Genomic DNA, 57671 nt, shown 5'->3' with positions numbered 1-57671 from the left:
GGATTAGGCCTACTATAAGGGCGTATAATATGGTAAATAACTTTTAGATTGTTTTCTTTTTTAATTTTAATTAAATTTAATCCAGATTAAGCTATTTTTGTGTGGAATTTTTTCATGTGCTCTTTTAAGGTCACTGAATTATATTAAGTACATTTTACTGACGGTTAAGTACATATCTATATTTAACAATAGTTATACATGTCAAAGAAAATGGAGGAAAAATACCATGAGCGTAAAAGAAGACATAAGAAGCCAGATAATTGGGGCACTTGCCGGTGCAAATTTCCCTATAAATACCCCTGAAGAACTTTTCGCGGCACTTCCAAACGGCCCAGACACAACCTGCAAATCTGGAGATGTAGAGTTAAAAGCATCAGACGCTGGTGAAGTACTCACAGCCGATGACTTCCCATTTAAAAGCGCAGAAGATGTTGCAAAAGCCATAGTTGAAGGAGCAGGGTTGTAAAATTTTACTCCTCAACTTTTTTTCTCTTATTTTTAACCTTATTTTTTCCTAATTTACCAAAAGAGGGGATAAAAAAAATGAAAATAGAAGTCTCAGACTGGATGAATGGTAATGAAGAAATTGAAATTGATGTTGAAACGATATCTGGTAAAGACCTGCTGGAACGCTTGGGGATATCTGTATTTGAAGCTACCATTACAAAAAACAGTGTTATTGTCCGTGAAAGCGAAATATTAACTAGCAGTGATAACGTGAAGATATTGAAGATGATTCACGGCGGTTAGTACTTTAATAGGGGCATATGCTGCAGAATATCAATAAATTCATGTATACTTTTTGAATGTTATTTTAGCTCTAGAATTCTGCAGTAACGCTAATATGAATGATAAAGTGATTTAGATAATTACTAGATTTTTTTTAAATATTTTTCCTTAATTTCAATGAATTCTTCTTCATTAAGCGCTCCTATATCTAATAATTCCTTTGCTTTTTTAATCTCATCCATTGGGCTAATTTCACCAGTATTTTCAATTTTTTCTTCTTCTAATTCTTTTAATTTCTCGCTTACAGCAATGATAAATTTATTGGCTTCTTTTTGGTTGACATCTTTAATCTTTATTGTGCCGCCATTAACCATTAATTTAAGTTTTACTCCCAGCACTGAATTATCTTTTTCAGTATAGATACCGTTAATCTTTTTGAAAGGAATTAAACTATTTCCTATTTTTATTCCTTCAGGCCCCATAATTAGACGATGTCCGTAACCAGTAACACTTACATAATCTGATGATTCTTCAATTTTCGATTTTTCTTCTATTTTGGTCCTAAGCATTTTTGATATTTCCTTGTTAGATGGCATAGCACGCCCTCCTTAATTAAGTTATATTATTGTTCTTAAAATCGTTTTGGAAATTTGAAATTGATTTTGAGAGAAAAAGGGAATGAATTCAAATTGTAGGCTGTTTTAGATTCATATTTTTGAAAGAGAAATTTTGCGGGCAAATGTTTCTACATTTTATCTATTATGCTAACTATTATCGCCAGAATAATTGTTAAAATGCAATGTCTCCATTTCCAACCCCATGGAAAAATTTCGCTGGATGAGTATCATAATATATTTGAACATGCTGCCAGATTGTACTGGAATAACGTAACTTTTTAAACTTATGAATTTTAGATATATTAAAAATTTACAATTTTTAATTTGTCAAACGAAGCTTACAAACATGAAACATGCAAAAACTTTGTTTTTTGACAGGTTAATTAAATTTAGAATACATAAACAATTTTTTATAAATTAATATCTAAAATGTACTGGTATTTATTATAACTCAGTTTAGATAAGTGCAAATGTTAAATAACAGATATAGGTGAATAACATGGATGAACATAAACAGGTAGAAGTTGAAATAGATGAAGATTTTTGTATTCTTGTAGACGAAGGCTTAGAGGACGTCATTAAAAATTTCTTTCACTGGGAAATTGAAACATGCAACTGCTGTATTGACTACAAGGAGTCAACATGGATCGAGTTCTGCGATTTTGAAGATTGGAAAAAATTTTTAGAGCTTGCATTACGCAACAACATTGAAGTCAAAGGTGCAGAGCCTGAACGCGAAACTCTCTGGGATTTTCTCCAGGTAAAAGCCAATGTAAAATTAGTTTTTGGTGAGGAACTTATAGATGATCCCAATAAGGAAGATGGTGTTTTAGGTACAGGTGTCCTTGTAATTTGTGTGGGCTTAATGTTTCCAAAAGAACTGTTAGGTGACTTTAAAGAGCTGTTGTTTGAAGTTTTGCCGCCGGAATAGGGTTTTCGGTTTTTGACTGGCGTGGGAATCTTTTGAAAATCAAAAGATTTCAGAATTATTTTAAACCTTATTTTTTTATTTAAAGCTGTACAATTAATCAAATATTTTGACTATTTGTATGTTGATCCCAAAAATTATACGTTAAGTGTTCAATAATTGAACATGGAAGTGTGAAAAATGTTAACTGAATTTTTCAGAAATTATCCCAGAATTAGAGTAATTGACCTCCTGCTTTCGCACCCGTACACTGAATACTCAAAAAAAGACATTGCAGAATGTGCTGATATAGCAAGAGGTACTTTATACGAATTTTTTGATGAATTAAATAAATATAAATTAATTAAACCCACAAGAAAAATAGGAAATACTCAGTTGTACTCTATAGATATGGATTCTCTGGCTGTAAAGGCTCTTAACGCATTTCAGAACATACTGGCAGCTACTGGGATTGGGGAAGAAGTAGAAGTGCATGGAGAAGTAGAAGATATAGATGGGCTTTTCAATGATATAGATAAGATATTTGAAGATGAGATGGGCAGTAGATGAGTAGTTCATCTTGTAAAAATTAATATTTTATTAAATGGAATTTTTTAATAATTTTTAAGATATTTTTGGAATCTGCCCTTTAAAAATCTATTTTCTTCAAGTAATGCTTTTATTCCTGGCATTTCTAATATATCTCGTATCATTTTAGGATTAATATAAATATCTGCCCCATGATGTGTCTTTTTGACTAGAATGATCCCTTCTAAAATCAGCTCATTTATAGCGTGTTTGGCTTTATTTTTTTCTCCCTTGGGAAATGACTTACATGCATTATCAATAGTGGTGTGCCGTTTGTTGATATAGCCATGTGCCAACAAATTAAATAATACTTTTTCTTTGGGATCTATGCTCATATTACAAGTTATGGTTAAATGTATTAAATAGTTAACGTATATTTTAAATACATCATTGTAGTATAATAATACATTATGGGGGGATTTTTTGCTTACAGAAATATTTGGGTCATGTCCCAAAGTTAAGGTCATAGATTTATTAATATCTAATCCATGGTCTGAATATACCAAAACAGACATTGCTAACTATTCTGGAATAGCAAGAAGTACATTATATAATTTTTTAGGTCAATTAGAGGAATATGGTATTATTAAACCTACAAAAATGGTAGGGCGCAGCCAGCTCTACAAGGTAAATATGGACTCTGAGATTACCCAACTTATCAGTGCGTTTCAATTAAGTTTAGCAGATATTGAAATAGGTAAACAGGTTAAATCAAGTCAAAAGGAAAGTGTGACACATATCTCTGAAGATTATAAAAAAGAGCTTTCTGAGATTAAAAAAGAAGTTAAAAAAGGTAAATTTGCTAAATAATTGTATTTAATGCTTGGTTTATAATTGAACTTATTTTTTGAGAGTTGCGGAAGAAATAGATCAATTTAAAAATCTTCAATTTCCACATCATTTAAAATATTCATTTTTTTATTTTTCCCATCAATTACAACAATTAACCTCTCATCTAACCTTATTAACTCTGCAAGTGGCTTTCCATCAAGCTTAGCGTTGAGTTTTCGTATTTTCCAGCTGTGTGTCATCAGCCATATTTCTAAGTCGCTTCTTTCTGGATATTTCTCTTTAATTTCCCGGTTTCTTTTATAATTAATTGTTAAAGGCATTATTCTCACCATAAAACTTTTTGACAGTTAGATATTTTAAATATCTTCTTTGAAGTTCTATATTAACCAATAAACCTTCAGAGATTTATTTTTTCCTTTTTAGGTCTTTAGACTTCTTTCCTTTTAGACATCTTGATAGGGTTAAAATTTTTGGAAAAAATTGGGGGAATTGCAGAAAAGAGTCTCGATCATGGATGAAGCATTTGAGTTTGCCAGTCAAAAGGCGTTTGAGGACTTTGGGATTAGCCAACCATAACTATATTAACAATATCTCAATAAATAATATTAAGTGGTTTCAATGTTTTCAGACGATTTAAATGAAATATTTGAATTAGAGGCCAATGCAAGGGCAAAAAGAAACGATTTAATAAACAGAATCAGGAAAAAGCTCGATGGTTTTAGGAGCAAGTTTCGGATCATCAATGAAATTAAAATAGGTCTCTTTGAAGATGATAAAGGTAAATTTATAAAACTAAGTTTTTTTACAGGCAGGGGATTTTCAATTAACAACCAGTTCATGGAAGAACTCACAGAAATCATGGAAACAGGCAGTTACAACCAGATATTTGTTGATACTGACAAGCTGGAAATCGATTTTTTCTACAAATAATTTTTTATAATTTTAACTAATTTTTAAAGCTTTTTAGATAGTATCCGTGCCATAAAACTATAGTTTGAATTTCTATTAAAGTCTAATTCTCCAAACTACAACTCCAACAGCAATTAAAATTAACCCTATAACTTGGAACCCTTTTCCGTGGGTTATTTTATACCCTAAAAACACATCCAAAGCGTTGATTACAAAAAGGGCGGCTCCAATTACAGTTAAAATTAGGGCAGTTTTGTTGTAATTAATTTTCATGTTAAATAGTAGATAGATACTTGCATAAATATTCGATTTTTTTGTTTTTATGAATTTAAATCTATTTAATTTATTTTTATCATATATTAAAGTTTAAAAATATAATTAGGCCTTGTTATACTTGTTTTAATCCATTAATTTTAATTACACTCCCTTTACAGAAAAAAACAAAACATTTATAAATAATGACCACCAGTTATAATAAATAATGACCAGTGGTTTTAAAAAAAAATTACCATTGGTTTTAATAAATAATGACCGTGAGTTTCAAAGGAGGTAAATGATATGAAATTTGGTATAGAATTTCTTCCAAACGAGCCAGTAGATAAAATTGTTAAGCTGGTAAAACTGGCAGAAGATGTTGGATTTGAATATGCGTGGGTTACAGACCATTATGACAACAAAAACGTCTATGTAACCTTAGGTCTTATAGCTGAAGGAACTGAAACCATAAAAATTGGTCCGGGGGTAACCAACCCCTACGTCAGAAATCCAGCCATAACTGCTTCAGCAATTGCAACTATAGACGAACTGTCAAACGGAAGGGCGACTTTAGGTATTGGGCCTGGAGATAAAGCCTCTTTTGACGCGTTAGGTATCGAATGGACAAAACCAGTAAGCACACTAAAAGAATCCATCGCCACCATGGAAACATTACTCAGCAAAGAAAAAACTGAAAGCGGTGCATTCCTTAAAGGCGTTAAAGCAGTGCAGGAAAAAGTACCAATGTATATGGGAGCTCAAGGACCTATGATGCTTAAAACCGCGGGTGAAATTTCAGATGGGGTCTTAATTAACGCATCAAACCCTAAAGATTTTGAAACTGCAATTCCGCTTATAAAAGAAGGGGCAGAAGCCGGCGGTAAAAATGTAGATGATGTAGATGTTGCAGCATACACCTGTTGTTCCATTGACGGCGATGCAGGTAAAGCTGTCGGGGCAGCTAAAATAGTAGTGGCATTTATTGCAAGAGGCTCACCAGCACCTGTTTTAAAAAGACACGGCATAGATGATGCTGCAGCTGGAAAAATAGCAGAACTTCTTGGTAAAGGAGACTTTGGAGGGGCAATAGCTGCTGTAGATAACAAGTTAATAGATGCATTCTCTGTTTGTGGGGCACCTGATGATTTCATACCAAAAATTGAAGCCCTGGAAGAAATGGGTGTAACTCAGTTTGTTGCAGGTTCACCAATAGGTCCTGATAAAGAAAAATCCATAAAACTACTGGGCGATGTTATTTCAACGTTTTAATCTTTAATCCAGACCAGTAGTTTATCACCGATGGATTAAAAAAACAAACATATTTTTTTTAATTTTTTATAGATATGTTAACATCATTAAAGGTTTTAGGGAATACAAATAATTACATAGCTGAATAGTTTATAACTCCAAAAAGCACTTTAATGAAGTGATCATATTGTATGGAAACAACCAAACACAGGTTATTTTAATAAACAATGTTACAGTTTAATTCAAAAAATAAGATATTTTTCCAGATTTATAATTAAAGGTTCAAATATTACTGGTTTCTCATGTTTCAAAAGTTGGTTTAGGTCATTGAATGAAACTTATTAAATTTTTTACTTTTTTTTATTTTTGTATGTCCTTTAAAACAGATAGAAAAAATTATTATTGCTTGAATCTGGAAAAGAATTCATTTATATGATAATTTATATAAATAAGGTAATATTAACTATTTTTTCGTGCTAATTTTCACAAAGAATTTAATTATATTTAAACATCTGTGAAACTAAATTAATGAGTATCATGTTAAACAAAGAGATTATATACCCTAAAATGATATATAAAGCTTTTAAAAATTGTGATGATTCGGTAAAATATTTAAAAAGTTTCATGAAAGATATTACTGAAGGTAAAAAAGCGGAAAAACAACTGAAAGAAAATGAACAAAGGTATAAGACTATTTTTAATTCATCTCCGGACTATATGATAATTATAGGATTAGATGGTAATTTAATAGATGTAAATAAAGCAGCGTGTGAAGTGGTAGGGTTAACTTGGGAAGAATTAGTTGGCAAGAACTTTAAAGAACTGAAATTATTGCTTGATGAAGAAATGTCATTACATGTGGACAATATATCCCATGTTTTAAGAGAAAATAAGACTAAAATTGGTGAATCAAGGTTTATTGATAGAAATGATGAAATTCGCTATGTTAAAACATATTTAACTCCATTAAAGATGAATAATGAAATATTCGCATTAAATGTGATCTGTCATGATATCAGTGAATCTAAAAAGGCAGAAAAAGCACTTAAAACATCAGAATTGTATTATAGAACTATTTTTGAGAATACTGGAACTGCAACATTAATAATTGGAGAAGATATTGTTATTTCTCTTGCAAATACTGAATTTGAAAAGTTTTCTGGATATTCAAAGGAAGAACTAGAAGGCAAAAAAAGTCTTATGGATTTTGCACTAGAAGAAGACCTGGAACAGTTAACGAATTATCATAATTTAAGGGGAAATGACCCTGATTCCGCTCCAAAAAATTATGAAATTAAGTTGATAAATAAACAGGGAGATATCCGAGATGTTTATGTAACTATTGACTTAATTCCTTATACAAGAGATCGGGTAATTTCTTTTTTAGACATTACTGAAAAGAAAAGATCAAAGAGAGCACTTAGAGAAAGTGAAAACCATTATCGTAAGTTATTAGAAAATTCATTTGATGCAGTTGTTATTCATAGTGAAGGTAAGATCATTTCTGCAAATAGTGCAGCAATTAAACTTTTGGGAGTAAAAAATCCATATAAATATTTTAATAAGTCATTATTTAATTTTGTGCATCCAAAGTACGATGAAATAGTATCAAAGCGCGTGCAAAACATGTTAGAGAAAGGTGAGACTGTTCCACCTATTGAAGAAAAATTTGTACGGCCTGATGGAACGATAGTATATGTGGAAGTTTTAGCAACAGCTTTCATTTATGAGGGTAAAAAAGCAATACAGGTTGTTTTTCGTGATATTAGTGAGCGTAAAAAAGCTGTAAATGATATTAAAGCATCGCTTAAAGAGAAAGAAACTCTTTTAATGGAAATACACCATAGGGTTAAGAATAATTTGCAGATAATTTCTAGTTTACTTGACCTTCAGGCTAATTATGTTGATGAGCAAGAAGCAATTAATGTTTTACAGGAGAGTCAAAACAGAGTTAAATCTATGGCTATAATTCATGAAATGCTTTATCAATCCACCGATCTGACCAGTATAAACTTCGTAAGTTACATCGAAAATCTGGTTCATGATTTATTTATTTCTTATGGTGCTAAAAACAATATTGAGTTCTTTATTAAATCTGAACCAGTTTTATTAAATATTGAAACTGCAGTTCCATGTGGCCTAATAGTAAGCGAACTGGTTTCTAACAGCCTAAAATACGCATTTCCAACGGTTTATGGCCGTGGACCTGAAAATGGAAAATTTTCAGATTCAAATCATGAGCCAGGGAAAATATCAGTGAGTATTAATTCATATGGGGAAGAGTTTGAACTTATTATAAGTGATAATGGGATTGGTTTCCCGGAAAATATTGATTTTAAAAATGTAAATTCATCATTAGGTCTGCGATTAGTAAATATGCTTGTAAACCAGTTAGATGGTTCTATAAAATTAGATAAAACTGAAGGAACAAAATTTAGGATAAAATTTAAAGAGTTAGAATATAATAAGAGATTTTAATTCATTTCAAGTTGATAATATAAAAGAATAATTAAAAATTGCTCATGCCCAGAATGTTGTGTAGATAATATCGCTTCACTCGTGTGTCTGGTTAAGTAAATCGTATTTTTTTAAGATAAATCCCATATAATCAATTAAAAATTACAATTTAACATGAAGTATAACTCATGCACAGGATCATGGACATGTAAAAATCTCTCAAAAAACCGAAGGTTTTTTGGGCTGCAAAATTCTATGAATTTTGCAAGCTGTCAAAATCTTTGATTTTGACGCGACAAATACGAAGTATTTGTCCGCTGCGATTTTTACTGTTACAAAAACCTTCGAAAACTGTTAAATCTTTGATTTGACGCATCGAAAATTGTAAATTTTCGAATGCTTTGTTTTCGAGGTTTCAAAAATCGAAAATTTTTGAAGACCGATAGTTTTTGTGAACATGAGCGTTAAAAATTAGCTATTAAATTATTCAACAGGTGTTAAACAATTATCTTTAATTTATTCAAGGTAATTTTATTTGAAATTAATCAACATCTATTAAACAAGTATTTTAAAGTTATTTCGGTTTTAATTTTAATATTTACAGGCAAATGAAATTTTAATTTTAAAAATAAATTATAAAAAGTTTGTTTTGCTGCCAGAGGTAATAAAGCATGGGCTCTTAGAAAATTGAAAATTAAATTTTATAATTTTTAACAAGATATCTTTTAAGCTTTGAAATTTGGTGGAGAGTGGATGTTTAAATTGATATGGAATACTACTAATTTTTAATAGTAAGGAATTAATATTAATATTTAATAACTTATACTTACATATTATAACAATGGTGTTCATGATATTTTTCGGTTATGATTAAATTATTCTGGAGTGGTTGAAGTTATTGGGGAAATAACAAAAAGTTTAATAATTTTGATTGCAGTTATCCTGATATTTTCTCCTTCAGCGTCTGCATGGCATGTAATTACACATGAAAACATTGCAGAAAAAATTTATTATGCAATGCCCCTTAACGTGCAGTATAACCTGAATTTAAGCGAGATGCAAGTTGGGGCTGCTGCTCCAGATTTAATATTTAAAGATAGTGGAGATAGGGGCCATAAATATCCAAAAAGCTGTGAAAAAGCTATAAAATGGCTAAAAAAAGGAAAAACAGCATATCATGAAGGCAACTATAATTATGCGAGTTACTGTTTTGGAGTGGCATCTCATTATATTTCAGATTCTTATGTAGTTGCCCATTGTGCAAATATCAGCCGATCAGACCATAGAAATTATGAAAGGATAGCTAAAGAAATGAAACCCTCTGCAATATGGTACAGGGAAGATCAGTTTAAAGACATAAATTTCTCTGTAGTAGGACATAATGAAAGTCTAAACTCAAAATTAACCGAAGCATACAAAACTGGGGAGACAAGATGGGACATGTGGATTGAAAAAAAGAGTATGGTCCTAGTTCAACTTGATTTAGATAATGCCGCTGTGATAGCTTATAATGCAATAAGGAAATGTGTTCATTAAGTTGTTTAAGATTTCATTGTTATTTTTATAAATATTAAATTATATTAACATTTAATTCCATAAAAACTGTAAGAATGTTTCTTTTATCTGGATTAAGATTTCATCTTTTAATATTTATTTTCTAAATAAACTGTAAATGGAATGTTTCATTTATTAAGAGTTCTTTATAGATTATATTGTAAACCATTATAACCATGATTGAATCTGTATTGAATATTACTCCAAATTATTCCTTATTTTTGCCTAGCACTCTGCAGATTTAATTTTTTTCACTTTTTAAGGTCACATAATGGAAGATCAATTTAAGACATCGTAAATCTTCAGCGCCTTTAAAATCTTAGTTATACCTTTTCTCGTGCTCATAACCCTGCCCAGCATAGTCCCTGATGTAATGCTGAGAATAAGGGCCAACAAGGGAGCTCCCTGCATCCAGTACCCTAAAAAATGTGTCCGGGTAAACACGAAGATCAAATAAAACACGAGAATAACCGCGCCTATTTTGTCTATGCGGCCGATAACATGGCTGGTCTCTTCGTCCCAGCTCAGGTGATACATGCGGCTGACTATTGTTCCTATTACAAAGCCTGTAATTATCCCACATGCCGCCAGTGAAATAGTAACTGTATGCTGCAGCACTTCAAAAGCTATAATAACCATCATGATGATCATTACAGCAGAATAGATTCTAAGCCTCATTATAAGACGCGGCTCAAGGTACTTGCGTATAAATTGTTTATTCATGTTATCTGTAGAATAGATCTAGCCAAACCACTGCTCTAAACTCTTTTGAGCTGGATTCAACTTCTTCAACTTGTCCAGAGCACTAACAACGCGGTCCGCCGAAAAATCATGTTCGTCAGATAAAAATTTAATTGCCTCTTCTTTATCTGGTTTATTCCACTTAATATCATAATCTTCAATAAAATCATGGTTTAAGAAGATATCCCTGATCTCCTGGGGGTCAATGTCCATTTCTGCTTTCAGGTGTTTCAACGCCTTGAAAACATCGCCGTGTTTTTTAATTAGATTACGTCCTTTTTTAGCTCCAACTCCTTTTATTCCCTCGTTGAAGTCAGTACCTACAAGGACTGCAACATCAACAAGCTGTTCGCGGGTTAGTCCATTCATTTCCAGGATTTCATTGAGGTTAATCATTTCTAGCCTTGATTTAGAGCCTCTGGCTGCTATGTTTTTAAGCATTCTAGACGCCCCAAAAAGCAGACAGTCGTAATCCTGCGACGCAACACACCATGCATCACCTCTTTCTACCATATAAGAAGCCTGAGCTTCACCCTCTGATATCGCCTGAATATAAGGGATGCCCATTAAGTCAAGGAGCTTTTTAGACCCTTCAATGATATCGGGGGTCATTCTGGATGAACGCATTGCAAATTTACGTGCATCTTCAATCCTACCTTCATCAACAGCTTTTTTCCACTGAACTTCTGCTTCTTCTCTTATCTGTCGCCTCCCGTCCTGCGTATCTTTTTTAAGGACATGGGCTTTGCCGTCAAAAACATAAATAGGTTTAATTCCCTTTTCAACAAGGGACGAGGTCCTGTAAAGGATACCACTCAGGTGAGACGTGACATTTCCCTGGCTGTCCATGAGTGGAGTGCCGTCCATCTGCCTGATACTTGATAAAAATTGATAAATGGTATTTGCGGCATCTAATGCTACTGTTTTGCCTTTCAATTCATCTAGTTTAATTTCATGAGAGGATACAATGTCTCTAAATTTAAGTCCCATTCTATATCACCTAACTTTTAAAAATAACGTCTGGGTTAAAATGATTGATCTTAAATAATTATCTGTGACTGTTTTATTAAATTTATCTAAACTGATTTTTGAGATTATTCTTTTTGTTTGATATTTATCATAAATTGTTTTTAGTACAAATCGCAAATTTAATATGAAGAATAGGATTTTCATGTCTGCAGTGGCCGTGATCTCTAAAAATCTCTTTTAAACTTATTATAATAAATGTTAATGGTCTTTTAATGTAGATTTGGGTATAAATCTGGTAAATCTTTAAATAAATTATAAAATTTATGTTTTATGAGGATAAATATGTGGGATAATTCGAAAATAGCTGTTATATTAATCTTAGTGATTTTAGCTGTATTTGGGGGCGCATCATGGTTTTTAAATGCTTCTCAAACTGAAGTTAATACCACTAGTAACATCACTGGCCAAAGCTTGACTAATGTCGCTTATGCCAATGTATCTGCAGCTGAAAAAATGGATATTTATCTTCCAAATACAACCGGACCTTATCCAGTTATTATAGCGATCCATGGCGGAAGCTTTTATAAAGGGGATAAAAACACTTCGGAAATAAATGCAATTAAACAGGCAGCTTTAGATAGAGGTTATGCTTTCGTCTCAGTTAACTACCGTTTAAGTAGTGAAGCGAAATTCCCAGCCCAAATTAATGATGTTAAAGCAGCTATTCGTTATTTAAGGGCTAATGCAAAACAATATAATATGGACCCCCGTGAAATTGGTGTTATTGGAAATTCAGCAGGGGGTTATTTGGCTGCACTGGCAGGTACATCGGGAGGCGTAACAGAGCTTCAAAATTCTAGCCTGGGAAACTCCAATGTTTCTGATAGAGTTCAAGCAGTTGTTGACTTATATGGGCCTATTAATTTCGGTACCATAGACCAGCAGTTCGTCGAAAGTGGAATTAATGGAGAAACATGTAACATAAGCAGTTCTCTGGAATCAAAACTCATGGGGCAGAATATTTCTACAATTCCTGACAAGGTGGCTAAAGCTAATCCTGAGACATACATCTCAATTGATGATCCAGCTTTCTTTATACAGCATGGAACTTCTGATAGAGTGATTCCTTACCAGCAATCTGTAGACTTTGCAGGTAAACTAAAAATCGTAATTGGAGATAAAAAAGTATATCTTGAAATTATTCAAGGTGCTGGACATGGGAATGAACAATTCTTCACTACTCTTAACATAAAAAAGATTTTAGACTTCTTTGATGCTAATTTAAAGCAATTTTAGGTTATTTAGAAATGCAATCTGCGATATATTAAGTTAAGTCTAGACTAATATAATAGATAACTCATTTAAAATATAAAAAAGAGAATATTAACTTATTTTGGGTAATATGTTTGAATTTCTAATTTATTCCCTGAATAAACTGTAAGGGAATGTTTCTTTTATCTGGATTAAGATTTCATCTTTGTAGATTATGTTGTAAACCCTTGTAAGCATGGTTGAATCTGTGTTAAATATTGACTTAAGCTCTTCATCGGGATCTTCAAAGCCTATATGGGTTACTTCCCTTCTTGATTCAATATTGTATTTCCTAAGTATGCGCCCAATAGGGATATCTGCCTTTAGGAGGTCTTCTTTGAAGTTATTGGTAAGTTTATCAACAGGAGTCAGTGATATGGCATGTATGAGCGGCTCTTCAGGCTTATGGCTCATAACTACTGTTCTGTAATTGATGGTATCTCCTTTATTGATGCCTAGATCTTGAGATTGAGCATCATCAGCTTCCTTGAATTCCTGAACAAGTGTTTCAACATTTATATGTCCTTTTAATACGTCCAGTATTGTTGTAACTGATCCATCAGTTGCAAGGAGTATTTTTTGGGCACTTGAGAGGTTTCCTATGTCGTTTTCCACTTCTTTTATTCGGTCCATTACATTCATGTTCATATTTTTCCCTTGAGTGTTTTTTATATACAAATGAACTTGAGGGGTTTCAAAGGTTCGTTATGGGTATATTTAAATCTTGTTCTGACAGGTTTTATGAATTTTTTATCAACCTAAAATCTATATTATTCCTAAAAAATGTTGATTGAAGGTGTACCTGAATTTGCAACGGTTGTTAATATTACATGTCATGTCCACAGTGTTTATAAATCTTGAGGATTTGATATTTCTCCTAAAACTGCTGAATAAGCTACAACTGCAGGATTTGCGAGGTACAGGTACGATTCTGGGTCTCCCATCCTACCCATAAAGTTCCTGTTTGTGGTGGAAACACATACTTCATCAGAACCTATAACTCCCATATGGGCTCCTAAACATGGCCCGCATCCTGGGTTGCATACTATGGCTCCTGCATCTATAAATGTTTCAATAAGCCCTTCTTTTAAGGCCTGTTTATATATATTAGCTGAGGCAGGTATTACAAGCAGCCTTACATCTTCATGTACATTTCTACCATTTAAAACTTCTGCTGCTTCCCTTAGATCTTCAAGCCGTCCGTTGGTACATGACCCGATGAGTGCCTGGTCTATAGATACACCTTTTACGTTGGAAATACCTTTAACATTATCCACGTCATGAGGGCACGAGATTTGAGGTTCAAGGTCATTTACATCAAAAGAGTATTCTTTTTCGTAGACGGCATCTTTATCTGACCTGACAACTTCAAAATCAGTGATCCCTATATTTTTCAGGTATTCAAGGGTCTTTTTATTTGGTTCCATGATTCCATTTTTGGCTCCCATTTCGATTGCCATGTTGCAGATGGTCATTCTTCCTGCAGGGTGCATTGAATCAATTGTTTCGCCGTGGAATTCCAGTGATTTGTAGGTAGCGCCAGATGACCCGATTTCACCAGCCGCGTTGAGCACAACATCTTTTGCAGATACAAATTTCCCCAATTCACCGTTAACAGTTACTTTAAATGCTTCAGGTACCATGAACCAGGTTTTACCAGTTGCATATACCATTGCAAGGTCTGTTGCACCCATACCTGTTGCGAAAGCTCCAAAAGCTCCATAAGTACATGTATGTGAATCTGCACCGACTATGACTTTTCCTGGCTTGATATAACCTCTTTCAGGCAGTACCTGGTGGCATATACCTTCCCCATGAGTATATAAGTTTGTTATTCCTTGTTCCTTTGCAAATTTCTTTGCTACCTTTTGAAATTCGGCAGAGCCAATGTTATTTGCAGGAATATTGTGATCAAAAACAATAACAATCTTCTCAGGGTCCCAAACCTTTTGGGCAACATTGTGAAATGTTTTTATGGTGGGCGGTGATGTTCCGTCGTGTGACATTGCTAAATCGATGTCAGCTTCGATAATTTCTCCGGGATGTACTTCTTTTTTCCCTGATGCTCGTGAAAGTATTTTTTCTGTGATATTCATAAGATCAAACCTGGGATATAAATGTTTAAAGGTGTTTTAAAATAGTAAATTATAGGTCTGCCATACTGCGTACAGACCGGACTATCTCATTGAAAAGTTCGTCGTTTATGTATTTGCCTTTTTCTCTACTTTTCTTAACCTGATCAACGATTTTACACAGTTCGTCATTGGTTACTTCGATTCCGCATGCGTCAAGTTTCGCTTTAACTGCCCTGCAGCCTGAATGTTTTCCAAGGACTATTTTTCTGTGGTGGCCAATTAGTTCTGGTAAAAAGGGCTCATATGTAAGTGGTTCTTCGATAACTGCATCTACATGAATTCCTGATTCATGTCTGAACACGTTTCTTCCCACTATTGCTTTGTTATCAGGTACTGAAACACCTGTAAGTTTTTCAACCAGTCTTGAAAGTTCATAGAAATGTTTAATGTTGAATCCTAAATCAAGGCCGTAAATAATTCTTAAACTCATTACCAGCTCTTCAAGTGATGTGTTACCTGCTCTCTCACCTATTCCATTTACAGTAGTTGATGCAGCGTTTGCACCACCAAGGAACCCTGAAATAGTGTTTGCAACTGCAAGTCCAAAGTCATTGTGACAGTGCATTGCTATCCCTGTCTTAATTTCTTTCCTTATTTCTCTTACGAGATATTCTGCACCTTGAGGGCTTAACGCGCCTACTGTATCAGCTATGTGTATTCTATCAACGCCATATTCTTCGGCTCTTTTATAGGTATCTTTTAAAACATTTAAATCAGTTCTGGTGGCATCTTCGGCTGAAAATGCTACAAAAACACCGTGGTCCTTTGCATATTCAACAGCCCCCATACACATATTTAAGACCTCTTCTCGGGTCATGTTAAATTTGTGTTTTAAATGGAGGTCTGAAGTTGCCATGAATGTAATTATACCGTCAACGTCGCAGTCCAGTGCCACATCGATGTCTTCTTTTTTGGTCCTTGATAAACAGATTATCTGTGCATCTAAATCTTCATCTACGATTCCTTTAACAGCACGTTGTTCTTCTTCAGAAACTATTGGAAATCCAGCTTCTATTTGATGTATTCCAAGTTCATCAAGTTTCCTTGCAATTTGTAACTTTTCAGAAGGTCTTAAACATACTCCGGGGGTTTGTTCCCCATCTCTCATTGTTGTATCATATATTGTGATATCTTTTGGAAATTTTAAATCTACCGAGTCGTTATAAGGACTGACAAAATATTTCAAAACGTTCCCCACCTTAGTTTATTTTCCGTTTATGCGCGTTGTATTAATTAATATCTTAAATGTAATGCGTACCTTAAATCGTGCTTTATTTTGATACTTGTATGGTTTAACGATTTTTTACATTACTATTCAAGTTATGAAATTATATTTATCTAAATTGATCTAAGTAGAATAATAACTGTATATTAAGTTTAGTTTTTTTATCATTTTTACCTTTTTAAGCTATGTACTTTTTGTTTTTAATTTATATAAAATATAGTATTTGCATTTTTTGTGATTATTTATCTATTTTCAACGTATTATTATCCAAATGGCAACCTTAAATGAAATTAAATTGACAAAAAAAGAATAAATTTTGGAAATTACATGTAATTATTCAGTTTAATAGTCCATATTTAAGGATAGTTTATAATATTAATTTATAGTGAATGACCAAATATTTGACTAACATTCATGTTTGGATTGTTGTGTTGTTACTACTATAATTTATGTAATCGTTGATTAAGATAATGGGAATTTTTTTTAAATGACTTCAATTTAATTAACCAATATAATAATTTAATATGAGGTATAAACTGTGCACAAGATCTTGGATATGGCGTTACTGATTATTTAATAAGATATTGGGGTATGTGTTTTAATTTAAAAAATTTAACCAATTAACTAAAATTTAAGTTTAAAAAGTTACTTCATTTGAATGCAATTAATAGTTTATGCAAAATAAATCTATAAAAATAATTTTAGGAGTTTTCAATCTTTATAAACTCCCATAAGCTCCAAATATGATCTTCTTTCAAACCCATCTTCAATTCCGAGTTTTTTATATATTTGAAATATTTTATCTATTGCTTCTTTAAAATCTTCCCCTTCAACCATCCCTTTTTCTATTTCAACAAAGCTTCCAACTTTGTGGACTTTATCAAGTGATATGGTGAACTCCTGAAAAGAATATGTGGTTCTTTCTTTTTCTACATCTGCAGCGGGTTTAAATCCAAGATTTTCTAAGATTAAACCAGCATTTTTGGAGTCTTCTACGTTAACTTCTATTTCTTTACGTGTTTTACTTACATTATCCAGTTTAGGGCCTTTGTATGTAAGGATTATCTCAGATTTTTTGTTATTTATAGTAGTATTCCTTATCCGCAGTGCTTCATCACTTTTTTCAAAGTCCCTGTATTCCGGGTTGTTAAAGTAGGTATCTTTCTGGTGTTCTATCATTACTCTTTCAGCACCAATTTCTTTTAATTTTTCTCGAACACTATTGAAATCGTTAACATGAGCTTTAGCTTCAACTTCTATCATTAAACCACCATCAATATAATTTTTAATTTACTCTCTAAATTTATAACACCATGTTAATATGGGCGTTATTCTATTATTTTATATGATGTGTCTTATTCTTATTATATGTCCGCTTAAAGTGGACATCTTGAGGAAGGGCATCCTCCGGAATATTCGGAATCAACATTTAGATACTTCTTGTTGTTACCTTGGTATGAATTTAAATATAAAACCTGTTTTTTGCTTCCATATCGATACACTGTAATTCCCTTGCACTTAAGTTTGTAGGCCATTAACATAATTTCTTTAACGTCTTCTGGAGAAGCATTATTCGGTAAATTCACGGTTTTTGAAACTGCATTATCCACATGTTTTTGAAATGCGGCCTGCATTTTCACATGCCACTTGGGGCTTATTTCATGTGCAGTTTGGAATATTCTTTTAATACTTCCGCTAATTTCATCTATATTTTGTATGGATCCTTTTTTAGCAATTTCAGTCATTAATTCCTTGCTGTAAAATCCCTCTTTCTTTGCGGTACTTTCAAAGAGTTTATTGACCTCCAGCAGCTTTTCTCCTTCCATTACATCACGGATAAATGAAACAGCAAACAGCGGCTCAATTCCGCTGGTTGTATCTGCAATTATGCTTATAGTACCTGTAGGTGCAATAGTAGTTACCGTTGCATTTCTCATAGCTTGAAAACCATTTTTATCATATATACTTCCTTTAAAATTAGGAAAAGAACCTCTTAATCTCCCCAGTTCAGCTGAAACCTTTCTTGCATGGTATGTAACAAATTTCATTATTTTTTCAGCTGTATCAAGTGCATCCTGTGAATCATAAGGAATTTCAAGCATTATAAGCATTTCTGCAAATCCCATAATTCCTAAACCAATTTTTCTGTTTTTAAGGGTTTCAGTTTCTACTTTTGAAATTGGAAAATTATTTATATCAATTACATTATCTAAGAAGTGCACAGCAGTCTCAACTACACTTTTTAACTTATTAAAATCAATTTTGCCTGATTTAACCATTTTTGTCAGGTTTATGGAGCCTAAATTGCATGATTCATAATTTAAAAGAGGTTGCTCGGCGCAGGGGTTGCTAGCTTCTATTATACCTGCGTTAGGGATTGTATTTTTCCTGTTTATTTCATCAATAAATATAATTCCAGGATCTCCGCATTTCCATGCTGTATTTACTATGGTATCAAACACTTTTCCTGCATTCAGCTTTTTAACATGTTTTACATTTCTTGGATTTATAAGATCATATTCCTCATTATTTACAGCGGCATTCATGAATTCATCATCAACAGCTGTAGAAATGTTAAAATTAGTTAGAACACCTTCATGTTCCTTTGATGTAATAAATTCAATTATGTCTGGATGTCTGATATCCAGTATTCCCATGTTTGCCCCTCTTCTTCTTCCTCCCTGTTTTATAACTTCTGTGGCGACATCAAATATTTTCATGAAGGACGTTGGTCCGGATGCAACTCCTTTTGTTGATTTTACAACATCACCTTTAGGTCTTATCTTAGAAAATGAAAATCCAACTCCGCCCCCTGACTTATGGATGAGTGCCATATGTTTTAATGCATTGAAGATGCCATTTATAGAATCTTCTATGTATATGACAAAACATGCAGAAAGCTGGTTAATGGGTGTACCTGCATTCATCAAAGTTGGTGAATTTGGAAGAAACTCAAGCCCGGACATGGCACGGTAAAATTTTTTTTCTGTTTTATAAGCATCAGTATCATTATATAAATTATCTGCACCTGCTACTGCTTTTGAAACTCTTTTAAACATTTTTTCGGGAGTTTCAATAATATTTCCATCTTCATCTTTAAGTAAATATCTTTTTTGAAGCACCTTAAGTGCATTAAATGAAATTTTTAAATCATTTTTTGATTTGATTTAAGTGCCTCCTTTAGGCGATTGCATACCTTAATAATATATTGATTTTCAATAATATTGCCTTTTTCTATAATCAGTTGAACTTTTAGTTAAGTGTAGAAATAAGTTGCAGGGGATATAATGCTTGGACTAATAAAACTAAAATTGGGTGAATTAAAAATTAACTCAAATAAATTAGATGTTTAATAAAAATAAATTAATTTTCTAATGATTTACTCATCAGAATATTTTCTGGAATAATTTTTAAGATAATTTTTTATACTTTTAATCTGTCTCAGGTATTCATCCACAGTATACTCAATAGATTCGTAGGGCGCGATTTTCAGGTCGCGTTCGTCTATTAATTTTCTTTTGTCATTGATTTTGTCTTTCATGGGGCGTTGTTTACTGTACAGGCCCATTACTTTTGAAGAATCTTTTATATCTTTTATTTTTTCCATATAATCTATTCTAATAGCTCTTATATCTATACGGATGTTGTGTCTTATCCTTTCTAAAATTTTTTCTATTTCTTCAAGTGCATCTAAAAGATTCAATGCTTCTTCTATATTTCCTGGAGATACAACTAGGCCTTCAATTCCAAGATCTTGAATTTGTTGTTGGTACACTTTAGGGCTTATCATAGTCTTGCCTATAGATATATTTTAATGGGATGTTAAGAAACATATATAAATAGATTTATCTATTATAAATATAGTTAATAAATCTAGTGTAATATTGGAAGTATCAGTATCAATATCTTATTGAACTATGACTCATTAAATTTAAAAACAAGTGTGATCAATTTTAAAGTAAACTGCATTTTTAGAATAATATTTATTTCAAATTAAATCAGTATTGTACTTTTATCTCGATAATTTCTAGATAATTATTACCTAAATATACAAAAGACAAATTTTAATGAATTGTAAAAAATAATTTAATATATAAATCAATGATTATGAATTAAAACCTGGAGGAATGTGCTTGACAGATGTACCAATTAAAGTTGAAAATATTGTAGCTTCTGCAACTCTTGGAAAGTCAATTGAACTGCCTAAGGTAGCTCCGGCGCTAGAAGGTGTCGAATATAACCTGGAACAGTTCCCAGGACTTGTTTACAAGCTTAAAGAGCCTAAAACAGCAGCTCTTATATTTGGATCAGGAAAATTAGTATGTACTGGCGCGAAATCTATAGATAATTCAGTAAAAGCTATACATATTACTGTAGATAAAATGAGGAAACTTGATTCAGAAATACCTGAAGAATTTAATATTAAAGTACAGAACATAGTTGCTTCTGCAAATTTAGGAAAAACATTAAACCTTGAAGCAGTAGCATTAGATTTAGAAAATACAGAATACGAACCAGAACAATTTCCAGGTTTAGTTTACAGACTTGAAGACCCTAAAGTTGTATTGTTACTGTTCGGTTCTGGAAAAGTAGTATGTACTGGTGCAAAAACCATAGACGATGCCCAGCTCGGCGTTGAAAAAACGAAGGAAAGACTGGGTGAACTGGATTTAATTTAAATCCTTAATTTGATTATATATCGGTGATCTTTTGATTAAACTAATAGCCTTTGATCTTGATAATGTCCTTATAGACAGTGAAGCCATAGACGAAATTGGCAAATTAATGGGAATTGAAGACAAAATAGCAGAAATAACAAAAAAAGCCATGGAAGGAGACCTGGATTTCGAAACATCAATCAAAGAGAGAGTTGCTTTACTTAAAGGCGCTTCAGTTGATGATATTAAAAAGGCAATCTATGACATTCCTCTAATGGAAGGAGCCAAAGAAACTATTGAAGTGCTTAAAGAAAGAGGATACAAAATTGCAACCATAACCGGTAGTTTTGAAGTCATCGCAAACCGTATGAAAGAGGAATTAAATCTTGATTACGCAGTTTCGAATACTTTACATGCAGAAGACGGTGTTTTAACTGGTGAAGTAAGCGGACCTCTTGTAAATGGTTCTAAAGCAGATGTATTAACTGATTTGATGAAAAAAGAAGACATATCTGCAGATGAATGTGCGGCGGTTGGTGATGGCGCAAATGATATTTCCATGCTTGAAATGGTCAAGCTAGGAATAGCTTTTAATGCAAAACCTGTTTTAAGGGAAATTGCAGATGTTGTAATTGAGAAAAAAGATTTAAAAGAATTATTACCTCTATTTGAAGATAATATGGATAATAAAGATAGTGCGGAAGTTTCAAAAACTCCTGTTAAGGAAGAAAGCTTTGATAAATTACTTGCTGAAAAGAGAGAGCATGAAAAGAAATTAAATGGACTCACTAAAGAACGTGATGAGTTAAACAGTGAAGCTCGATCTCAAAGGCAAGTAAGGGATGATTTAAACGCAAGTATTAAAGAAAATCTCAACAAAGCAATTGAGTTTAGAGATAAACGTGATAAAACTAACGTAGAAGTTAAAAAATACAAAACTCTAAGGGACCAGACCAATGAAAAACTCAAGAGCATGGAATGGGCGTCTGGAAAAAGAGATATAGTAAACATTGAAAAAGAAATTAAACGGCTTGATAAGACCATAGAAACAAAAGTTCTCGATATCAAGAAAGAGAACGAACTGGTTAAAAAGGTCACAGAGCTGCAAAAGAAACTTCAAACTATGCAGGAAGACGAAAAAATCCATAGTGAAGCAGTGGAGCTTAAAGAGCAGTCCGAAACATACCATGCTAAAGTTGTTGAACTTTCAGATGAAGCTCAGTCTACCCATGAACAGATGCTGGAATATTTCCAGAGAATAGACGGGATAAGGAAAAAAGCAGACGAAGCCCATAACACGTTTATTGAAACTAAAAACACTGCTTCCAAAAAACATGAGGAAGTAAGGGAAGTTTTAGGACACATCCGCAAGATAAATAAAAAACTTGATAAAGTCAGGTCTAAAAAGCGAAATAGAGAAAGTGAAGCTACCGCAAAAGAAAATATTAAAGAAAAAGCACATGCTGAAGAAATATATGAAAAGTTCAAAAGCGGTAAAAAGTTAAATAGAGATGAATTAATGCTTTTACAAAAGCATAATGTTATTTAACTAGCTTATTTTTTTAATTTTTATTTTTAATTTATTTTACTTTTTAAAATTGAGTTAATTAGCTGTATAAATAAATCAGTTAAAAATAGAAATGGTTAATATCTTTTTAATGTAAACTGTAATTAGTTATTTTTATTATATATGAGTGTTTTAAGGTTAATATTTATTTAATGTAAAAATCAGTTAAAAATAGAAATGGTTAATATCTTTTTAATGTAAACTATTAGTTATTTTTATTATATATGAGTGTTTTAAGGTTAATATTTATTTAATGTAAAAATCAGTTAAAAATAGAAATGGTTAATATCTTTTTAATGTAAACTATTAGTTATTTTTATTATATATGAGTGTTTTAAGGTTAATATTTATTTAATGTAAAAATCAGTTAAAATAGAAATGGTTTTAAAGGTTAATATCATCATCTAAATCATCTTCTGGATAATCAGCCAGGTATTCTTTTGGTGATGGTTCAATATCAACCGTTCGCGGATTTCTCCCCATCTCAAGTATAAATTTATTAACACGTTCTATCATGTTTATGTACTCTTTCTTGGAGATTTTATACCCTTTAACCATTACATGCTCTGGCATTTTTCCATGTGTCTTTTTATAATCCAGTATAAAACTGACCATTTCCCTGTACTGTTTGAGGTTGAGTCTTTCCATTTGATTTCCTCTATAAATTGAGTGCGACGTGATCATACCATAATTTGTAATCGTTCATGTTGTCATGTAAAATTTTCCAGTTTTTTTACACTCCAACATGAACTTTTGTAAGTTATGTATGGTCAGATAGTTAAGATTGGTTTTATACACTATTAAGGTTTTAGTTTCGTGAGCTAACTATTGCCTGCTACGGCTTTATATTAAATCATTCCCTTTGGAGGGTCTTGAATTTCTACAGTGGCATCTGGATTAAATGGATTTGTCCTTATAGCAAGCGAGAAAAGATAAGGATAGTTTTCCATGAGATGTTCCATGTACTGCAGCCATTCATAAACCAGTAAACTGTATGCTCTTTCTGTATCTCCTGCAAGATGTTGATAATCTGCTTTAGGGAGATTTGTTAGATCAGTTCTATTTTCAAGTTCTTCAGTTAAATGAAACACTGCCCATAACAGGTCTGTAAATGAATCATGTTCCAGTAAGTTAGGGTTTGCCAAAAGTCGCAGCATAAACTCCCTGTTTTTAACAAGAAACGCTTTTAACTCCTGAAAGTAGTGTATGGAATCGGGGTTGTTCTCTCCAATATACACATGGAAATTGTAATTTTGAATTCTGTTACTTGCCTCTAAAAAATCTTTTTTAGTCCATTCATCAGTCATAATCAACTTTTTCCTTATCTTTTCAGTTTTAGAGTCAAATTCTGAAATTCCTGCCAGTAACTCAGTTCCAACTTCACTGAAAAAGGACCCTATGACCATGTTCATTTTTTGAAGTAGATTTCTTTTTTCCCTTTCACCTATTATCCATTCTAAAACAAGAACAATAATAAGGGCTTCTATAGGAATAAACGCTAAATCTATATCTAGATAGAACAAAGTGTCGTGTAAATCTCTAAAAAGTAAGAAATTAGTAATATAAAGAATTGCAGCCATTATAATTAAAGCTATACCTAAACGGACTCTCCAGTTACTCATATATTTCCGTATTTCCATAGTTATCCCCTTCAATTTTTTTTGCCAGTAACAATAGTTATAGGGTTCCTTGCAAGCATCATAGTTCCTCTTTTCATGACACGTCCCTTTGAAATGGATACATCAACTATATCAATATCCATCTGGAGTTTTTTCATTGTTTGAACAGCTTCAACAGGGGTTTCAAGTAAAATTGAGGTAACTATTATTTTTCCATTTTGTGTGAGTTTCTGGTAGCCTTCCTCTATTAAAAGAGGTAAATCTCCGCCACTCCCTCCAATCATCAAAATATCAAAGGTTTCAATGTTTCTTAAGGCTTCAAGGGCATCACTATGGATAAGCTGTACTTTTTTATCCAGTTTATGTTTTTTAAGGTTTTTTTCTGTTGTATTTAGCGCATCTAAATTTTTATCCACTGCATAAACAAGACGTGACCTTTTAGCAAATTCTAAAGTTAACCCTCCTGTTCCACAGCATATATCAACTACAATATCCTCTGGTGATACCTTTGATTTGCACATAACAAGGCATCTTATTTCTTCTTTGGTTGGTCCAGGTACATCTTTGTGAGTTATAAATTCATCATCTGAAATCATATGAATCATTATTAGATTTTATTAGTTATGGGTTGTCATTATGCCATCGTTTAAACATGTGATTATCAATTTCCAGGACATCTAAGATTTTTCCAACAACAAAATTGCATAGATCATCAATATTTTCTGGATTATGATAAAAACCAGGCATAGCGGGGAGGATTATGCCTCCTTCCCTGCTTATTCTAAGCATATTTTCAAGGTGAACTGATCTAAGGGGCGTTTCACGAGGTACAATTACTAATTTTCTTCTTTCTTTAAGTACCACATCTGCAGATCTTGTTATAGCATTATTCGCGTATCCATTTGCTATTGCAGAAATTGTCTTCATTGTACATGGAGCTATGACCATAGAATTGAATCTAAACGACCCACTGTTAATAGAAGCTGTAAGATCCTTTGGATCATAAATTATGTCTGTTAATTTTTTTAATTCTTCTTCTTCCATATTAAGTTCATATTTAAGGATTATTTTGGCAGGATCGGTTATTACAAGAGCGGTATCTATATTTAGTTCCTTTAATACCTCAAGAAGCCTTACTCCGTAAATCACACCACTTGCACCTGTAATAGCAACTACAATCATAATTATCACATATTTATATTTTATATATAATTTGTAATCAAATTTTTTAATTAGCTAATTTTAAACAGCTAAATATTTGATTTGAATCGTATAAGTATAATAAGTTATTTTATTTCTTACAATTAATTTATAGCCAATCTTTAATATTTTTTTGCATTGTAAGCTCTAAATAATCCTCAAATGGGAATTTCGAAGCTTTTTCTGCATATTCATCTGGAACATATATGCAGATATCTGCGTAATTAAATCTCATATTTTTAAGGGCACTTACTAAATTTGATATTTCATTTAATTTTACGCATTCATTCCCAACAGATACCTGGGTTCTCATTTCATTAAAGAATGGGTATTCTGGGATATCGATTATTGTATACTCCGAATGTGAACCTAAATCTGCAGCGATTTCAAGTTCAATTTTTTTGAGCTTCTTATCTTTGATCTTGAAAACATCCTTTGGTTCTTCTAAATCACTGAGCTTTATGGTAAATACTCTTTTAAACAAATTGCGGTTATCTAACCTGTTAATTATGTCTTTAATTTGGCCGTCCTGAGATCTTGCAATTGTGGTAATGTCTGCATCATCGTATTTGTAAATGGTATCTGAATTAACTAAATCAGCTTCAAACATCCATTTCATGCATCTTCGAAACATTGAATTTATTATTCTTGTGGTGTGGTGCTGATAGACACTGGGATACATTAAGTATCTTGCAATGAGAGCAGATTCAGCAGTTTGAATGCCTTTTACTCCAATAACTAGGCTGTCTTCAAGTTTCATTGAAGATACAAGTCTTTCAACGTCGATCATCCCATAAGCAACACCCGTATAATAAGAATCTCTTACAAGATAATCCATTCTATCTGCATCAAGCTCACTGCTTATTATATGTCCCAAAGGCCCTTTTCCATGTATTATATTGATTATTTCTTTGGGGTCGAACATTTCAGACAGAATATCTGAAATTTCTGATTCTTTAATAACTTTAGATGTTTGATATTCGTGGGGAGTATCAAGAACACCTTCTGATACATGTGAAAATGGGCCGTGTCCTATATCATGCAGAAGTGCACAAGATCGGATCATTTTTTTGGTATGTTCATCTAGCCCAACGCTGTCTGCAATTTTGGATGCAACGTGCATTGTCCCGATGGAATGCTCAAAACGAGAGTGGTTTGCACCGGGATAAACAAGGTAAGTAAATCCTAACTGTTTAATCCGTCTTAAACGCTGGATTTGAGGAGTATCTACCAGTTTAATCTCGAATTCGTCAAGATAAAGGTTTCCATGGACACTATCCCTTATATTTTTCAAATTTAATTTCTCCTTTATAACTTATCCATGCGTTTAAATCAGTTATTTCTGTAATGGACTAATGATAAACTGTTGAGCTTATCCTCCGGACATAATAATGTTTTTTCCTTCATCCGTAAATTCTTCTTTTTTAAATTCAAGATCATGTTTTATACGCTCTATTGATTCTTTAAGAGCATCTACTGTTTCGCCTCTGTGCGCTCCAGCTACAACTACAAGTAAAAGAGAGTCTCCTGTGTAAAATTCCCCAACATAATGTACTGCGGCTATTTCGGCCACTCCATGTTTATTTTTAATGTCTTCTATAATTTCTTCAAGTTCCTTTTCGGTTTTTTGAATATCAGGGGTACTTAAATTCAACTTTTTAACTTTAGTTTCATTTTCTTTGCCCCTTACTATACCTTCAAAGGAAAATACTGCTCCACATTCATCGATTTTAGGATTCTTTTTAACCTGATTTATAAGGTCTGGAATTGTAATTAATTCTTCATCTTTTTTGATAACCCTTACATTTAGAGCCATGTGATCACCATAAATTCTTAAATTTTTTGTATTAATTCTGAAGCTTCTTTTTTAGATAGATGTTTCATTCTTGAAATTCCATCAATTTCTTTAATAACATTTACAACTGATTTGGGAACAAGTGATTCCCAATCTTCATCTAGAAGTATCCTTCTTCTAACTTCTGTTCCAGAATAAGTTTCACGATTAAACAGCGGTGGTTCTGTGACCTTGTTTCCTGCTTCAATAAAAAGTCGTTGAACCAGCGGATTACCTGAATATATGTATTTGAAGGGGGGTGTTAGCATTTTAACATGGGCCACCCAGGTAGAATTGCAAGCTACATCCTGTATGGGTATAATATAATATTTTGATGCATGAATGCCGTTTTCACTAAGGGCCTTTGTAAGCATCATTACCCTTTCACCTGCAGTAAATGGATCTTTTAGAGTATGGCTCAGCTGAGCACTTCCAATACCTATTATGACTTCATCAACTTCTTTGAGAATGCTTTTTATAACTTGAAGATGTCCATTATGGACTGGCTGCATTCTTCCAACAAGTAATCCTCTCAAACAATCACCTGTTTAATTAATCTGTTTTCATGTGCTTTAATATTTTGTTTATATACTGAAAAAATTCACTAGTTTTATTAAAAACTTTTACTATCTAAAACTTTGTTAAAATTCGTTATACACTTGCAAAGTATGTTAGAAAAAGTATTTTTGTATTACTAAAATAATTTAAAATAATGTTTGTATAAAACTTATGAAATTTAATCTAGCTTGAAATAAAATTATTCATCAAGTAGTGCATTTACGGCACACAACATAACTTATTAGGTTAAGTGACGGCTTTAGATTGAAATAGTTATATTCATTGTAAGATGGACACCAGTTTAATCTGGTGTCCTTACTTAACAATTTTAATTATATCATTTACATTTTTCCCATCGCTTTGCTTATATCTACAGGAGAATTGAATTGTTTATCAGGCATATTTTCTAAAACTTTCAAAACATCCTGATTAGCATGATTTTCCCTTGCTCTTTGAATTAAATCTTGTTTTTGTGCAGGAAAATGAGTCCCCTTTATGGATTTTTCAACCTGCGCTGGACTTACATTAAACCTTTTCTGTCGCTTTTGTGCCAAATTTTCACCTCCACGCATTGCTATCTCGTGATGAGATAACTTTAAACAGGTATCAATTAAATTAGTCATGGAATAATAAATTGGTTTGTTTAAATGCGTTATAGTTTAAATTAGCAAGTATAAATTGAGATTAGCTTAAAACATATTTTCCCTATTTTCATTTTTGAAATTTGGAATTTAAGTACTTTACTACTTTTATATAAAAAAGTATTACAAAGCAGTTCAGCTTAAATTAGGATGTATAAATTAGCATAACAATTTAAATCACTTTGTTTAATATTAACTAAAGAAGTGATTTTACAGGTAATATTCTTTTGAGTTAAACTCCATGAAAGTTATTCAAAAGCCGTCGAAAAAACCGGGATATACTCTTAAAGAGGATAAACAGCTTTGATCAATTTTTAAAGATTTAAATTTTTCTGAACATGTTAAGTCAATAAATGTTGGCTAAATATTAATTTATTTAAACAAGGTGTAAATGAATGATAAAGGTTGAAAACTTATCCAAGACATATAAAATAGAAAATGGTGGAGAAATCAAAGCATTAAATGATATAAATCTCAATGTTGAGGAAGGTGAGATTGTCGGGATAATTGGGATGAGCGGATCTGGAAAAACTAGTTTACTGCGAATTCTCAGGGGTGTAGAACCATTTGACAGTGGTAAAATAACACTTGATGGTACAGAAGTTTCTCCAAATTCAAGCCCATACTATTTTGCAAAACTTAAAAAAGCAACTGCAATTCATCTTCAAAGGTCATTTGGTTTATGGGGAGAAACAGCCCTTCAAAATGTTGTAAGGAAATTAGCAGGAGCTAAATATGGTGATGAGTCTTTACAGGATGTGGACGATGCGGTGGTTGAATTTGGAGATCAGGCAAAGGAAATTCTTGAGATTGTAGGTTTAGGCCATAAGATAAATCATTTTGCCCCGGTTTTAAGTGGTGGTGAAAAACAAAGACTTATAATGGCAAGACAGCTTGCAAAAAAGCCAAAAGTCTTATTGCTCGATGAACCTGCTACCATGTCATGTCCAAGGACAAAACAAGAAATTTTAGACGCTATAAAAAATATAAATAAAGAGTTAGGTGTTACAATAGTTCTCGTGTCTCACCTTCCAGAGGTTCACAGATACCTTTCAGATAGACTAGTTTTAATAGAAAACGGTGAAATCATTGATGAAGGTTCTACTGAGAAAATAATTACCAAATTTATGGAGCCAATGGAACCTGCTGAACCATTAGCAGGCCCTGAGAATATAGGCGACTCCATAATAAAAGTAAATGATTTAAATAAGAGATTTTTCCTTTTAAAAGGTGGAAATACTCTTCAAATTAAAGATATAAAATTTAATATTAAAAAAGGTGAAATTGTATCTTTAATAGGACCAAGTGGAGCTGGGAAAACAGTTTTGCTTCGAATGTTAGCGGGGCTTGATGCTCCAGATTCTGGATCTATTCTCTTTAAATTGAATGATAACTGGGTGGATATGCAAGATCTGGGATTGGAAAGAATGAATGTAAGGCGGAAATTAGGATTTATGCATCAGGAATTTGCCCTTACTCATTATGCAACAATCAAGGATCAAATTGCGTCACGTCTTGGAGTTAAAGATGAACATGTTATATCAAAGGCACGTAAAACAGCTGAAGAACTTGGTATCAGCGATAAAATCCTTGATGTTCTTTACCAGCTTACTGATCTTCCAGAACATGAAGCTAAAGCAAGACTGGAAAAAATTGAGCTTAAACCTGATATTTTAGACCTTCTATTTCCAAAATTCCCAGATACAGAGGTTAGAAAATATGCCGAACCTATTTTTGAAGCGCTTGATTTGCCCCTTGATATTTTGGACAGGTGTTCCTATGAGCTTTCTGGAGGTCAAAAGGTTAGAGCCACTTTAGCTTTAGTGTTAACATCTAAACCTGAGGTTTTAATCCTGGATGAACCATTTGGGGATCTTGATCCTATTACTCTGCGAATAGTATCAAATTCTCTTAAAAGGATAAACAAGAAATTTAACACAACTATTTTGATGGTAAGCCACCATGTAGACTTTATTAGAGAAGTTACAACCAGGGCTATAATGATTGAAAATGGAATAATTGTCGGTGATGGTGATCCTCAAAAACTATGTGATGAATTCATTAAAACATGTAAAGCTGATTATTTGGCGGAATAATTGCTAAATATGGGATTTAGGTAAATTATATGTTGTAGTACTTCTTAAATCTCTTAAAAAAATTGAACATGAATAACTGTGCTTTTGCACACAATCATAAGTAATCAAATAATCCAAAATTAAGATTATATTGCCTAAAATACCATATGTGGACATTTACAGAATGTCCCTGATCTTATTTTTTTAAAAACAGTGAAAACTTCTATTATAGCCGGTACCTTGCGACGCAAGTATTTTTTAAAGTACTTTTTTACCTAAAGTTAGTATCCTCTGGTTATTCTCATGGAATTTTTCTATAATTTTATTTACATTATTTAATAAGAATTTAATTTCAACAATATTTTTGGAGATAGTCAATTCTTTAAAGGTCATTTGTATTGAATTATCAGATATAGAAAAATTATTTCCTTGATTTAATATTTTGTATATGCGGTTTCCTTCCTGTATTTCAATGGAATCATTTTGAAATGTAATACCAAATAATATACTTTCAAGCGATCCTAATCTGTTTTTAATCTTTTGTTCCAATACTCGGCGTTCATCTATTGTATCTTCATATTCTGGAAACTTAAATTCAATTCTTGTCTCAACTATTCCATCATTATCCATAAAATCAACTATCTCCTTATTCAGTTAATATATAATGAATTATATAGTTAATATATTAATATATTTTGTTATTATTAATTGACATGATATTTGAAAAGAGATAAAATGCCGCTGCAAACTGGTTAATAGTAAAACAAATATAATTTCGTTTTTTATTTTATATCTAAATATCTCAAAGTTACCATGCGTATATTTTCTCGGTAAAATCAGATCAGATTACCTGTTATAGATTAATTATATTGGAAAATAAGTTAGTATATGCTCTTTTTTAAAATGGAATCGCATGTTTATTTGGATATAACCAAGTTGGTAGTTGTAGATCTATTAAATTAAAACATTCTTATAATTACTACAAAGATGTAGCATCGGTTATATGTGAAATTATTTTAACATAATCCTCTTATGACTTGGACTTAGGTTATTGCAAATTATCTAAATATTTAATGCAAAATAATAAATCATTTGACTTATAAAATATAGATCATAATGAATAGCAGTGATTAACCATTAAATAAGAAATTTTTATTTAATTAATATATTAAAAGGTGATTGAATGAGCTTTGAAGAAATAGGCACGGAAAATGCATATAAAGTATTAGCACCTCGTCCTACAATTATTGTAACAACCATAAATAGGAAAGGTGAAGTAAATGCTGCTCCATTTTCTTTTACAATGCCAGTTTCAATGGATCCTCCATTAATTGCTTTTGCATCAGTTGCAAGCCATCATACCTATAAAAATATAGTGGAAGTTGATGAGTTTGTGGTAAATATTCCAAAGGAAGATATCTTAAATAAATTATGGATAACTGGTGAAAAGTTCCCATACGGTGTAAATGAAATAGAAAAGGCAGGTCTTACTTCAAAACCTTCTAAAAAAGTTTCACCACCCGGAATCGAGGAGTGCGTTGCATGTATTGAGTGTAAAGTGCACTGGATTAAAAATGCTGGAGATCATAATATTATCGTGGGAGAAGTCTTAAATGTAAGCGCTAAGGAAGACTCCTTAAAAGGCGGTAATTTAGACGTTGAAAAGATAAAACCAGTTTTACATGTTGGTGGAGTGAATTTTGTAGTTGGAGATCACCTGAAGAAGGTTGAATAGTATTTTTAAAGGTTAACCTGGATTATCTCGATTGTGTAAGGAGTGTATTAAATGTTTAAAACAATATTGGTTCCAACAGATGGTTCCGAATATGCCGGAAGGGCTGAAGATATAGCAATTTCTATGGCAAATAAGTACAATGCAAGAATAGTTGGGGTTTATGTGATTGATGAAAAGCTTATTTATCCCTATGATGTTCTTGAAGATGAAGGTAAAATAATATTAAAAAAATTAAGCGAAAAAGCTAAAAAAGAAGACGTAGTTGTTGATGAAATCCTCGTATTTGGAGATCCGCGTAAGGATATACCTACTATAACTCAAAGGATGGAAGCAGACATTGTTGTTATTGGAACCCATGGAAAAAAGGGTTTAGAAAAGCTAATACTCGGCAGCGTAGCTGAAAGTATTTTAAAATCTGTAGAAGCGCCTGTAATGCTTGTTAAATAATTTTAATTTGTTTATAATTATTTTTTTTATTTTTTGATGCCCTATATTGCTTTGATTCTTAATTATTCTTTAAATCTTTGTTAGTGTTTATTTGTTTAAATGTTACGGGTGAAGATTAGGAGATTAAAAGTGATTTTAATTCATATTGTTTGTATGGATGGGTTAATGTGAGATTGGGGTTGTAAAAATGTAGTTTTTGTGGCTTATGATTTCATGCTATTGGTAATGAGATTGTTGAATTGCGGAAATTTGTTTTTCGTGGATTCTAATTGGATATTGGTGGAAGTTGTAGGATTGTAGGATTGTGGAGCCTGCGAAAACGTAGTTTTCGCGGCTACCAATCGAATACTAGATCTATGATCAATGAGATTGTGAAGCCTGCAAACATTTCATGTTTGCGGCGTCAGAACTGTAAGTTCTGACAGCCTGCGAAAAAAGAATTTTTTTCGCGGCTCATAATCTCACATTATTAATATAAAGAAAGATTATGTGAGATTGTGAAGCCGTGAGGCTTCCAATCGAATATGGGAGCGAGACTATGAGATTGTGGAGTCTGCAAAAAATTATATTTTTTGCGACCCATAGTCTCATGTATCGGTGATTACATGAGACTATGGAGTTTGCATCCTGAATACCTCGATGTCAAGGGCCTTGTTGCACTTTGGAGAGAAGGAATAATGGCCCGTAATGTCTTTACTGGAAAGACTGAAGGTTATAAGCATCATCCTCAACTTGAAAGATTTAAAAAACAGAATGATCCGGTACTTGCCATTGATACTTACTTATTACATGTTTACAATGAATCTAAAAGGAGAAATTATAATTTTAAGAGGGATAGAATTGGAATTAAGTTTGTAAATTCTAAAATTGAAGTAACTGATGGGCAAATGCTTTATGAGTTTAAACATTTAAAAAGAAAGCTCAAAATAAGGGATCCTGAAAGATATGATATATTGGTGAATTTAGATTTTCCCAGGTCAAATCCAGTTTTTAAAGTAGTAACAGGAGATATAGAATCGTGGGAAAGACCATATTGACATTTAATTTATAAGATTGTGTAGTACAGCCTAAAAACCATTAAAACTTAATTAATTCTTTTTTAAATAAAATTTAAATGGTTAATACTTTTGATAATGAATTTAATTTCTTAAAAATGTGTAAATAATTAAATTTGGAAGATTTATAAATATTAAAAAACAAAGATAAAGTATAATAATTAAAATTAAGTTTTTTGGGAGGTATAAAAGGAGGATTTAGTCAATGAGATATAGATGTAAAGTCTGTGGGTATATTTATGATCCGGAAGTAGGTGAACCCAGAACAGGAACACCTCCAGGCACAGCATTTGATAATTTACCTGAGCTGTGGCGCTGTCCAAAATGTGGGGCAGGTAAAATTCGTTTTATGATGATACGGTAACAGTTAAAAAGATTTAAAAGGTTGATTCAATGGCAAGCAGATATAAATGTAACGTATGCGGTTATATATACGACCCTGAAAAGGGTGAACCTAAAACAAAAACAGATCCTGGTATGGCATTTGATGACTTACCTGATTTATGGCGTTGTCCTAGCTGTGGGGCAGGTAAGATTCGATTTGTTAAAATCAGGTAACTTACGAAAAATTTAAAATAAATAAAGCCAATATTTAAATCGTTTAAGTACTTCTATTATTAACAAACCTTTTGGAGGCTGAAAAATGAAAAAATATATATGTACAGCGTGTGGTTACATATACGACCCCGAAGAAGGCGATTCCATATCTGGAATAGACGCAGGTACTCCTTTTGAAGATTTACCTGATGACTGGCTTTGCCCAATGTGTGGAGTCGGGAAAGACCAATTTGAACCTGTTGATTAAGATGGCATCCCGAGTACTAAAATCTGGAATATATTCAGTTGGTGCCATAGATTGGGACAGGAGAATATTTGATGAAATTATCCCTCTTCCAGAAGGTACAACATATAATTCCTATTTAATACAGGGAAGCGAAAAAACAGCGTTATTAGATACAGTGGATCCCACTAAAATAGAGGAATTAGTAACTAATCTCCAGGAACTTAATGTGAACATTGATTACATCATATCACATCACGCGGAACAGGACCATTCGGGGTCAATACAGGGAATACTTGAAATTTATCCAGATGCGGACATTATAACCAACCCAAAATGCAAAGAAATGCTTAAAGACTTACTTTTAATTCCTGATGAGAAATTTATAACTATTGAAGACGGAGAGACCCTTTCACTTGGAGATAAAACCCTTAAATTTATTTATACTCCGTGGGTGCACTGGCCTGAAACTATGTCTACATATCTTGAGGAAGATAAAATCTTATTTTCATGTGATTTCTTTGGTTCACATATTGCAGAAAGCAATCCCTTTGTAACTGATGAAGCTTTAACTTACAGGGCTGCAAAAAGATATTATGCAGAGATAATGATGCCATTCAGGATGTTTATCCAGAAGAATATGGAAAAACTTAAGGATATTCCTATTGAAATAGTGGCACCAAGTCATGGGCCGGTTTATAAAAAACCAGAACTTATTTTTGAAGCTTATAAAAAATGGATATCTGATGAAACTAAAAATGAGGTAGTCATACCATATGTATCCATGCATGGCAGCACCAAGGAAATAGTGTACTATCTAATGGATATCCTGGTTAAAAATGGCATAACTGTCAAACCATTTAATTTAACATCTTCTGATGTTGGAGAATTAGCTACATCTCTTGTAGATGCATCAACGCTCATAATCGCCACTCCGACTGTTTTAACTGGCCCACATCCAAGTGCAGTTTATGCAGCATATCTTACAAATGCGCTGCGACCTAAGTTAAAATTTGTATCTATAATAGGCTCTTATGGATGGGGTGGAAGAACAGTTGAACTACTTAAAGGAGCTTTAACCAATATAAAGGCTGAAATTATTGATCCAGTTATTGTCAAGGGATTTCCAAAGGAAGAGGATTTCAAAAAAATAGATGCACTTGCAGAAGAAATTATTAAAAAACATAAAGAGAATGGTTTATTATAAATTCGAGTATTGGAGTGATGGAATGATTAAAGAAAATGTTTTGAATGCTTTAAACTACCAATTAAATGCTGAACTTTACTCGGCATATCTTTATTTATCAATGGAAGCATATTTTGAATCTATTGAACTTGCCGGCTTTGGAAACTGGATGAGGGTTCAGGCACAGGAAGAAATGACCCATGCAATGAAATTTTATGATTACATTGTACAGAGGGGAGAAAGGGTAATTTTATCTTCTATAGAAGAACCTCCAGCTGAATGGGAATCTCCTCAAGCGGCATTTGAACATGTTTACAAACATGAACAGAAAGTTACAGGTTTAATAAATGCGTTGGTAGACTTAGCACTGTCTGAAAGTGATCATGCGACAAATAACTTCCTGCAGTGGTTTGTGGCAGAACAGGTTGAAGAAGAAGAGTCAGCAAATGCTGTACTTCAAAAAGTTAAACTCACAGGTGAGTCTGCAAGCAGTTTGTTCATGCTTGACAGCGAACTTGGACAGAGGGTATTCACGCCTCCTGCAACAACTAAAGGGTAGTATTTTTTCATATTTTCTTTTTCAGTTTGATTTTTAAAAAAATTTTTAGATTTTATTATTTTAAGTGCAGGGAATGTTTATTTTTAAGTTTATTCTCTCTAAATTTAGCTGTAATAGAATTATCATCTTTAAATTTAAATTAATGTATCTTATTTAAGGATTTTTAGACATATTCCCTTGAAATTTTCCTATTAACATTAAATCTTTACATTATTCTCCTAATAAAAGCGAAATCATTATTTAACATAAATAATAAAATAATAATGTTAAATATCTGTTAAATAAGAGGGTCAAAAATGGGACATAAAGTAAAAATATATGAGGTACGGAAAACCAAAAAAACCGACGAAGCTGGAGGAATGCCGCTTATCGGTGATCCATTTCCAAAAATTAAGAATGTTAAAACAACTCAGGGTATAATAAAGCTTCCCAAAGAGTATAAAGGTAAATGGTTTATCCTTTTCAGTCATCCTGCTGACTTTACACCTGTTTGTACCACCGAATTTTTAGAATTTCAAAGACATTATATCGATTTTAAATTACTGAACTGTGAACTAATTGGGCTCAGTGTTGATCAGGTTACTTCGCACCTTAAATGGATAGAATGGATCAAAGAAAATTTCAATATCCGAATTGAATTTCCAGTAATTGCTGACAACGGTGAAATTGCAAGTAAACTTGGCTTAATTCACCCTGCAAAGGGAACAAATACAGTAAGGGCTGTTATAATAGTTGATCCAGAGGGAATAATAAGGGCAATGATTTACTATCCTCAAGAGCTTGGAAGAAATCTCAGCGAGATAGTGCGGGCAGTAGAAGGACTTAGAATTGCAGATGATGAGAAAGTAGCAATTCCGGCTGACTGGCCATTAAACAGAAGGTTTGGAAGTAATGTAATAGTTCCACCAGCACAGAGTCAAGAAGAAATCATCGAAAGAAAGCAAAAAGTGCAGGAAGGAGAATATGCATGTATCGACTGGTGGTTGTGCCATAAACCATGGTTTAAAAAATATAAGACTTCAGAATGGAAAGAATTATAGTTAAAAGGAGGTTGAAAAAATCTCAATCTTTGATTGAGATTTTTGAACATTCGGAAATCCCCGATTTCCGATGCCCCGAACACACAGTGTTCGAGGGCCCCAAATATGAAATATTTGGAGGTTCTCAAAATTCAAGATGAATTTTCTGAAACCCTAATAAAATTGAAAATTTTTTGGAGGTTGAAGGAAAATACGTAGTATTTTCCTGAACCCCAAAAATTTTTTTATTAAAATTTTTTGGAGGTATTTTTATGGCAAAGGGATTTTATGAATTACCTGAATTAGATTATGGATATAAAGATTTAGAACCGCATATTTCTGAACAACAGCTTAAAATACACCACCAAAAACATCATCAAGCTTATGTAGATGCTGCAAATGCTATTTTTAAATTGTATGATGAAGCAAGGGAAAAAGGCGAAGATTTTGATGTTAAAGCTAAAGCAAAGGAACTTGCATTCAATGCAGGTGGACACCAGCTTCATACGCTATTTTGGAAGAATATGGGACCTGCTGATAAAAATGGCGGTGAACCAACTGGCACAATAGCTGAATACATAAAAAAAGATTTTGGCAGCTTTGAAAGGTTCAAAAAAGAGTTTTCACAGGCTGCTATAACTACAGAAGGTTCTGGATGGGCAGTTGTTACTCTGTGTAAAAGTACGGATAGGCTGATTATACTACAGCTTGAAAAACACAGTGTAAATACCGCTCCTAGGTGGCCTCCGCTTATGGTACTGGATGTGTGGGAACATGCTTACTACCTGGATTACAAAAATGTCCGACCAGACTTTGTTGCAGCCTTCTGGAACATAGTAAACTGGGATGAGGTCAATACTCGAGTTGATGCCTGGTTAAAAGGTTAAACTCTTTAAATTCTTCTTTTTTATTAAATATTTAAAAGCATCTTTTTAGTTAGAATTATTTTACAAAAATTAATCAGCGTTCATATTCGTGTTATATAAAATTAAAAGATGATAAATAAGTAAAAAGGTGTATAATTTTATATGGCATATATTCCAATGCTTCTGGAGGCGGTAAGCATTTTTTTATATATTTTGGGCAAAGGGAAAATCAGTAATCGGTTAGGCGGTAAAAATTACGTGATTAGAATACCCTTTGCCGATCTATTGTTTAGTGATGCATTAGTTAATAAGCCTTTCGGATTTATTTATGTATAACTAGATTCATTATAGTGTAAAAATTAAAGAAATTATTAATAGTATTTATTATACTTTATAAATTATTATATGTTCTTGAAATTTAAAATAGATCTTTTTAATACAAATATTTTTAATTTAAATATTATAAATTAGATTAATACATTTATATGATAGTTATATGCATTTTGGGCAGAATTAACGTGATAAAAATTGATATTATGCACATTAAAGTCCTTAAACAGGCTACTTATTTGATTCCTTAAATTAGTGTATCTCCCGAGATTGCAGTTGCTACAAATAAATACATAAGTTATAAAAATAGATTTTAACTAAAGTTTATATTACAATTTTATCTAATGATTGGCAGGGAGATAAATGATCTGGAATAAAGAAGCAGAGTGCATGTCAGAAAATGATAAAGAAGCACTACAACTTAAAAGACTACAAGCCGTTGTAAAGAGAGCATATGAAAATGTTCCATATTACAGAAAGCGTTTTGATGAAGCAGGTGTTAAGCCAGAAGATATTAAAACTCTTAAAGATATTGAAAAACTTCCATTTACCACTAAAACTGATTTAAGGGATGCTTACCCCTTTGGAATGTTTGCAGTTCCTGAAGATGAGATAGTGGAAGTACATACTACATCAGGGACAACGGGAAAACCAACAGTCTCAGGATACACGGTAAAAGATCTGGATTTATGGGGAGAAGTTATTGCACGGGCCTTAGGAATGGCCGGAGCTGGAAAAAAGGATATAATTCAGAATGCTTATGGTTATGGACTTTTTACAGGTGGAATGGGAGTACATTATGGTGCACAAAAAATAGGGGCTACAGTAGTACCTATTTCTGCTGGAAATACTATGAGACAGCTTGAAATTATGGAAGATTTTGGATCAACTGTACTAACATGTACACCGTCATATGCACTTTATCTGGGTGAAATGGCTCAACGAGAAGGAATCAGCAAAGAATCAATAAAATTGAAAGCAGGAGTATTTGGGGCTGAGATGTGGACTGAAGAAATGCGGAACGAGATAGAAAAAAGGCTTAATCTCACTGCGCTTAACATTTATGGGTTGACTGAGGTAATTGGTCCGGGGGTGGCTATGGAATGTGAGGATAAAAACGGGCTGCACATATCTGATGATCATTTTTACCCTGAGATCGTTGATTCTAAAACACTTGAAACAATACCTGAAGGAGAAAAAGGAGAGCTTGTCTTAACAACATTAACAAGGGAGGGCATGCCTGTAATTCGTTTCCGTACAAAGGATGTTACAGCTTTAAGAAAGGGAAAATGTTCCTGCGGAAGGACACTTATCAAAATGGATAGAATCACAGGGCGTACCGACGACATGCTTAAAATTAGGGGAGTAATTGTATTCCCATCACAGATTGAAAAAGCGCTGCTTAAGATTGAAGATCTTGAACCGCACTACCAGATTGTGGTTACAAGGCCGCAGCACCTGGATGAACTTGAAGTTCAGGTTGAAACATCTGAAAAGTTCTTTTCAGATGAAGTAAAACATGTAGAAGAAATCAAAAAGATGATAGAGGACCGTATCCACAGTGAAATTGGACTTAGAGTTAATGTAACTCTTGTTGAACCACAATCACTTCCAAGAAGTGAAGGTAAAGCTGTTAGGGTTATTGATAAAAGGGAAATTTAAATATAAATCATGCAAGGTGGCGAACATGAAATTAAAACAGGTATCTATATTTTTAGAAAATAAAAAAGGGAGACTATGGAACGCACTGAGTATTCTAAGGGAATCAGGGATGAATATACGTGCTCTCTCAATTGCAGATACATCTGAGTTTGGGATTTTAAGAATTATAGTCCCTGACCCTGAAAAGGCAAAAAAAACACTTGAAGCTGGCAATTTTGTAGTTAAAATAACTGATGTAATTGCAGTAGAAGTTCCAGATACTCCCGGTGGACTTGAAGGAATTCTTGAAGTATTAAATAAATCGGATACTAACGTGGAATACATATATGCATTTGTTGAAAAGAAAGCAGAAAAAGCAGTAGTTGTACTGCGTACTGAAGATATCGATGAAGGTATTGCCGCTTTAAAAGAGGGTGGAGCCGCAGTTCTCTCACCTGAAGAAGTTTATGAGTTATAACATTAAAAAATCTCAAAAACTAGAGTTTTCACGTCAAGACCTTTAATTTTTGCAGGATCTTTTTTAATTTTTATTTTATTTTTTTAATTTAAAAACTTAATCATCCTCTTTAAATAATTTAAAAGTTCCAAATGGTATAATTTTTAGAATTGAATAATAAATGCTAATTTTAAACTTAAACTACTGGTTCTAAAGTCTTTATACCTGAAAAAATGAATTCTAAATTTTTATATAATGGCAGTAACAAATATTAACTATAAATTTAGTTAACTGGTGTTTTCATGGGTAACAATGTTAATAAAATGTCGGCTTTATTGATAGCTACTATAGCTTCCTTTTTAACTCCATTTATGGGTTCTTCTGTTAATATCGCACTTCCTGCAATTGCTTCTGAATTTGCTACAGATGCTATTTTGCTGAGCTGGATTCCAACAGCATTTCTATTAACATCAGCCATGTTTGCTGTTCCATTTGGGAGAATAGCAGATATACATGGAATGAAAAAAGTTTTTACTTCTGGAATTATTATTTTTACCATAGCATCTTTTTTATCAGCTATGGCTCCTTCCACCCTTGCACTTATTGGATTTAGGGTGTTACAGGGAATTGGCAGTGCAATGATTTTCGTTACTGGACTTGCCATTATAACATCAGCTTTTCCTCCTCAAGAAAGAGGAAAAGCAATTGGAATAAATATTGCAGCAGTTTACACTGGACTTTCTCTCGGACCAGTTTTAGGAGGTCTTATAACTCATTATATTGGCTGGAGAAGTTTATTCTATTTAATGGTACCGTTTGGTTTACTGGTAATTGTTCTGGTATTCTGGAAATTGAGGGAACAGGAATGGGCAGCGTGTAAAGGAGAAAAATTTGATTTACCTGGTTCAGTGATTTACAGTACGGCTCTTGTACTGGTTATATTTGGATTTTCATCGCTTCCTGACATATGGGGAATAGCGGCTATAATTGCAGGTGTTTTATTATTTTTAGGATTCATCAGGTTAGAATTGAGTATAGCTAGTCCTGTGCTGGATATGACGTTATTCTTTAAAAATAGGGCATTTGCTTTCTCTAACATGGCTGCACTTATAAATTACAGTGCTACATTTGCAGTTACATTCCTTTTAAGCCTTTATTTACAGTATGTAAAAGGATTAAGCGCGCAAAATGCAGGTCTAATTTTGATAGCCCAACCGATAATGATGGCCATAATAACTCCTTTTGCAGGTAGGCTCTCAGATCGTTATGAACCACGTATCATGGCATCTGTAGGAATGGCACTGGTGACATTGGGACTTTTAATTTTTGCAGTTATAAGCGCACAGACGACATTTGAATATATAATAATTGGATTGATTGTACTTGGCATTGGATTTGGGCTTTTTTCTTCCCCCAATACAAATGCCATTATGGGATCTGTGGAAAGAAGATTTTTTGGTGTAGCTTCAGCAACAGTAAGTACCATGCGTTTGGTGGGTCAAGTTTTAAGTATGGGAATAGCTATGTTGATCTTTGCTCTGTTAATTGGTAGGGTGCAGATATTACCTGCACAGTACCCTGCTTTAATTCAAAGTATACAGATAACCTTTATCATATTTGCGGTACTCTGTTTTGGAGGTATTTTTGCGTCAATGGCTAGAAAATAAATAGTTAGTTAGTACAGGAGGTTGAAGGAAAATTTCTAATTTTCCTGAACATTTGAAAATTGAAAAATTTTGATATACCAAACACAAAGTGTTCCACAAAAAATCGAAGATTTTTGGGGGTTGAAGAAATGCTATGCATTTTTGAACCCAAAAATTTTTGTTAACAAAAATTTTGGAGGTTCAAGTATGTATAAAAAAATTTTGTTACCTACAGACGGCTCGGAAAGTTCAAAAAGAGCAGGTGAACATGCTATATCACTTGCAGATGTAACCGGTGCAGATATTATTGTATTGAACGTAATCGATGTCAACTATCTGCAGCCCTCATATCTGCCGAGTTTTAGAGAGGATTTAGAAAAAGAATTGAGAAACGAAGGTAAAAGAGCTATTGCTGGATTTAAAAAGGATTTAGAAGATAGCCAGTGCAAAGGAATGTGTAAAAACATTGAATTCATATCTAAAATCGATGAAGGAAAGCCACATGAAGTGATACTCGAAACTATGGATAACGAAGATGTAGATGTTGTGATCATGGGGGCTTCAGGCAAACACGGTTTAGATAGGGTTTTACTTGGGAGTACAACTGAAAGAGTGATAAGAGAAACAAAGCGTCCTGTTCTGGTGGTTCCTTAACTTTGAAAATTAGAGATAGCAAAGATTAGTGTCCTTTTAAAGAATCACTAGTAGACCCAGAACATCATAAAAAGAGCCTATAGTGGAGTTTAATGTTTAAAAAAGAAGATATTAGATTTTTGGAATAACTCTAAAGAAGTATTGTAACTTGGGGCAAAAGGACAGTAGTTCTATTGAAGATACATAGGTAAATCCAAAAAGAGACCAGTTAAGCGGTTTTGTTGATTGGACCACAAACTAAATTCATTGGCTTTTCTACTATTCAGTCTGGAATCGAACAGGTGTCTCCTTAAGTAAGATTTACAAATTAAAAAAAAGTAATGTTGAGTTTTACATTCTTTTTAAAGATTTAGGTATCAATTATTCCAATTACTTCCATATTGATTCTTCATTTTATTTTCATTTATGAACACTCCATTTATTCTTAAGCAAATGTTTAAAATTGAATCTAGTCTTTCACTGATCTACTGAATAACGGTAATGCAATAGCCAATGTAACAATACCAAAAACCAATACTATAATTATATCGGTGGATACGTCTGCCACATTTGCATTTAAGAGCATTATTTTACGCATAGCATCGCCTGCATAGGTCAAAGGACTCAACTTTGAAATCTCCTGCATGATCCAAGGCATCTGTTGTATAGGAAATATTACACCACTCAGAAACATCATAGGGAACATGAGTAGATCCATGATTGTTGAAGCACCTCCTTGATCTTTAGCTAGGGCTACAGCCATAAATCCGATTCCTATAAAGCTGAAAAGGCCAAGGAAAGTCATGACAAATACCAGTAGCATGTTTCCATGTACAGTCACTCCAAAGAGTAGGACTGCAAATATTAGTACAAATAAACATTCTACTAATCCTCTTATGGTCAGTGCCATCGTTTTTCCAAGAAGAACTGAGATATGGTGAACTGGTGCAGATAACAATCCATCAAATGTGCCTAATTCCTTTTCTTTAGAGATTGTTTCAGGAATACTATCCATAACACGCATCATACCAATCATGACCATCAGTCCAGGTACTAGGAAATTGAAGTAGTTGGAGGCACCAGGTATAGTATTTTCAATATTTGGAGTATAACGAGCTATTACAGCTTGGGGATTAATTTGCTGATTTGCTTCATTACCCAATTTTAAAACACTAGCATTTGCTATTATTCCATTTAACCCACTTACGGTGCCTGATGACACTTGCTCAACTGTCCCGGCAACTTGAGGATTACTGTTATCTATATTAATTATAACATTTGCAGGTTGTCCATTCGTCACATTATTTGAGAATCCCGGAGGTATGACAAATGCACCACTTATTTTTCCTTGGTTAATAGCTGTTTTAGCTGTATCAACGCTAGAATAATTAGTAAAGCTCATATAACTGCTATTTTTACTAGTTGCCAGTTGGTTATTCATAGTTTCCATTTGTGTTATGAATTCATTACTTCCGGCACCTTGATCCAAGTTGACCAGCCCCATTTGAACATTTTCATGTGTGCTACCACTTGGGAAAATGAAGCCAAACAATAGTAGGAAAATCAAAGGCATGACAATCATTCCTGCTATCGTCATTTTGTCACGTTTTAACTCGATCATTTCCTTAGTCATTACGTGATAACTATCTTTTAATATTTTTACTGTATTCATGTTTTCACCTCACCCTTGATTTAGCAGCAGATTCATGGGGATCATAGTATGCAATGGAAGATTTTTTACTGGCCTCGTCACGTATTTCCTTACCTGTAACAGCCAGGAAAACATCTTCTAGAGTTGATTCATTACTATTGGTTATAACGGAGATGTTACCACCTTCGTGACGGATAACATCGATGATATGGTTAAGGGCATCTGTACCATTAGCACTTATTTTCAAATTGTGGTCATCCTGTTGTGAAACAGTAACAACCACATCAAGTGAATTAATCTTCTCAATCAATTCAGGTGTCAGATTCGTAATTTTAGCGCCAAATATAGATACATTACTTTTTGATATTAGATTCTTCAGATTTTGTGAAGTATCAAGAGCAGCAACTTTTCCATGGTCTATAATAGCAACACGGTCACTCAGAGCTTCTGCTTCTACCATAGCATGTGTCGTTAATATAACTGTCACCCCACTCTCGTTGATTTTTCTTGTAATATCTCTTATGGAAAATGTTGTCTGTGGGTCAAGGCCAAGTGTTGGCTCATCCATGAAAAGAATTTTAGGCTCTGGCAGCAGTGCCCGGATAACATTAATCCGCTGTTTCATACCTGTAGAGAATGTGGCTATCTGTGTATGTTTCCATTTCTGCATATCAACAAGTTCAAGCAGCTCATCAATTCTTTTCTCCAGTTTTTGCTTGGGCATATCATAAAGTTTTCCAAAAAACCTGAGGTTTTCAGCTGCAGTGAGCCTGTCGTACATGATCATCTTCTCTGCAACTAATCCAATGTTTTCTCGAACTTTTTCGGAATCTTTAACAATATCATAGCCTGCAACCTTAGCAGAGCCAGATGTAGGTTGGGCGAGTGTACATAGCATTCTTATAGTAGTACTCTTGCCTGCACCATTTGGGCCTAAAAAACCAAATATTTCTCCTTTCTTTACAGTCAGCGATAAATCATCCACTGCTGTAAAATCACCAAACTTTTTAGTCAGGTTATTTAATTCTATAGTGTATTCAGCCATTTTTTTTCCTCCTATCCTCTAATTTAGTTAATTCAGTGCTTGAAGAGAGCTACCGCTAATTCGAGTTGAATAAACAAAAATGTGTAAATTAAGACTGCTTCTAACAGTTTTTATAATGTAATTAAAGTATTACCTGCTTTAATTACTCATTAGCTTTTAAATTATCTCTCTTGGAGCAAATTTTTCATTTTTTTTGAGTCTTTTATCTAATTCTCCAATTAATTCTTCATATGGAATTAGCTCTTCTCTCTTAATGTCTTTAAATAAGATATATGACTATCAATTTCATTTAATGAATTTTATACTGCTTTTGCTCTTCCATATACTTTTTTGCATGGTTTTTCTGGGTATCTGAATATTATAAATTGTTCTGTCATTGTTTTTTTCCATATTTCATTGATTACATGATAGCTGTCGCTAACTTATATTAACAATGGATTAAACAGTGCCTAAAACCCTTGAGCAGTTTTTTATTATAACTTAATGACAGCTACCGCTAACTTGAATCAAAATGAATTAAATATGTAACTAAAGCCATTTATTCTAATGATTTGTTAATTTCATTAATTCTTTCAGCCAAGTTTTTTATTCTCTCCTTTCTAGTAGTGAGTTTCTCTGTTTTAATGTCCTCTAAATATGATAAATCGTTTTCAATTTCAGTTAAAATGTTTTCTATTGACCATACCTTTCGAATATTATTTTCCTGACGATCTACATGGAAACGTCCCATGAGTTTAGAGTTTAGTTTTCGTCCATATTCTGTCAAATTATATTGCCCTTCTGAATTTTTGTTGATAAGATCTTCAGACACCATTTTCTTTAGCATAGGATATATTGAACCTGGTAAAGGGCCTGCGTTTTTATAAGGACCGTTTGGGCTTAAATTAGTGTGAGCCTGCACTGCTACCATAATTTCAGCACCATTTGTAGGTCCATTTTCATCCAAAACATGCATTATCCATATTCTTAAACCACCTAATTTTTGCATTTCATTAATCATTTCATTAATATTTTTATGAAAGGGGTCATGGTGTTCATGGTCATGAAATTGGTCATGATTTTCCATATTTTATGTTCCTCCTAATCAACTGATTGATATAACTCAAATAGTTGATATTATGTAATGGATATAAACTAGTTTTTGTGTTCATTGACAATAATTTTCAAATGATCACTCAACTGTTTGATATCAACTACTTATAATGTAGTTTTACTAACATATAAATGAATCGGTTTTTAAAAATATTTTTAAAAAATTCTAAAATCTCAATACTCATTATTTTGTCGTATATTTCGCAAAAACAGAACATATGAATTTAATATCGATCTCTAATTAAATTATCAAGAACTTGAGTCAACAACTCTTCAAATTATCAAGAACTTGAGTCAAAGTAAAAAAAATAAAATTGAACAAATATTGTTAAATTGCTTTTTCAAAGGTGATTATAAACTTCAATAATAAATTGTGTAGTCAATTTATTTAATCCCAAATTCAGGTGGTTTGAAACAAAGATTTTAAAGAAATAGTATTCTATATGCCAAAAATTAAAGGATTTCATTTAAATCAAAGAACGGAAATATTTTTTGAAACACACATAGAGCACTTCAATAAAATTTAAAAGTTTAAACTATTACATTTCCAGAACTGATTTAAAGTTCCCATGCTTCCATATTTAATACTTTCTTTTACAAATTTTCCTGCCTTTTTAACAGCAGTTTCTATGTTATCTCCATTTATAATGGATGCAGTAATTGCAGATGAATAGGTACAGCCGCTGCCGTGTGTATTGTTACTTTCCACAAGTTCCCCTTCTATAACCTTTATGGAACCATCGAAAAGGACATCAGTTCCTTCAAGATGCCCTCCAGTAACTACAACATTACATGTTTCTCCAATTTTAAGTGCAGCCTCTATGGAATCTTCTGTATTCTCTATTTTAACTCCTGAAATTTCCTGGGCTTCATGTATATTGGGGGTGGTTAATGTAGCAACAGGTAGAAGATATTTTTTTAAAGATCTGGCAAAGTCTTTTTGGGACAGGTGCCCCCCAGAGCCTGCGATCATTACAGGATCAACCACCACTTTTAGTCCATACTCGGTAGTTTTTTGGGCAACTGTTTTTATGATTTTATCAGAGTAAAGCATCCCTGTCTTTGCAAATTCAATTTTTTCCTGTTTTAAGATTGTATCAATTTGTTTTTCAATGAACTGCACATCAACTGGCTGAACTCCCTCTACTTTATTTATATTTTGAGCAGTGAGGGCTGTTATTACGGCAGTTCCATAAACACCAAATGCAGAAAAAGTCTTGATATCATTTAAAATTCCAGCACCGCCTGAAGGGTCAAAGCCCGCAATGGACATCGCGATCATATGGTGGCCTCTCGGCTAACATCCAACCTTTCAGATCCATGGTTAGATTTAACTTTAAGCTGTACTTTCTTTAAATAGTCTTTTGCTTCAGTTCCTTTTCCATGTAGCATTATTTCTCCGAGGTCTTCTGCTGTATTCACATCCATGGATAAATAAAAGGAATCATAAATGCTGTGTGAAAGTCCTCTTAGTTTAGCTTCATCTATATGTTCAAAGAAGCTGTAATCTCCGAATTTCACACAAAAGGAAGTAGGGCATAGAAGTGCATTTGTACCTCCACCTTTTGAAGGAGCAATGACAACATCAAATTCTTGACTTCTATTTAATATATCTTTAACATGATTCTTTTTAATTAAAGGCACGTCAGAGGGTACTATAAATATATTACTGCAAAAATTAGAATAGTGTTGAATTGCCTGAGTTAATGCACCATTTAAATCAGTAACTCCTTTTTCCTTAAAGGTTTCAACGCCGAGTTTTTTTACAAAATTTAAAACATCATCATCAGAGCTTATAACTATTATATTGTCTACTAACCCGCTTAAAACTCCAATTACATCTTTTAACATGGATTTTAATAAATTTTCACGTTCCAATGGCGTTAACTTAGGGGATAATCTTGTTTTTGCATCTGTAAATTTTGATACTGGGATTACAGCAAATGTTTTTTCCATAGTGGTAACTCCTGAATCAGATTTTTTACATAGTGGTTAATTCATTTATAGACCCTACTTGAAATAAAATTTTAATTAATATAAATTATATTGATTCTTTTATCCAACTTATAGTATTGTCTATCCATGATGAAGTTGATCCACTGTTTGATTGTGTTTGATTTAAATTTTTGATATTGCTTTCTGTAACGTTGAATGTGCTCATAACATCGCTTTTGGCATCGGCTATATCCTGGCGGAACTCTGACCATGTAATATTATTATTATCTACAACGGCCACTGGTTCTCCAGTATATGGATTTAAGTTGCCTTCGGATGTAATTATCCAGATTTGAAGTTGGGCGTTCATAGCACTTTGAGAGTTAGTTGGATTAGAATCACTTATCACACGAGTTATTGCGCTGTATGTGGTATTTACAGGCAATAACTTTGTACCTACGACAGCCCTTTGAGATGGTTCTAGGCAGTATGCCTTTACAGTTGCATTTGAGTTTGATGATATCGTTTTATCTTCTGCAATTACAAGATCTTGAGATACTGTACTTGCAAGTACGTCTCCTTTCTTCACTTTAACAGATTTGCTTGCATTATTTGTTATCATAACCTGGTGAGGAACTGTACCTGCTGCAGTTTGCTGAACTACTGTGATCTTTCCACTGGTATATGCGTCATTTAAATGTACTCCACTGGATACTGAGTAACTTATCATTCCAGAAACTAACGCAAATATTAAAACTACTAATACAAGACTTACAACTCTTATATTCATATGTTTCCCCAGCTAATTTTTAATAGGTTTTTGCAATCATAGTTCTGCATGTAGAAGGCTTCCCACAGTTAATACATTCACGTGCTGCTGCCCCTTCCTCTTGAAGTAAATCTATCTCTTCTTTTGTTATTTCGGTTAAAGGCATTTTGTAAGTCTCTGATTTACTTTCTCGAACTCCAAGAATATCTACTCTGACTTTTTCCTCAAGTTCTTTTCCGCAAGCTTCATTTCCGCACCAGTGGAATGTAACAATTCCCATGTTTTTTTCAATTTCCCGGGCAGCTTCTTCAACGGTTTCAGCATCTCTTAGGTGCTTGTTGAAGGATCCCCATGCTTTTTCTCTCATATCATGAGTTATATTGCTTAATGTGGATTTAATTTCATCTATAAAGTCATCAGATTCAATTGAAATAGTGTCTTTTTCAAGTTTATCCCTTCTAAAGACTACTGCATTCTTATTTTCAATGTCGCGAGGACCTATTTCCATTCTTAGAGGAACTCCCCTCATTTCATGTTCATAGAATTTTTTCCCTGCTCTTATGTCCCTATCATCAAAATGGACCCTTAATCCTGCAGACTTGAGTTTAGCTTCTATATTTCTACAGAACTCTAAAACTTCTTCAGCACCTTTTTTAAATATAATTGGTACAATAACAACCTGATAAGGTGCAACTGCTGGTGGTAAACACAATCCTTTCTCATCTCCATGAATACCTATAATTGATGCTATAACTCTGTCAGATATGCCGTAACATGTTTGGTAAACATATTTATGGTCTCCTTCTTCTGTTTCATAAGTTATATCAAATGTCTTTGCAAAGGTTTGGTCAAGATTATGTACTGTTCCAATTTGGAGTGCTTTTCCATCAGGGAGGATAGTATCAAATGCTACTGTATATTTAGCACCAGGGAATTTGTCCCACTGCGGGCGCTTTGAAATCATATAAGGAATTCCGAGCATATCAAAGAATTGTTTGTAAATTTTAACTGCATTCTGTACCTCTTCTTCACATTCTTCTTCTGTTGCGTGTACAGTATGCGCTTCTTTAAATGTGGTAATTTCCCTGACCCGTATTAAAGGTCGTGTGTGTTTTGTTTCGTATCTAAATGTGTTAACAATCTGGTAAAACCTCATAGGGAGATCGGTATGGGATCTTACCCATAATGAGAACATTGGATACATGGCAGTTTCACTTGTAGGTCTAAGTGCAAGTTTTTTATTCAGTTCTGTAAGTCCTCCATGTGTAATCCAGTAAACTTCTTCTTCAAAACCTTTGACATGTATTGCTTCCTTTGCAAGTTCATCTTCAGGAATTAACATTGGGAAAAGTACCTCTTCATGGGTCTTGTCTAAGATATTTCGAAGAATTTCTAAAGTATATTTTCTTATTTTGAATCCTTGTGGTTGCCAAACGTTCATCCCTTTTACAGGATATCTATCGTCGATTATTTCTGCTTCTTCTAAGATATTATGGAACCATTCACTGAAATCTGTCATATATTCACCTAATTAAAATCTAATAAGTATATAAAATGATTATATTTTTTATGGATATTATAGTAGATAGTTGTTCCTTTAATTATTTAAGATTAAAGGTAGGGAATTCTTTAAAAAAGTAATTTTTAGTCCCATTAAATAACTAATATAAAACTACGCTCCTGTCCCTGAGGTTATATAATTAATGGAGTTATATCTTCATGTGAATATAGTTGAAGTTTTTAATATAATTAACTAAAATTAAAATTTAACAGGAAGTGTAATTTGGGTATAGATATGGGCGAAAACTAAATCGATTTTAGAAAATAGATTTGAGCTTAACTTTTTAATTTAAATTACATTTTTTTATTTATTTTAATAATATGGTCAAAAATAGAGACATTAAACACTCAAAAATCATGATTTTCTGGCAAAAAATTATATCTTCGCAGTGATTTTTTGATTGAAATTAAAATAAAAATTTAAAAAGATAAAAAATAATTAAAGAGATATATGTATTATTGTAACAATTCTAAACATACTAATTACTACTTATTTAATAAAACTAATTTAAATTTTCTTAATTTTGAAAAAAATGGTTTTTATTCAAATAAAAAGCTAATAAGCTTTTTTAAATAATTATACGATTTATCTGTATGTTGTAAAAGCAATAAATAGGCTTATTTTGTCAAAATAACGTTTTAAATGACGTTATTAGTTAAAAGTGCTAACTAAGCTGCCTTGTCTTAATACTTAATTTTATATAACTTCAAAATGAGCTTCAAATCAAAAAAATAGCTCTAAAGATGCTTTTTTTCTAAATTTAAACCATAATATTTATATATTATAGAAATTAATTTTTTCTTACTCCCTGAAAAACTTGAATTCAAGTTTTCAATGCTTGCAAAATTCAAAGTACAAAAACTGTCAAAATCAGAGCTTTTTTGCACATGGGAAATCGGAGGCGGTACAATAAGGAAAAAATTGTTATTTATGGCTTTATTAATATTCAGTCTGTCATTGATGGGTATCGCTGGTGCAAGTGCATCAGATGTGGGGGCTGCACAAACACAGGCTGTTAATAACAGTACTGTGTATAATTTAAGCATAAACCAAACAGCAAACAATACTTTACAGACAAATACTAAATCTACAACTCAAGCTGTGGCAAATTCAACTATAAAATCTACAAATAAAAGTCAAACACAGCAAACTACAGTAATTACCAGTGTTAGCAGTCAGAAACAATATGCTGCAGCAGGAGAAACAAAAACAACAATTAATTCAACAAGTTTTACTGTGAGTCAAATCACCGATGCAGCAGCCAGGGTCAAAGCATACATTGAAACCAACCATGTCCTTCCAAATTATGTGACAATTGGTACAACACATGTTAAAATGCCTGACTTCTTAAGACTGCTTACTGCAGGTTTACTGCAGTTAAACAACGGAACAACAACACCGATAACTTTAAAAACTGTCGCTGCTCCTGCACAATCCAGTGAAAAGATTACAAGTGGAAATATATACAAGTCAGATTATGTAGACCTTGCTAAAAGAGTTAAAACGTTTATAGATGCAAATGGTATAACACCAAATTATGCAAACACTAATCTTGGTAAATTAAGATATGAATCCTTGATTTATACATATTCAAAGATACTCAATTACTATCAAACAAACAAGGCATTACCAAATTACGTTTCAGTAAAAGCATGGTCAACAGTTACTTCAGCTGTATCACAGGCAAGACCTGTATATATAACAAGTGATTACATAAATGGAGCAACAACTGATACAAATAGAATCAACGCTATTGTAAATGGTTTAAAAGCACTGGGAATAAATGCATATAACGCAGGTTTAGGTGCTAATACACATTATTCCGTACTTCAAAATACAAGCGTACCTGCAAATGCTTTAATAGTTGATGTTTATGGTGGAGCAGATGCTGGTGTAATATATGAAATGGGACAAAGCTATTACAAGAAATTAGTTGGAACTAGAAAAGTATTCAGCGTCTGGATGGCCCCATCATCGGTTAATATAACTGGTTTAGCATGGCTACCACGGGCACATGATGATAATTATAGCCCTGCTAGTTTTACAGGACTGGCACACCCAGATCAATACCTGTTAAACAATGGATATAATTACATTTATTCTGGAGATTTGAATGCAATAATAGCTGCTATCTACAAACAAGCGACAACATAAAACGCTGTTTTAAGTAAATTAATAAAATATTTACTTTTTTTTTAATTTTAAAATAAGATTTTTTTTACAATGTGTTACATAAAAATTTAATTTTTATTTAATTAAAAAAAATAGTTAGTTGAAAGAGATATGATCCTTATTTAAATGTGAAATAATTAAAGAAACCTTGAGTTACAAGGTATCCTTAATGTTTTACGCCTCTTCCTCTTTTACTTCCAGCTTTTTTATAATGACTTTTTTGTCTTGTTCTAACGTTAGTTCCTTTTACTTTTGCCATGTTATTCACTCCTAATTTATTAGTTTAAATATTGTAATGGTACTGATTTAAACACTCAAACAAGAAAGGTTTGGTGTACAAAAACCACAGGTTTTGCAAGTCTCAAAAATAGTTTTTATTTGAGTCAGTACCTCTGAGCCTGAATTAATGCATATTTCTGCTTTTTTCAGTGCACGTTCTGCAAGCAAAAAAATAGTTCTTTGCTTATAAAGATCGTCAATCATTTAATTTATTTTTTGATATTCCTTTATATATTTGCCTATTTTAAAAGTATTTTTTAAAGTTCCAAACTTATAATTTAAGATATATATAACTTTTTGAATTAGTTATATAATTTTCTGTAAATTGAGTTAATTTAATGATTTAGCCACTTAAAAAAGTTTTCAAAATAGAAAAAGATATAGTTTTAAAACAATAAATTTGCGATACAATGAATGAATATTATAAGGACGATAATATGGACTTTAGGAAAATCCAACTACCACGAGAAATTCATACGGGCGAAGGAGTAATTGAAGAAACAGGTTCTATCTGTAAGGATCTCATGTTTAAAGATAAAGTTCTGGTGGTAAGCGGGCCAAATACCCTCAAGATAGCGGGAGAAAAGGCTATAGAAAGCCTTCAAAATGAAAATTTCGATGTTGAAACTTTTATAATTGATAATGCATCCAAATCAGCTGTTTTAGAAGTTCAGGAGGCATCAAAGGATGTGTCTGTGGTCCTAGGGATTGGTGGAGGTAGGGTAATAGATGTTGCAAAACTGGCGGCAACCCGAAATAACATTCAATTTATAAGTGCCCCAACTGCAGCTTCTCATGATGGAATTGCTTCACCAAGAGCTTCTATAAAGAATGAAAAAGGATCAGTATCTCTTGAAGCCCAATCGCCAATTGGTGTTATTGCAGATACAGAAATCATAAGTCAGGCTCCATTTAGGCTTCTTGCAGCTGGATGTGGGGATATAGTATCAAATTACACTGCTGTATTAGATTGGAAATTATCTTATAGGCTTTTAAATGAATATTACAGTGATTCTGCATCTGCATTATCACTTATGACAGCTAAAATGACTTTAGAATCTGCCGATGCAATAAAAGAGGGCCATGTAGAAAGTGCTGCTCTTGTTGTCAAGGCGCTCATAAGCAGCGGAATGGCCATAAGTATTGCAGGGACAAGCAGGCCTGCAAGCGGATCTGAACACAAGTTCAGCCATGCTTTAGATATTGTTGCACCTAAACCTGCATTACACGGTGAACAGTGCGGTATAGGTACTATAATGATGATGTATCTACATGGGGGAGATTGGAAATATATAAGAGATACCTTAAGGACTATAAAAGCTCCAACAACTGCACGTGAGCTAAAATTAGATCCAGAATGTATTATTGAAGCACTGACTATGGCCCATACAATTAGAAAGGAAAGGTATACTATTTTGGGAGATAGAGGACTTACAAAAGAAGCTGCTGAAGAACTTGCAACTGCAACTGGCGTTATCTAACAACCTTTTTTCGCTGCGGAAATAAATTATCTGATAAGTCATATAATTTCCAAGTAAAATGATTTAATCAAATTAATTCTTAATATTTAATGTTTTACAATAGGAGTAAATAAAATGACATCACTTTTAAAACAGTATTCAGATTCAAGTAATTTTATGGCAAGGGTTGAATTAAACAGGCGATTTGGGATAAATCCCTATAAATGGACCTTATGGTTATTTGATCAGATTCAATTTAAAAAAGACGCTAAAATACTTGAGCTTGGATGTGGAAATGGAATATTATGGAAATCAAACCTTCAGAAGATACCTGAAGATGCGCACATTCTACTTTCTGATTTTTCAGAAGGTATGCTTGGTGATGCTAAACTCACTCTGGGCGGTGCTGCAGAAAGGTTTGAATATGAGGTAATAGATGCAGAGCAGATTCCACATCCTGATAATTCATTTGATGTGGTTATTGCAAACCTTATGCTTTACCATGTTCCTGACAGGAAAAAAGCAATATCTGAAATTAGTAGAGTTTTAAAGAGTGGCGGTGTGCTTTATGCAACTACTTTTGGCCTAAATTATATGAAAGAATTGAGTGATCTGGTATCTAATTATGATAAAAACGCTAACTGTTCATTGGAACCAGTTGCGCGTGCATTTGGTCTTGAAAATGGGGAAAAACAGTTAAGTGAATCTTTTGGAGATATAAAGCTCGTAAAATATGAAGATGGTCTGGAAGTAACCGAAGCTGAACCTTTAGTAAACTACGTTCTTTCATTTACAAGGGTTAAGAATGTTATAAGTGGTGATAAAATAATTGATTTTGAGGACTATATTGCAAATATTTTGAATGAAAATGGTAAAATCCAAGTTGAGAAAAAATCAGGCATGTTTATAGCTAAAAGGCCATATTAATTTATTTTAATTTATAATAATTTAATATTTCAAATTGTTTAAATTTTTATTAACTATTTTTTAAGTTTATTTACTTTTTCAATGTTCCCAACAAAGTCTCATTTTGAAATTTGTGTAATATTAATTTTTATACTGAAAGTAATATAATATTAATATAAAATTAGAGGTCACTGTATGTACAAGAAAATATTACTGCCAATAGATGGATCTGAATGTGCAGAAAGGGCAGGAGGACACGCAATATGGACTTCCAATGTAAGCGGCGCTGATATTGTTGTTTTATATGTTGTCGACACTTATTTCCTGCGGTCAGCATATCTGCCAAATTTTAGAGGGGAATTATATGATAGTTTACAGAAGGAAGGAGAAAAGGTAGTAGAACGTTTTAGGAAAAAACTGGAAGAAAGTCAATGTGAAGGTTTATGTAAAGGGGTCAAATTAAAAACTGAAGTCACTGGTGGAAAACCATATGAAGAAATTCTCGATGCTATCCGGAGGGAAAGTATTGATATAGTATTTATGGGTTCTACTGGTAAGCACGGCTGTCAAAAATCATCGACTTTTGAAGGTCTAAATCGAACTTTATTTGGAAGTACCACAGATAGGGTACTGAGATCAGCAAAAGTTCCAGTTGTTGTAGTTCCATAATATAATTAAAGAGCACAATGAATTATTTTATTCAAAAATTATAAAAATTCTTTTGAATCTTTAAGATAGCCCTTAATATTTGTTAAATTTAGTTAGGCTGATTTTAATTTATTTTTTTAAGGATTAGACAGTTATGTAATAAGAAATTTCAGATGATAACTATTTATATTCATATACCTAATGTTTTTATATAACCGTAGATATTAAAAATGGTAATACTATTTAATTTAATTTCATGTAAAATGCCATTTTAAAAATTAAATAACTGCTGTTTTCTATAGTATGCAGCATACAAATGAAATATCAGATAATATTTGATATAATTGAACTAATTATATAAAACACCATTTAAAGGAGACAAATTATGATAACGCTCATTGGAAAAACTCTTGCAGAAGAGGGACTTAAATTCATGCATTATGGAGCTTCTGCAGAATGTGAAGCGTGTAGATTTAAAAGTACATGCATTGATTCTTTAGAAGAAGGAAGAATGTATGTAGTAACGGAGGTAAAAGACACAGAACACCCCTGTCTTATACATGATAGTGGAAAAGTTAAAGTTGTTGAGGTGGAAAGAGCAGATATTGAAGCACTTGTCGATACTAAAAAAGCATTTGAGGGGTCTATGCTTACCTTTGAATTTCCTGAATGCGATAAAGAATGTACAATGAGGGAATTATGTTTTCCAGAAGGTTTATATGAGGGCGATAAGTGTAAAATAATTAAATCCCTTGGAAAACCTGCTAATGAATGTATAAATGGATTAAAACTTAGTTTAGTGCTTTTAAAATAAATTTGCTATTTATATTTTTCAAATAATCTAATAATTTTATATATCTAATTTAGATAACTTATAAATACGTTTTTAAAATTGAATATAATTTAAAAAATTACTATAAATTTATTAATTGAGGTCTAATTATGGAACTTAAACGAAATGTAGGATATGCTGCTGCAAAATTAGTTGAAGATGGAAATATAGTGGGACTTGGAACTGGATCCACTACTCTTTATTTTTTAGAGAAGCTTGGAAAAAGGATTATAGATGAAGAACTTGAAATATTAGGTATTCCAACATCGTACCAATCTTTTTTACTTGCAAAGGAAAATGGAATTCCTGTAACCACCCTTGAAGAACATTCAATTGACATTGCAGTTGACGGTGCAGATGAAGTTGACAGCAGATTA

63 protein-coding genes (2 of these 63 running past the window's edge) are annotated in these 57671 nt (G+C 32.8%); 35 read left to right on the top strand and 28 right to left on the bottom strand.

Annotation, left to right across the window (positions count from 1 at the left end):
- From ASJ80_RS11965 to ASJ80_RS11955, 3 genes are all read left to right on the top strand, one after another.
- Positions 1-47, top strand: partial view of a hypothetical protein gene (locus tag ASJ80_RS11965; protein WP_069585425.1) — the end only. Its footprint begins 238 nt before the window's first position; the window shows 47 of its 285 coding nt (coding positions 239-285); the start codon falls outside the window, past its left edge; it ends in the stop codon at positions 45-47.
- Positions 48-226: 179 nt separating this feature from the next.
- A complete protein-coding gene (locus ASJ80_RS11960; RefSeq protein ID WP_069585423.1) occupies positions 227-466 on the top strand; it encodes an MTH865 family protein in 240 nt (79 codons plus the stop codon).
- Between the two features lie 77 nt (positions 467-543).
- On the top strand, positions 544-750 hold the full coding sequence (locus ASJ80_RS11955) for a ubiquitin family protein (protein WP_069585421.1): 207 nt from the start codon (positions 544-546) through the stop codon (positions 748-750).
- Positions 751-872: 122 nt separating this feature from the next.
- Here ASJ80_RS11955 and ASJ80_RS11950 read toward each other — a convergent pair whose 3' ends face one another.
- On the bottom strand, positions 873-1325 hold the full coding sequence (locus tag ASJ80_RS11950; RefSeq protein ID WP_069585419.1) for a hypothetical protein: 453 nt from the start codon (positions 1323-1325) through the stop codon (positions 873-875).
- 520 nt (positions 1326-1845) lie between these two features.
- On the opposite strand from ASJ80_RS11950, the gene ASJ80_RS11945 reads away from it, so the two are divergent.
- The gene (locus ASJ80_RS11945) at positions 1846-2277 is read left to right on the top strand and encodes a hypothetical protein (RefSeq protein WP_069585417.1); all 432 of its coding nucleotides are present in this window, start codon (positions 1846-1848) and stop codon (positions 2275-2277) included.
- A gap of 177 nt (positions 2278-2454) precedes the next feature.
- On the top strand, positions 2455-2823 hold the full coding sequence (locus tag ASJ80_RS11940; protein ID WP_069585415.1) for a helix-turn-helix domain-containing protein: 369 nt from the start codon (positions 2455-2457) through the stop codon (positions 2821-2823).
- A gap of 44 nt (positions 2824-2867) precedes the next feature.
- Here ASJ80_RS11940 and ASJ80_RS11935 read toward each other — a convergent pair whose 3' ends face one another.
- Positions 2868-3176: a hypothetical protein gene (locus ASJ80_RS11935; RefSeq protein WP_069585413.1), complete on the bottom strand. Its 309-nt coding sequence runs from the start codon at positions 3174-3176 to the stop codon at positions 2868-2870.
- Between the two features lie 88 nt (positions 3177-3264).
- Between ASJ80_RS11935 and ASJ80_RS11930 the strand changes: the two genes are divergently transcribed.
- Positions 3265-3651 carry a winged helix-turn-helix domain-containing protein gene (locus ASJ80_RS11930; protein WP_069585411.1) on the top strand — a complete coding sequence of 129 codons (387 nt, stop codon included), beginning with the start codon at positions 3265-3267 and terminating at the stop codon, positions 3649-3651.
- A 65-nt stretch (positions 3652-3716) separates the two neighbouring features.
- Here ASJ80_RS11930 and ASJ80_RS11925 read toward each other — a convergent pair whose 3' ends face one another.
- Positions 3717-3953 carry a hypothetical protein gene (locus ASJ80_RS11925; protein WP_069585409.1) on the bottom strand — a complete coding sequence of 79 codons (237 nt, stop codon included), beginning with the start codon at positions 3951-3953 and terminating at the stop codon, positions 3717-3719.
- A 298-nt stretch (positions 3954-4251) separates the two neighbouring features.
- On the opposite strand from ASJ80_RS11925, the gene ASJ80_RS11920 reads away from it, so the two are divergent.
- On the top strand, positions 4252-4563 hold the full coding sequence (locus ASJ80_RS11920) for a hypothetical protein (RefSeq protein WP_069585407.1): 312 nt from the start codon (positions 4252-4254) through the stop codon (positions 4561-4563).
- Positions 4564-4638: 75 nt separating this feature from the next.
- On the opposite strand, the gene ASJ80_RS17130 is transcribed toward ASJ80_RS11920, so the two are convergent.
- Positions 4639-4815, bottom strand: coding sequence for a hypothetical protein (locus tag ASJ80_RS17130; RefSeq protein ID WP_176720323.1), 177 nt, complete (start codon positions 4813-4815; stop codon positions 4639-4641).
- 285 nt (positions 4816-5100) lie between these two features.
- On the opposite strand from ASJ80_RS17130, the gene mer reads away from it, so the two are divergent.
- The 3 genes from mer to ASJ80_RS11905 all read left to right on the top strand — a co-directional run bounded on the left by mer (position 5101) and on the right by ASJ80_RS11905 (position 10038).
- Positions 5101-6066, top strand: coding sequence for a 5,10-methylenetetrahydromethanopterin reductase (gene mer, locus ASJ80_RS11915; RefSeq protein ID WP_069585405.1), 966 nt, complete (start codon positions 5101-5103; stop codon positions 6064-6066).
- Positions 6067-6669: 603 nt separating this feature from the next.
- Complete coding sequence (locus ASJ80_RS11910) at positions 6670-8523, top strand: PAS domain-containing sensor histidine kinase (RefSeq protein WP_176720322.1); 1854 nt, start codon at positions 6670-6672, stop codon at positions 8521-8523.
- An 864-nt stretch (positions 8524-9387) separates the two neighbouring features.
- Positions 9388-10038, top strand: a complete 651-nt coding sequence (locus tag ASJ80_RS11905) for a zinc dependent phospholipase C family protein (RefSeq protein ID WP_069585660.1) — start codon at positions 9388-9390, stop codon at positions 10036-10038.
- 297 nt (positions 10039-10335) lie between these two features.
- On the opposite strand, the gene ASJ80_RS17125 is transcribed toward ASJ80_RS11905, so the two are convergent.
- On the bottom strand, positions 10336-10500 hold the full coding sequence (locus ASJ80_RS17125) for a hypothetical protein (RefSeq protein WP_176720337.1): 165 nt from the start codon (positions 10498-10500) through the stop codon (positions 10336-10338).
- A 91-nt stretch (positions 10501-10591) separates the two neighbouring features.
- Here ASJ80_RS17125 and ASJ80_RS17695 point away from each other — a divergent pair, with 91 nt between their 5' ends.
- Complete coding sequence (locus tag ASJ80_RS17695; RefSeq protein ID WP_255360720.1) at positions 10592-10720, top strand: hypothetical protein; 129 nt, start codon at positions 10592-10594, stop codon at positions 10718-10720.
- A gap of 77 nt (positions 10721-10797) precedes the next feature.
- Here ASJ80_RS17695 and fen read toward each other — a convergent pair whose 3' ends face one another.
- Positions 10798-11787: a flap endonuclease-1 gene (gene fen, locus ASJ80_RS11895; protein WP_069585658.1), complete on the bottom strand. Its 990-nt coding sequence runs from the start codon at positions 11785-11787 to the stop codon at positions 10798-10800.
- 321 nt (positions 11788-12108) lie between these two features.
- Here fen and ASJ80_RS11890 point away from each other — a divergent pair, with 321 nt between their 5' ends.
- Positions 12109-13062 (top strand): alpha/beta hydrolase, encoded by a 954-nt coding sequence (locus ASJ80_RS11890; protein ID WP_069585657.1) that lies wholly within the window; start codon positions 12109-12111, stop codon positions 13060-13062.
- 123 nt (positions 13063-13185) lie between these two features.
- On the opposite strand, the gene ASJ80_RS11885 is transcribed toward ASJ80_RS11890, so the two are convergent.
- From ASJ80_RS11885 to ASJ80_RS11860, 6 genes are all read right to left on the bottom strand, one after another.
- Positions 13186-13725: a chorismate lyase gene (locus tag ASJ80_RS11885; RefSeq protein ID WP_069585656.1), complete on the bottom strand. Its 540-nt coding sequence runs from the start codon at positions 13723-13725 to the stop codon at positions 13186-13188.
- 200 nt (positions 13726-13925) lie between these two features.
- Positions 13926-15173 (bottom strand): homoaconitase large subunit, encoded by a 1248-nt coding sequence (hacA, locus tag ASJ80_RS11880; RefSeq protein ID WP_069585655.1) that lies wholly within the window; start codon positions 15171-15173, stop codon positions 13926-13928.
- 49 nt (positions 15174-15222) lie between these two features.
- Positions 15223-16398 (bottom strand): homocitrate synthase family protein, encoded by a 1176-nt coding sequence (locus ASJ80_RS11875; protein ID WP_069585654.1) that lies wholly within the window; start codon positions 16396-16398, stop codon positions 15223-15225.
- A gap of 750 nt (positions 16399-17148) precedes the next feature.
- Positions 17149-17700 carry a class IV adenylate cyclase gene (cyaB, locus tag ASJ80_RS11870; protein ID WP_069585777.1) on the bottom strand — a complete coding sequence of 184 codons (552 nt, stop codon included), beginning with the start codon at positions 17698-17700 and terminating at the stop codon, positions 17149-17151.
- Between the two features lie 113 nt (positions 17701-17813).
- Positions 17814-19580 carry an adenosylcobalamin-dependent ribonucleoside-diphosphate reductase gene (locus ASJ80_RS11865; protein ID WP_275542144.1) on the bottom strand — a complete coding sequence of 589 codons (1767 nt, stop codon included), beginning with the start codon at positions 19578-19580 and terminating at the stop codon, positions 17814-17816.
- A gap of 236 nt (positions 19581-19816) precedes the next feature.
- Positions 19817-20227, bottom strand: coding sequence for a hypothetical protein (locus ASJ80_RS11860; RefSeq protein WP_069585779.1), 411 nt, complete (start codon positions 20225-20227; stop codon positions 19817-19819).
- Positions 20228-20570: 343 nt separating this feature from the next.
- Between ASJ80_RS11860 and ASJ80_RS11855 the strand changes: the two genes are divergently transcribed.
- Positions 20571-21116 (top strand): TATA-box-binding protein, encoded by a 546-nt coding sequence (locus ASJ80_RS11855; RefSeq protein WP_069585780.1) that lies wholly within the window; start codon positions 20571-20573, stop codon positions 21114-21116.
- Between the two features lie 31 nt (positions 21117-21147).
- Positions 21148-22644: a phosphoserine phosphatase SerB gene (gene serB, locus ASJ80_RS11850; protein WP_069585781.1), complete on the top strand. Its 1497-nt coding sequence runs from the start codon at positions 21148-21150 to the stop codon at positions 22642-22644.
- Between the two features lie 402 nt (positions 22645-23046).
- Here the strand turns inward: serB and ASJ80_RS11845 are convergent, their stop codons facing one another.
- The 8 genes from ASJ80_RS11845 to ASJ80_RS11810 form a co-directional block, all read right to left on the bottom strand.
- Positions 23047-23310: a pseudomurein-binding repeat-containing protein gene (locus ASJ80_RS11845; RefSeq protein ID WP_069583768.1), complete on the bottom strand. Its 264-nt coding sequence runs from the start codon at positions 23308-23310 to the stop codon at positions 23047-23049.
- A gap of 200 nt (positions 23311-23510) precedes the next feature.
- On the bottom strand, positions 23511-24302 hold the full coding sequence (locus ASJ80_RS11840) for a hypothetical protein (protein WP_069583767.1): 792 nt from the start codon (positions 24300-24302) through the stop codon (positions 23511-23513).
- Between the two features lie 11 nt (positions 24303-24313).
- Entirely contained in the window at positions 24314-24877 is a 564-nt protein-coding gene (gene cbiT, locus ASJ80_RS11835) for a precorrin-6Y C5,15-methyltransferase (decarboxylating) subunit CbiT (protein ID WP_095652089.1), read from the bottom strand.
- 25 nt (positions 24878-24902) lie between these two features.
- The gene (locus ASJ80_RS11830; RefSeq protein ID WP_069583765.1) at positions 24903-25463 is read right to left on the bottom strand and encodes a UbiX family flavin prenyltransferase; all 561 of its coding nucleotides are present in this window, start codon (positions 25461-25463) and stop codon (positions 24903-24905) included.
- A 127-nt stretch (positions 25464-25590) separates the two neighbouring features.
- The gene (locus ASJ80_RS11825) at positions 25591-26775 is read right to left on the bottom strand and encodes an HD domain-containing protein (protein ID WP_095652088.1); all 1185 of its coding nucleotides are present in this window, start codon (positions 26773-26775) and stop codon (positions 25591-25593) included.
- A gap of 78 nt (positions 26776-26853) precedes the next feature.
- On the bottom strand, positions 26854-27297 hold the full coding sequence (locus tag ASJ80_RS11820; RefSeq protein WP_069583763.1) for a molybdopterin synthase catalytic subunit: 444 nt from the start codon (positions 27295-27297) through the stop codon (positions 26854-26856).
- Between the two features lie 17 nt (positions 27298-27314).
- Positions 27315-27851 carry a nicotinamide-nucleotide adenylyltransferase gene (locus ASJ80_RS11815; RefSeq protein WP_069583762.1) on the bottom strand — a complete coding sequence of 179 codons (537 nt, stop codon included), beginning with the start codon at positions 27849-27851 and terminating at the stop codon, positions 27315-27317.
- Positions 27852-28214: 363 nt separating this feature from the next.
- Positions 28215-28427, bottom strand: coding sequence for a DUF2795 domain-containing protein (locus tag ASJ80_RS11810; RefSeq protein WP_169740444.1), 213 nt, complete (start codon positions 28425-28427; stop codon positions 28215-28217).
- A 482-nt stretch (positions 28428-28909) separates the two neighbouring features.
- On the opposite strand from ASJ80_RS11810, the gene ASJ80_RS11805 reads away from it, so the two are divergent.
- Positions 28910-30610: an ABC transporter ATP-binding protein gene (locus ASJ80_RS11805; protein ID WP_069583760.1), complete on the top strand. Its 1701-nt coding sequence runs from the start codon at positions 28910-28912 to the stop codon at positions 30608-30610.
- Positions 30611-30847: 237 nt separating this feature from the next.
- Here ASJ80_RS11805 and ASJ80_RS11800 read toward each other — a convergent pair whose 3' ends face one another.
- Positions 30848-31219 (bottom strand): hypothetical protein, encoded by a 372-nt coding sequence (locus tag ASJ80_RS11800; protein ID WP_069583759.1) that lies wholly within the window; start codon positions 31217-31219, stop codon positions 30848-30850.
- Positions 31220-31772: 553 nt separating this feature from the next.
- Here ASJ80_RS11800 and ASJ80_RS11795 point away from each other — a divergent pair.
- From ASJ80_RS11795 to ASJ80_RS11730, 14 genes are all read left to right on the top strand, one after another.
- Positions 31773-32324 carry a flavin reductase family protein gene (locus ASJ80_RS11795; RefSeq protein ID WP_069583758.1) on the top strand — a complete coding sequence of 184 codons (552 nt, stop codon included), beginning with the start codon at positions 31773-31775 and terminating at the stop codon, positions 32322-32324.
- Positions 32325-32375: 51 nt separating this feature from the next.
- Positions 32376-32771: a universal stress protein gene (locus ASJ80_RS11790; protein WP_069583757.1), complete on the top strand. Its 396-nt coding sequence runs from the start codon at positions 32376-32378 to the stop codon at positions 32769-32771.
- A 605-nt stretch (positions 32772-33376) separates the two neighbouring features.
- Positions 33377-33808 (top strand): pyrimidine dimer DNA glycosylase/endonuclease V, encoded by a 432-nt coding sequence (locus ASJ80_RS11785; protein ID WP_069583756.1) that lies wholly within the window; start codon positions 33377-33379, stop codon positions 33806-33808.
- A gap of 223 nt (positions 33809-34031) precedes the next feature.
- Positions 34032-34190, top strand: a complete 159-nt coding sequence (locus tag ASJ80_RS11780) for a rubredoxin (protein ID WP_069583755.1) — start codon at positions 34032-34034, stop codon at positions 34188-34190.
- A 29-nt stretch (positions 34191-34219) separates the two neighbouring features.
- Positions 34220-34384 (top strand): rubredoxin, encoded by a 165-nt coding sequence (locus ASJ80_RS11775; RefSeq protein WP_069583754.1) that lies wholly within the window; start codon positions 34220-34222, stop codon positions 34382-34384.
- A gap of 85 nt (positions 34385-34469) precedes the next feature.
- Positions 34470-34631 carry a rubredoxin gene (rd, locus tag ASJ80_RS11770; protein ID WP_069583753.1) on the top strand — a complete coding sequence of 54 codons (162 nt, stop codon included), beginning with the start codon at positions 34470-34472 and terminating at the stop codon, positions 34629-34631.
- A gap of 1 nt (position 34632) precedes the next feature.
- On the top strand, positions 34633-35814 hold the full coding sequence (locus ASJ80_RS11765; protein WP_069583752.1) for an FprA family A-type flavoprotein: 1182 nt from the start codon (positions 34633-34635) through the stop codon (positions 35812-35814).
- A 22-nt stretch (positions 35815-35836) separates the two neighbouring features.
- Positions 35837-36352, top strand: a complete 516-nt coding sequence (locus ASJ80_RS11760; protein WP_069583778.1) for a ferritin — start codon at positions 35837-35839, stop codon at positions 36350-36352.
- Positions 36353-36648: 296 nt separating this feature from the next.
- Positions 36649-37392, top strand: a complete 744-nt coding sequence (locus ASJ80_RS11755) for a peroxiredoxin (protein WP_069583751.1) — start codon at positions 36649-36651, stop codon at positions 37390-37392.
- Between the two features lie 251 nt (positions 37393-37643).
- On the top strand, positions 37644-38258 hold the full coding sequence (locus ASJ80_RS11750; RefSeq protein WP_069583750.1) for a superoxide dismutase: 615 nt from the start codon (positions 37644-37646) through the stop codon (positions 38256-38258).
- A gap of 672 nt (positions 38259-38930) precedes the next feature.
- Complete coding sequence (locus ASJ80_RS11745; RefSeq protein WP_069583749.1) at positions 38931-40229, top strand: phenylacetate--CoA ligase family protein; 1299 nt, start codon at positions 38931-38933, stop codon at positions 40227-40229.
- Positions 40230-40254: 25 nt separating this feature from the next.
- The gene (locus tag ASJ80_RS11740) at positions 40255-40686 is read left to right on the top strand and encodes an ACT domain-containing protein (RefSeq protein ID WP_069583748.1); all 432 of its coding nucleotides are present in this window, start codon (positions 40255-40257) and stop codon (positions 40684-40686) included.
- Positions 40687-40967: 281 nt separating this feature from the next.
- Entirely contained in the window at positions 40968-42332 is a 1365-nt protein-coding gene (locus ASJ80_RS11735; protein WP_069583747.1) for an MFS transporter, read from the top strand.
- Between the two features lie 141 nt (positions 42333-42473).
- On the top strand, positions 42474-42965 hold the full coding sequence (locus tag ASJ80_RS11730; RefSeq protein WP_338036869.1) for a universal stress protein: 492 nt from the start codon (positions 42474-42476) through the stop codon (positions 42963-42965).
- A 448-nt stretch (positions 42966-43413) separates the two neighbouring features.
- On the opposite strand, the gene ASJ80_RS11725 is transcribed toward ASJ80_RS11730, so the two are convergent.
- The 7 genes from ASJ80_RS11725 to proS all read right to left on the bottom strand — a co-directional run bounded on the left by ASJ80_RS11725 (position 43414) and on the right by proS (position 50955).
- Entirely contained in the window at positions 43414-44577 is a 1164-nt protein-coding gene (locus ASJ80_RS11725) for an ABC transporter permease (protein WP_255360687.1), read from the bottom strand.
- Positions 44578-44620: 43 nt separating this feature from the next.
- Positions 44621-45640 (bottom strand): ABC transporter ATP-binding protein, encoded by a 1020-nt coding sequence (locus ASJ80_RS11720; protein ID WP_069583744.1) that lies wholly within the window; start codon positions 45638-45640, stop codon positions 44621-44623.
- 538 nt (positions 45641-46178) lie between these two features.
- On the bottom strand, positions 46179-46706 hold the full coding sequence (locus ASJ80_RS11715; RefSeq protein ID WP_069583743.1) for a PadR family transcriptional regulator: 528 nt from the start codon (positions 46704-46706) through the stop codon (positions 46179-46181).
- Between the two features lie 549 nt (positions 46707-47255).
- Complete coding sequence (gene thiD, locus ASJ80_RS11710) at positions 47256-48014, bottom strand: bifunctional hydroxymethylpyrimidine kinase/phosphomethylpyrimidine kinase (RefSeq protein WP_069583742.1); 759 nt, start codon at positions 48012-48014, stop codon at positions 47256-47258.
- Positions 48011-48688: a 2-phospho-L-lactate guanylyltransferase gene (gene cofC, locus ASJ80_RS11705; RefSeq protein ID WP_069583741.1), complete on the bottom strand. Its 678-nt coding sequence runs from the start codon at positions 48686-48688 to the stop codon at positions 48011-48013. The genes thiD and cofC overlap by 4 nt, the downstream gene beginning before the upstream one ends.
- Before the next feature lie 85 nt (positions 48689-48773).
- Positions 48774-49457: a hypothetical protein gene (locus tag ASJ80_RS11700; protein ID WP_069583740.1), complete on the bottom strand. Its 684-nt coding sequence runs from the start codon at positions 49455-49457 to the stop codon at positions 48774-48776.
- Positions 49458-49476: 19 nt separating this feature from the next.
- On the bottom strand, positions 49477-50955 hold the full coding sequence (proS, locus tag ASJ80_RS11695) for a proline--tRNA ligase (protein WP_069583739.1): 1479 nt from the start codon (positions 50953-50955) through the stop codon (positions 49477-49479).
- Positions 50956-51927: 972 nt separating this feature from the next.
- Between proS and ASJ80_RS11690 the strand changes: the two genes are divergently transcribed.
- From ASJ80_RS11690 to rpiA, 6 genes are all read left to right on the top strand, one after another.
- Positions 51928-53151 carry a pseudomurein-binding repeat-containing protein gene (locus tag ASJ80_RS11690; protein WP_176720245.1) on the top strand — a complete coding sequence of 408 codons (1224 nt, stop codon included), beginning with the start codon at positions 51928-51930 and terminating at the stop codon, positions 53149-53151.
- 734 nt (positions 53152-53885) lie between these two features.
- Positions 53886-54929 carry an NAD(P)-dependent glycerol-1-phosphate dehydrogenase gene (locus ASJ80_RS11685; protein ID WP_069583777.1) on the top strand — a complete coding sequence of 348 codons (1044 nt, stop codon included), beginning with the start codon at positions 53886-53888 and terminating at the stop codon, positions 54927-54929.
- Positions 54930-55043: 114 nt separating this feature from the next.
- Complete coding sequence (locus ASJ80_RS11680; protein WP_069583737.1) at positions 55044-55835, top strand: class I SAM-dependent methyltransferase; 792 nt, start codon at positions 55044-55046, stop codon at positions 55833-55835.
- A 174-nt stretch (positions 55836-56009) separates the two neighbouring features.
- Positions 56010-56483 (top strand): universal stress protein, encoded by a 474-nt coding sequence (locus ASJ80_RS11675; RefSeq protein ID WP_069583736.1) that lies wholly within the window; start codon positions 56010-56012, stop codon positions 56481-56483.
- Between the two features lie 364 nt (positions 56484-56847).
- A complete protein-coding gene (locus ASJ80_RS11670) occupies positions 56848-57276 on the top strand; it encodes a UPF0179 family protein (protein WP_069583735.1) in 429 nt (142 codons plus the stop codon).
- A gap of 128 nt (positions 57277-57404) precedes the next feature.
- A protein-coding gene (gene rpiA, locus ASJ80_RS11665; RefSeq protein ID WP_069583734.1) for a ribose-5-phosphate isomerase RpiA crosses the window boundary here: on the top strand, positions 57405-57671 show its beginning. 405 nt of this gene lie beyond the right edge of the window; 267 of the gene's 672 nt are visible here — the first part of the coding sequence; it begins with the start codon at positions 57405-57407; its stop codon lies beyond the right edge, outside the window.

Source organism: Methanobacterium bryantii (assembly GCF_002287175.1).
In the GTDB taxonomy this organism is placed as follows: domain Archaea; phylum Methanobacteriota; class Methanobacteria; order Methanobacteriales; family Methanobacteriaceae; genus Methanobacterium_D; species Methanobacterium_D bryantii.
The sequence above is the reverse complement of the archived record's forward strand: the minus strand, read 5'-3'. Positions and strand labels throughout refer to the sequence as shown.

Bases quoted from the DNA above. Each gene is read 5' to 3' on its own strand.
- cyaB (WP_069585777.1), bottom strand. From the start codon at position 17,700: ATGATAGAAGTTGAAGCTAAAGCTCATGTTAACGATTTCAATAGTGTT.
- ASJ80_RS11690 (WP_176720245.1), top strand. From the start codon at position 51,928: ATGGCTTTATTAATATTCAGTCTGTCATTGATGGGTATCGCTGGTGCA.
- ASJ80_RS11670 (WP_069583735.1), top strand. From the start codon at position 56,848: ATGATAACGCTCATTGGAAAAACTCTTGCAGAAGAGGGACTTAAATTC.
- ASJ80_RS11685 (WP_069583777.1), top strand. From the start codon at position 53,886: ATGGACTTTAGGAAAATCCAACTACCACGAGAAATTCATACGGGCGAA.
- ASJ80_RS11675 (WP_069583736.1), top strand. From the start codon at position 56,010: ATGTACAAGAAAATATTACTGCCAATAGATGGATCTGAATGTGCAGAA.
- ASJ80_RS11960 (WP_069585423.1), top strand. From the start codon at position 227: ATGAGCGTAAAAGAAGACATAAGAAGCCAGATAATTGGGGCACTTGCC.
- ASJ80_RS11720 (WP_069583744.1), bottom strand. From the start codon at position 45,640: ATGGCTGAATACACTATAGAATTAAATAACCTGACTAAAAAGTTTGGT.
- ASJ80_RS17130 (WP_176720323.1), bottom strand. From the start codon at position 4,815: ATGAAAATTAATTACAACAAAACTGCCCTAATTTTAACTGTAATTGGA.
- ASJ80_RS11775 (WP_069583754.1), top strand. From the start codon at position 34,220: ATGGCAAGCAGATATAAATGTAACGTATGCGGTTATATATACGACCCT.
- mer (WP_069585405.1), top strand. From the start codon at position 5,101: ATGAAATTTGGTATAGAATTTCTTCCAAACGAGCCAGTAGATAAAATT.
- ASJ80_RS11840 (WP_069583767.1), bottom strand. From the start codon at position 24,302: ATGGAAATACGGAAATATATGAGTAACTGGAGAGTCCGTTTAGGTATA.
- ASJ80_RS11820 (WP_069583763.1), bottom strand. From the start codon at position 27,297: ATGGCTCTAAATGTAAGGGTTATCAAAAAAGATGAAGAATTAATTACA.
- cofC (WP_069583741.1), bottom strand. From the start codon at position 48,688: ATGGAAAAAACATTTGCTGTAATCCCAGTATCAAAATTTACAGATGCA.
- ASJ80_RS11830 (WP_069583765.1), bottom strand. From the start codon at position 25,463: ATGATTGTAGTTGCTATTACAGGTGCAAGTGGTGTGATTTACGGAGTA.
- cbiT (WP_095652089.1), bottom strand. From the start codon at position 24,877: ATGATTTCAGATGATGAATTTATAACTCACAAAGATGTACCTGGACCA.
- ASJ80_RS11700 (WP_069583740.1), bottom strand. From the start codon at position 49,457: ATGAATATAAGAGTTGTAAGTCTTGTATTAGTAGTTTTAATATTTGCG.
- ASJ80_RS11925 (WP_069585409.1), bottom strand. From the start codon at position 3,953: ATGCCTTTAACAATTAATTATAAAAGAAACCGGGAAATTAAAGAGAAA.
- ASJ80_RS11750 (WP_069583750.1), top strand. From the start codon at position 37,644: ATGGCAAAGGGATTTTATGAATTACCTGAATTAGATTATGGATATAAA.
- ASJ80_RS11735 (WP_069583747.1), top strand. From the start codon at position 40,968: ATGGGTAACAATGTTAATAAAATGTCGGCTTTATTGATAGCTACTATA.
- ASJ80_RS11805 (WP_069583760.1), top strand. From the start codon at position 28,910: ATGATAAAGGTTGAAAACTTATCCAAGACATATAAAATAGAAAATGGT.
- ASJ80_RS11800 (WP_069583759.1), bottom strand. From the start codon at position 31,219: ATGGATAATGATGGAATAGTTGAGACAAGAATTGAATTTAAGTTTCCA.
- ASJ80_RS11945 (WP_069585417.1), top strand. From the start codon at position 1,846: ATGGATGAACATAAACAGGTAGAAGTTGAAATAGATGAAGATTTTTGT.
- ASJ80_RS11935 (WP_069585413.1), bottom strand. From the start codon at position 3,176: ATGAGCATAGATCCCAAAGAAAAAGTATTATTTAATTTGTTGGCACAT.
- thiD (WP_069583742.1), bottom strand. From the start codon at position 48,014: ATGATCGCGATGTCCATTGCGGGCTTTGACCCTTCAGGCGGTGCTGGA.
- ASJ80_RS11940 (WP_069585415.1), top strand. From the start codon at position 2,455: ATGTTAACTGAATTTTTCAGAAATTATCCCAGAATTAGAGTAATTGAC.
- rd (WP_069583753.1), top strand. From the start codon at position 34,470: ATGAAAAAATATATATGTACAGCGTGTGGTTACATATACGACCCCGAA.
- proS (WP_069583739.1), bottom strand. From the start codon at position 50,955: ATGACAGATTTCAGTGAATGGTTCCATAATATCTTAGAAGAAGCAGAA.
- ASJ80_RS11790 (WP_069583757.1), top strand. From the start codon at position 32,376: ATGTTTAAAACAATATTGGTTCCAACAGATGGTTCCGAATATGCCGGA.
- ASJ80_RS11755 (WP_069583751.1), top strand. From the start codon at position 36,649: ATGGGACATAAAGTAAAAATATATGAGGTACGGAAAACCAAAAAAACC.
- ASJ80_RS11715 (WP_069583743.1), bottom strand. From the start codon at position 46,706: ATGGAAAATCATGACCAATTTCATGACCATGAACACCATGACCCCTTT.
- ASJ80_RS11950 (WP_069585419.1), bottom strand. From the start codon at position 1,325: ATGCCATCTAACAAGGAAATATCAAAAATGCTTAGGACCAAAATAGAA.
- ASJ80_RS11920 (WP_069585407.1), top strand. From the start codon at position 4,252: ATGTTTTCAGACGATTTAAATGAAATATTTGAATTAGAGGCCAATGCA.
- ASJ80_RS17695 (WP_255360720.1), top strand. From the start codon at position 10,592: ATGCGGCTGACTATTGTTCCTATTACAAAGCCTGTAATTATCCCACAT.
- ASJ80_RS11740 (WP_069583748.1), top strand. From the start codon at position 40,255: ATGAAATTAAAACAGGTATCTATATTTTTAGAAAATAAAAAAGGGAGA.
- ASJ80_RS11780 (WP_069583755.1), top strand. From the start codon at position 34,032: ATGAGATATAGATGTAAAGTCTGTGGGTATATTTATGATCCGGAAGTA.
- ASJ80_RS11845 (WP_069583768.1), bottom strand. From the start codon at position 23,310: ATGGAAAGACTCAACCTCAAACAGTACAGGGAAATGGTCAGTTTTATA.
- ASJ80_RS11760 (WP_069583778.1), top strand. From the start codon at position 35,837: ATGATTAAAGAAAATGTTTTGAATGCTTTAAACTACCAATTAAATGCT.
- ASJ80_RS11725 (WP_255360687.1), bottom strand. From the start codon at position 44,577: ATGACTAAGGAAATGATCGAGTTAAAACGTGACAAAATGACGATAGCA.
- ASJ80_RS11745 (WP_069583749.1), top strand. From the start codon at position 38,931: ATGATCTGGAATAAAGAAGCAGAGTGCATGTCAGAAAATGATAAAGAA.
- ASJ80_RS11795 (WP_069583758.1), top strand. From the start codon at position 31,773: ATGAGCTTTGAAGAAATAGGCACGGAAAATGCATATAAAGTATTAGCA.
- ASJ80_RS11680 (WP_069583737.1), top strand. From the start codon at position 55,044: ATGACATCACTTTTAAAACAGTATTCAGATTCAAGTAATTTTATGGCA.
- ASJ80_RS11785 (WP_069583756.1), top strand. From the start codon at position 33,377: ATGAGACTATGGAGTTTGCATCCTGAATACCTCGATGTCAAGGGCCTT.
- hacA (WP_069585655.1), bottom strand. From the start codon at position 15,173: ATGAATATCACAGAAAAAATACTTTCACGAGCATCAGGGAAAAAAGAA.
- ASJ80_RS11910 (WP_176720322.1), top strand. From the start codon at position 6,670: ATGAAAGATATTACTGAAGGTAAAAAAGCGGAAAAACAACTGAAAGAA.
- ASJ80_RS11765 (WP_069583752.1), top strand. From the start codon at position 34,633: ATGGCATCCCGAGTACTAAAATCTGGAATATATTCAGTTGGTGCCATA.
- fen (WP_069585658.1), bottom strand. From the start codon at position 11,787: ATGGGACTTAAATTTAGAGACATTGTATCCTCTCATGAAATTAAACTA.
- ASJ80_RS11860 (WP_069585779.1), bottom strand. From the start codon at position 20,227: ATGATAAGCCCTAAAGTGTACCAACAACAAATTCAAGATCTTGGAATT.
- ASJ80_RS11955 (WP_069585421.1), top strand. From the start codon at position 544: ATGAAAATAGAAGTCTCAGACTGGATGAATGGTAATGAAGAAATTGAA.
- ASJ80_RS11890 (WP_069585657.1), top strand. From the start codon at position 12,109: ATGTGGGATAATTCGAAAATAGCTGTTATATTAATCTTAGTGATTTTA.
- ASJ80_RS11885 (WP_069585656.1), bottom strand. From the start codon at position 13,725: ATGAACATGAATGTAATGGACCGAATAAAAGAAGTGGAAAACGACATA.